55 protein-coding genes and 1 pseudogene (2 of these 56 only partly in view) are annotated in these 56,195 nt (G+C 60.4%); 26 read left to right on the plus strand and 30 right to left on the minus strand.

The features are described 5' to 3' along the window. Positions 1-129: the 5' end (the start) of an Asp-tRNA(Asn)/Glu-tRNA(Gln) amidotransferase subunit GatC gene (gene gatC / locus CS390_RS04865; RefSeq protein WP_099776545.1), read on the minus strand. The gene continues 159 nt to the left of window position 1, outside the view; 129 of the gene's 288 nt are visible here — the first part of the coding sequence; it begins with the start codon at positions 127-129; its stop codon lies off the left edge, out of view. A 203-nt stretch (positions 130-332) separates the two neighbouring features. Between gatC and mreB the strand changes: the two genes are divergently transcribed. The 8 genes from mreB to tldD all read left to right on the plus strand — a co-directional run bounded on the left by mreB (position 333) and on the right by tldD (position 11,442). Continuing rightward, positions 333-1,370: a rod shape-determining protein MreB gene (gene mreB / locus CS390_RS04870; protein ID WP_008371426.1), complete on the plus strand. Its 1,038-nt coding sequence runs from the start codon at positions 333-335 to the stop codon at positions 1,368-1,370. 163 nt (positions 1,371-1,533) lie between these two features. Then, entirely contained in the window at positions 1,534-2,574 is a 1,041-nt protein-coding gene (gene mreC, locus CS390_RS04875; RefSeq protein ID WP_371918256.1) for a rod shape-determining protein MreC, read from the plus strand. Next, entirely contained in the window at positions 2,574-3,062 is a 489-nt protein-coding gene (gene mreD, locus CS390_RS04880) for a rod shape-determining protein MreD (protein ID WP_099773634.1), read from the plus strand. The genes mreC and mreD overlap by 1 nt, the downstream gene beginning before the upstream one ends. Before the next feature lie 34 nt (positions 3,063-3,096). Then, positions 3,097-3,702: a nucleoside triphosphate pyrophosphatase gene (locus CS390_RS04885; RefSeq protein WP_099773635.1), complete on the plus strand. Its 606-nt coding sequence runs from the start codon at positions 3,097-3,099 to the stop codon at positions 3,700-3,702. 85 nt (positions 3,703-3,787) lie between these two features. After that, positions 3,788-5,245, plus strand: coding sequence for a ribonuclease G (gene rng / locus CS390_RS04890; RefSeq protein WP_065759393.1), 1,458 nt, complete (start codon positions 3,788-3,790; stop codon positions 5,243-5,245). Positions 5,246-5,333: 88 nt separating this feature from the next. Next, positions 5,334-9,149 carry a YhdP family protein gene (locus CS390_RS04895; protein ID WP_099773636.1) on the plus strand — a complete coding sequence of 1,272 codons (3,816 nt, stop codon included), beginning with the start codon at positions 5,334-5,336 and terminating at the stop codon, positions 9,147-9,149. Beyond that, positions 9,149-10,000: a carbon-nitrogen hydrolase family protein gene (locus CS390_RS04900; RefSeq protein ID WP_065759395.1), complete on the plus strand. Its 852-nt coding sequence runs from the start codon at positions 9,149-9,151 to the stop codon at positions 9,998-10,000. Before CS390_RS04895 ends, CS390_RS04900 begins: the two co-directional genes overlap by 1 nt. Before the next feature lie 2 nt (positions 10,001-10,002). Next, positions 10,003-11,442, plus strand: coding sequence for a metalloprotease TldD (tldD, locus tag CS390_RS04905; RefSeq protein ID WP_065759396.1), 1,440 nt, complete (start codon positions 10,003-10,005; stop codon positions 11,440-11,442). 42 nt (positions 11,443-11,484) lie between these two features. Here tldD and yjgA read toward each other — a convergent pair whose 3' ends face one another. Then, positions 11,485-12,009: a ribosome biogenesis factor YjgA gene (yjgA, locus tag CS390_RS04910; RefSeq protein WP_065759397.1), complete on the minus strand. Its 525-nt coding sequence runs from the start codon at positions 12,007-12,009 to the stop codon at positions 11,485-11,487. Positions 12,010-12,117: 108 nt separating this feature from the next. Between yjgA and pmbA the strand changes: the two genes are divergently transcribed. After that, the gene (gene pmbA, locus CS390_RS04915; protein ID WP_065759398.1) at positions 12,118-13,464 is read left to right on the plus strand and encodes a metalloprotease PmbA; all 1,347 of its coding nucleotides are present in this window, start codon (positions 12,118-12,120) and stop codon (positions 13,462-13,464) included. A gap of 477 nt (positions 13,465-13,941) precedes the next feature. Continuing rightward, positions 13,942-14,130, plus strand: a pseudogene (locus tag CS390_RS04920) (metallopeptidase TldD-related protein); the annotation flags it as partial. A 104-nt stretch (positions 14,131-14,234) separates the two neighbouring features. Here the strand turns inward: CS390_RS04920 and CS390_RS04925 are convergent. The 10 genes from CS390_RS04925 to CS390_RS04970 all read right to left on the minus strand — a co-directional run bounded on the left by CS390_RS04925 (position 14,235) and on the right by CS390_RS04970 (position 21,240). Continuing rightward, positions 14,235-14,507 carry an HPr family phosphocarrier protein gene (locus CS390_RS04925; RefSeq protein WP_065759401.1) on the minus strand — a complete coding sequence of 91 codons (273 nt, stop codon included), beginning with the start codon at positions 14,505-14,507 and terminating at the stop codon, positions 14,235-14,237. A gap of 18 nt (positions 14,508-14,525) precedes the next feature. Continuing rightward, positions 14,526-15,380 carry an RNase adapter RapZ gene (gene rapZ / locus CS390_RS04930; RefSeq protein WP_099773637.1) on the minus strand — a complete coding sequence of 285 codons (855 nt, stop codon included), beginning with the start codon at positions 15,378-15,380 and terminating at the stop codon, positions 14,526-14,528. A 2-nt stretch (positions 15,381-15,382) separates the two neighbouring features. Next, positions 15,383-15,847 carry a PTS IIA-like nitrogen regulatory protein PtsN gene (ptsN, locus tag CS390_RS04935; RefSeq protein WP_099773638.1) on the minus strand — a complete coding sequence of 155 codons (465 nt, stop codon included), beginning with the start codon at positions 15,845-15,847 and terminating at the stop codon, positions 15,383-15,385. Positions 15,848-15,859: 12 nt separating this feature from the next. Next, positions 15,860-16,168, minus strand: coding sequence for a ribosome hibernation-promoting factor, HPF/YfiA family (gene hpf / locus CS390_RS04940; RefSeq protein WP_065760933.1), 309 nt, complete (start codon positions 16,166-16,168; stop codon positions 15,860-15,862). Positions 16,169-16,251: 83 nt separating this feature from the next. After that, positions 16,252-17,745 carry an RNA polymerase factor sigma-54 gene (locus tag CS390_RS04945; protein ID WP_065760932.1) on the minus strand — a complete coding sequence of 498 codons (1,494 nt, stop codon included), beginning with the start codon at positions 17,743-17,745 and terminating at the stop codon, positions 16,252-16,254. 179 nt (positions 17,746-17,924) lie between these two features. Then, entirely contained in the window at positions 17,925-18,650 is a 726-nt protein-coding gene (gene lptB / locus CS390_RS04950) for an LPS export ABC transporter ATP-binding protein (protein WP_065760931.1), read from the minus strand. Next, positions 18,650-19,174, minus strand: coding sequence for a lipopolysaccharide transport periplasmic protein LptA (gene lptA / locus CS390_RS04955; RefSeq protein ID WP_065760930.1), 525 nt, complete (start codon positions 19,172-19,174; stop codon positions 18,650-18,652). Before lptA ends, lptB begins: the two co-directional genes overlap by 1 nt. Then, positions 19,161-19,733, minus strand: a complete 573-nt coding sequence (gene lptC / locus CS390_RS04960; protein WP_065760929.1) for an LPS export ABC transporter periplasmic protein LptC — start codon at positions 19,731-19,733, stop codon at positions 19,161-19,163. The genes lptA and lptC overlap by 14 nt, the downstream gene beginning before the upstream one ends. 8 nt (positions 19,734-19,741) lie before the next feature. Continuing rightward, positions 19,742-20,266: an HAD family hydrolase gene (locus CS390_RS04965; RefSeq protein WP_065760928.1), complete on the minus strand. Its 525-nt coding sequence runs from the start codon at positions 20,264-20,266 to the stop codon at positions 19,742-19,744. Beyond that, entirely contained in the window at positions 20,266-21,240 is a 975-nt protein-coding gene (locus CS390_RS04970; RefSeq protein WP_065760927.1) for a KpsF/GutQ family sugar-phosphate isomerase, read from the minus strand. Before CS390_RS04970 ends, CS390_RS04965 begins: the two co-directional genes overlap by 1 nt. Positions 21,241-21,497: 257 nt before the next feature. Between CS390_RS04970 and CS390_RS04975 the strand changes: the two genes are divergently transcribed. From CS390_RS04975 to CS390_RS05035, 13 genes are all read left to right on the plus strand, one after another. Beyond that, on the plus strand, positions 21,498-22,307 hold the full coding sequence (locus CS390_RS04975; RefSeq protein ID WP_065760926.1) for an ATP-binding cassette domain-containing protein: 810 nt from the start codon (positions 21,498-21,500) through the stop codon (positions 22,305-22,307). Beyond that, on the plus strand, positions 22,308-23,105 hold the full coding sequence (gene mlaE / locus CS390_RS04980; RefSeq protein WP_065760925.1) for a lipid asymmetry maintenance ABC transporter permease subunit MlaE: 798 nt from the start codon (positions 22,308-22,310) through the stop codon (positions 23,103-23,105). Then, positions 23,105-23,572 carry an outer membrane lipid asymmetry maintenance protein MlaD gene (mlaD, locus tag CS390_RS04985; RefSeq protein WP_065760924.1) on the plus strand — a complete coding sequence of 156 codons (468 nt, stop codon included), beginning with the start codon at positions 23,105-23,107 and terminating at the stop codon, positions 23,570-23,572. Before mlaE ends, mlaD begins: the two co-directional genes overlap by 1 nt. A 9-nt stretch (positions 23,573-23,581) precedes the next feature. Then, on the plus strand, positions 23,582-24,235 hold the full coding sequence (locus CS390_RS04990) for a phospholipid-binding protein MlaC (RefSeq protein WP_099773639.1): 654 nt from the start codon (positions 23,582-23,584) through the stop codon (positions 24,233-24,235). Next, positions 24,232-24,537 (plus strand): lipid asymmetry maintenance protein MlaB, encoded by a 306-nt coding sequence (locus tag CS390_RS04995; protein WP_099773640.1) that lies wholly within the window; start codon positions 24,232-24,234, stop codon positions 24,535-24,537. The genes CS390_RS04990 and CS390_RS04995 overlap by 4 nt, the downstream gene beginning before the upstream one ends. A gap of 114 nt (positions 24,538-24,651) precedes the next feature. Further along, the gene (locus CS390_RS05000; protein ID WP_065760921.1) at positions 24,652-24,891 is read left to right on the plus strand and encodes a BolA family protein; all 240 of its coding nucleotides are present in this window, start codon (positions 24,652-24,654) and stop codon (positions 24,889-24,891) included. 21 nt (positions 24,892-24,912) lie between these two features. Next, positions 24,913-26,178: a UDP-N-acetylglucosamine 1-carboxyvinyltransferase gene (murA, locus tag CS390_RS05005; RefSeq protein WP_065760920.1), complete on the plus strand. Its 1,266-nt coding sequence runs from the start codon at positions 24,913-24,915 to the stop codon at positions 26,176-26,178. A gap of 106 nt (positions 26,179-26,284) precedes the next feature. Beyond that, positions 26,285-26,920 carry an ATP phosphoribosyltransferase gene (gene hisG, locus CS390_RS05010; protein ID WP_065760919.1) on the plus strand — a complete coding sequence of 212 codons (636 nt, stop codon included), beginning with the start codon at positions 26,285-26,287 and terminating at the stop codon, positions 26,918-26,920. A 127-nt stretch (positions 26,921-27,047) separates the two neighbouring features. Then, a complete protein-coding gene (gene hisD / locus CS390_RS05015; protein WP_065760918.1) occupies positions 27,048-28,373 on the plus strand; it encodes a histidinol dehydrogenase in 1,326 nt (441 codons plus the stop codon). Positions 28,374-28,375: 2 nt separating this feature from the next. Further along, positions 28,376-29,422, plus strand: a complete 1,047-nt coding sequence (gene hisC, locus CS390_RS05020) for a histidinol-phosphate transaminase (protein WP_099773641.1) — start codon at positions 28,376-28,378, stop codon at positions 29,420-29,422. A gap of 119 nt (positions 29,423-29,541) precedes the next feature. Continuing rightward, complete coding sequence (locus tag CS390_RS05025) at positions 29,542-30,828, plus strand: MFS transporter (protein WP_099773642.1); 1,287 nt, start codon at positions 29,542-29,544, stop codon at positions 30,826-30,828. A 124-nt stretch (positions 30,829-30,952) separates the two neighbouring features. Then, entirely contained in the window at positions 30,953-31,423 is a 471-nt protein-coding gene (locus CS390_RS05030) for a nuclear transport factor 2 family protein (protein WP_065760915.1), read from the plus strand. Positions 31,424-31,466: 43 nt separating this feature from the next. Continuing rightward, positions 31,467-31,766: a GIY-YIG nuclease family protein gene (locus CS390_RS05035; protein WP_099773643.1), complete on the plus strand. Its 300-nt coding sequence runs from the start codon at positions 31,467-31,469 to the stop codon at positions 31,764-31,766. Here CS390_RS05035 and yejK read toward each other — a convergent pair. Next, entirely contained in the window at positions 31,747-32,754 is a 1,008-nt protein-coding gene (gene yejK / locus CS390_RS05040; protein ID WP_065760913.1) for a nucleoid-associated protein YejK, read from the minus strand. The genes CS390_RS05035 and yejK overlap by 20 nt on opposite strands. Before the next feature lie 410 nt (positions 32,755-33,164). Between yejK and CS390_RS05045 the strand changes: the two genes are divergently transcribed. Next, complete coding sequence (locus tag CS390_RS05045) at positions 33,165-33,446, plus strand: HU family DNA-binding protein (RefSeq protein WP_009398256.1); 282 nt, start codon at positions 33,165-33,167, stop codon at positions 33,444-33,446. Positions 33,447-33,497: 51 nt separating this feature from the next. Here CS390_RS05045 and rlmF read toward each other — a convergent pair whose 3' ends face one another. From rlmF to CS390_RS05070, 5 genes are all read right to left on the minus strand, one after another. Beyond that, the gene (gene rlmF, locus CS390_RS05050) at positions 33,498-34,460 is read right to left on the minus strand and encodes a 23S rRNA (adenine(1618)-N(6))-methyltransferase RlmF (RefSeq protein ID WP_099773644.1); all 963 of its coding nucleotides are present in this window, start codon (positions 34,458-34,460) and stop codon (positions 33,498-33,500) included. Between the two features lie 108 nt (positions 34,461-34,568). Next, positions 34,569-37,415 (minus strand): valine--tRNA ligase, encoded by a 2,847-nt coding sequence (locus tag CS390_RS05055; protein ID WP_099773645.1) that lies wholly within the window; start codon positions 37,413-37,415, stop codon positions 34,569-34,571. Positions 37,416-37,585: 170 nt separating this feature from the next. Next, the gene (locus CS390_RS05060) at positions 37,586-37,981 is read right to left on the minus strand and encodes a DNA polymerase III subunit chi (protein WP_065760910.1); all 396 of its coding nucleotides are present in this window, start codon (positions 37,979-37,981) and stop codon (positions 37,586-37,588) included. A 5-nt stretch (positions 37,982-37,986) separates the two neighbouring features. Then, a complete protein-coding gene (locus tag CS390_RS05065) occupies positions 37,987-38,415 on the minus strand; it encodes a DNA polymerase III subunit chi (RefSeq protein WP_099773646.1) in 429 nt (142 codons plus the stop codon). Positions 38,416-38,468: 53 nt separating this feature from the next. Further along, positions 38,469-39,962 (minus strand): leucyl aminopeptidase, encoded by a 1,494-nt coding sequence (locus CS390_RS05070; protein WP_099773647.1) that lies wholly within the window; start codon positions 39,960-39,962, stop codon positions 38,469-38,471. Between the two features lie 282 nt (positions 39,963-40,244). Between CS390_RS05070 and lptF the strand changes: the two genes are divergently transcribed. Both lptF and lptG read left to right on the plus strand, forming a co-directional pair. Beyond that, on the plus strand, positions 40,245-41,360 hold the full coding sequence (lptF, locus tag CS390_RS05075) for an LPS export ABC transporter permease LptF (RefSeq protein ID WP_099773648.1): 1,116 nt from the start codon (positions 40,245-40,247) through the stop codon (positions 41,358-41,360). Further along, positions 41,353-42,414, plus strand: a complete 1,062-nt coding sequence (lptG, locus tag CS390_RS05080) for an LPS export ABC transporter permease LptG (RefSeq protein WP_065760172.1) — start codon at positions 41,353-41,355, stop codon at positions 42,412-42,414. Before lptF ends, lptG begins: the two co-directional genes overlap by 8 nt. Positions 42,415-42,485: 71 nt before the next feature. Here the strand turns inward: lptG and CS390_RS05085 are convergent, their stop codons facing one another. From CS390_RS05085 to arcD, 12 genes are all read right to left on the minus strand, one after another. Then, the gene (locus CS390_RS05085; RefSeq protein ID WP_065760171.1) at positions 42,486-42,983 is read right to left on the minus strand and encodes an RDD family protein; all 498 of its coding nucleotides are present in this window, start codon (positions 42,981-42,983) and stop codon (positions 42,486-42,488) included. 94 nt (positions 42,984-43,077) lie between these two features. Beyond that, positions 43,078-43,290 (minus strand): cold-shock protein, encoded by a 213-nt coding sequence (locus tag CS390_RS05090; RefSeq protein ID WP_065760170.1) that lies wholly within the window; start codon positions 43,288-43,290, stop codon positions 43,078-43,080. Positions 43,291-43,637: 347 nt separating this feature from the next. Further along, on the minus strand, positions 43,638-44,762 hold the full coding sequence (gene gcvT, locus CS390_RS05095; RefSeq protein WP_099773649.1) for a glycine cleavage system aminomethyltransferase GcvT: 1,125 nt from the start codon (positions 44,760-44,762) through the stop codon (positions 43,638-43,640). Between the two features lie 30 nt (positions 44,763-44,792). Continuing rightward, positions 44,793-46,169, minus strand: coding sequence for an L-serine ammonia-lyase (locus CS390_RS05100; RefSeq protein ID WP_099773650.1), 1,377 nt, complete (start codon positions 46,167-46,169; stop codon positions 44,793-44,795). 64 nt (positions 46,170-46,233) lie between these two features. Then, entirely contained in the window at positions 46,234-49,089 is a 2,856-nt protein-coding gene (gcvP, locus tag CS390_RS05105) for an aminomethyl-transferring glycine dehydrogenase (protein WP_065760167.1), read from the minus strand. Between the two features lie 9 nt (positions 49,090-49,098). Then, positions 49,099-49,482 carry a glycine cleavage system protein GcvH gene (gene gcvH, locus CS390_RS05110; protein ID WP_065760166.1) on the minus strand — a complete coding sequence of 128 codons (384 nt, stop codon included), beginning with the start codon at positions 49,480-49,482 and terminating at the stop codon, positions 49,099-49,101. Between the two features lie 275 nt (positions 49,483-49,757). Next, positions 49,758-51,266 (minus strand): sigma-54-dependent transcriptional regulator, encoded by a 1,509-nt coding sequence (locus CS390_RS05115; RefSeq protein ID WP_099773651.1) that lies wholly within the window; start codon positions 51,264-51,266, stop codon positions 49,758-49,760. A gap of 115 nt (positions 51,267-51,381) precedes the next feature. Beyond that, positions 51,382-51,741, minus strand: coding sequence for a DUF5064 family protein (locus tag CS390_RS05120; RefSeq protein ID WP_065760164.1), 360 nt, complete (start codon positions 51,739-51,741; stop codon positions 51,382-51,384). A gap of 52 nt (positions 51,742-51,793) precedes the next feature. Further along, the gene (gene arcC, locus CS390_RS05125; protein ID WP_065760163.1) at positions 51,794-52,723 is read right to left on the minus strand and encodes a carbamate kinase; all 930 of its coding nucleotides are present in this window, start codon (positions 52,721-52,723) and stop codon (positions 51,794-51,796) included. Between the two features lie 105 nt (positions 52,724-52,828). After that, positions 52,829-53,839 carry an ornithine carbamoyltransferase gene (locus CS390_RS05130; protein ID WP_065760162.1) on the minus strand — a complete coding sequence of 337 codons (1,011 nt, stop codon included), beginning with the start codon at positions 53,837-53,839 and terminating at the stop codon, positions 52,829-52,831. Positions 53,840-53,908: 69 nt separating this feature from the next. Beyond that, positions 53,909-55,165: an arginine deiminase gene (gene arcA, locus CS390_RS05135; RefSeq protein ID WP_065760161.1), complete on the minus strand. Its 1,257-nt coding sequence runs from the start codon at positions 55,163-55,165 to the stop codon at positions 53,909-53,911. 32 nt (positions 55,166-55,197) lie between these two features. Then, positions 55,198-56,195, minus strand: partial view of an arginine-ornithine antiporter gene (arcD, locus tag CS390_RS05140; RefSeq protein ID WP_065760160.1) — the 3' portion only. 430 nt of this gene lie beyond the right edge of the window; only the last 998 of its 1,428 coding nucleotides appear in the window; its start codon lies off the right edge, out of view; the stop codon is at positions 55,198-55,200.

Genomic DNA, 56,195 nt, shown 5'->3' on the forward strand with positions numbered 1-56,195 from the left:
GGCTTGCATCTGGTCGACCAGCCCCAGAATACTGTTCAGGGCATCAGTGGTGCGTGGCAGATCGCCTTCATTCAGGCCCAGACGGGCCAAATGAGCAATCTTTTCCACGTCGCAGCGTTGAAGCGCCATGGGAATCTCCAGGGAAACAAAAAAACGGATTTCATCCGTGATGAGGAACATGCCGGCAATTTTACGGTCATACGGCCGCGATCATGTGCTGGCTTGCTCGGAAAAACTGCCAATTTAACATATTGGCGCCTTGCCCAAAATCCCCGCCGTTGTTAGAGTTTGCCGCACTTTTTTACCCACGCGTTGCCTAGGGTCACTTTCCCATGTTCAAGAAACTGCGTGGCATGTTTTCCAGCGATCTTTCCATCGACCTGGGCACTGCCAACACCCTTATTTACGTGCGTGAGCGCGGTATCGTCCTGAATGAGCCCTCGGTCGTGGCCATTCGTACTCACGGCAACCAGAAAAGTGTCGTCGCTGTCGGTACCGAAGCCAAACGCATGCTGGGCCGTACGCCCGGTAACATTGCTGCCATTCGTCCGATGAAGGACGGCGTTATCGCCGATTTCAGCGTTTGCGAAAAAATGTTGCAGTACTTCATCAACAAGGTTCACGAAAACAGCTTCCTGCAGCCCAGCCCTCGTGTGCTGATCTGCGTGCCGTGCAAATCGACCCAGGTCGAGCGTCGTGCCATTCGTGAATCGGCGCTGGGCGCCGGTGCCCGTGAAGTGTTCCTGATCGAAGAGCCAATGGCTGCTGCGATCGGTGCAGGCCTGCCGGTTGAAGAGGCGCGCGGTTCGATGGTCGTCGATATCGGTGGTGGTACCACTGAAATTGCACTGATCTCCTTGAACGGCGTGGTTTATGCCGAGTCCGTGCGTGTGGGCGGCGATCGCTTCGACGAAGCCATCGTGACCTACGTGCGCCGTAACTACGGCAGCCTGATCGGTGAGTCCACCGCCGAGCGCATCAAGCAGGAAATCGGTACCGCTTATCCGGGCGGCGAAGTCCGCGAAGTCGATGTACGCGGCCGTAACCTGGCAGAAGGCGTTCCACGTGCTTTCACCTTGAACTCCAACGAGGTGCTCGAAGCGCTGCAGGAGTCCCTGGCGACTATCGTCCAGGCGGTCAAGAGCGCGCTGGAGCAATCACCACCCGAGCTGGCTTCGGATATCGCCGAACGTGGCCTGGTGCTGACCGGTGGTGGCGCGTTGCTGCGCGATCTGGACAAGCTGCTGGCCCAGGAAACCGGCCTGCCGGTCATCGTCGCCGAAGATCCGCTGACCTGTGTCGCCCGTGGCGGTGGTCGTGCGCTGGAGATGATGGACAAGCACACCATGGACCTGCTCTCCAGCGAGTGATCTTGCCGGCAGCCATCCGATGAGTGGTTTACAGGTAGTGCCAAGGGTGCTACCTGTATGCGGTTGTCGGCGCCTTCAGGCGCCGCATCGCCTTACGCCACGCGTCGGCACGTGTGTTGCCGTATGATTGACCTCCTGAATAGTCGCCCACGAGGAACGGCCCATTAAACCGCTTTTCGCCAAAGGCCCTTCACTGGGTGTTCGCTTGCTCGTGCTGGTGGTGCTTTCGGTCGCCCTGATGGTGGTCGACGCGCGCTTTTCGGTGTTGCAGCCGGTGCGCCAGCAAATGTCGCGGGTACTGATCAAGGCCTACTGGGTTACCAACCTGCCGGAGCAGTTCTGGCAGGGCATCTCCAACCAGTTCGGCAGCCGTGCCGAATTGATGGCCGAGAACGAGAAACTCAAGACCGAGGCGCTGCTACTGCAAGGTCGCCTGCAGAAGCTGGCTGCCCTGACGGAACAGAACGTGCGTTTGCGCGAGCTGCTCAATTCCTCGGCATTGGTTAACGAAAAGGTCGAGGTCGCCGAGCTGATCGGTATCGATCCGAACCCGTTCACCCACCGTATCCTGATCAACAAGGGCGAGCGTGATGGCGTCGTTCTGGGGCAGCCTGTGCTCGATGCTCGCGGCCTGATGGGGCAGGTGGTCGAACTGATGCCTTACACGTCCCGTGTGCTGCTGCTCACCGATACCACCCATAGCATTCCCGTGCAGGTCAACCGCAATGGCTTGCGCGCCATTGCCAGCGGCACCGGCAACCCGGAGCGCCTTGAGCTGCGTCATGTTGCCGATACCGCCGACATCAAGGAGGGCGACCTGCTGGTCAGCTCTGGCCTCGGGCAGCGGTTCCCGGCGGGTTATCCGGTGGCCACGGTCAAGGAAGTCATTCACGACTCAGGCCAGCCCTTCGCTATTGTCCGTGCAGTACCAACGGCGGCTCTCAATCGCAGCCGCTACATGCTGTTGGTGTTCAGTGACAGTCGTTCTCCTGAACAGCGCGCCACCGAAGCGGCCCAGGCCCAGGAAGCCGCGGACCGGCAGAAGCTCGCCGTGCCAGGTGATGCCCCGGCCACGGTTGCGCCCGCGCCGGCCACGCCTGCTGCCACGGCACCTGTTGCAGCGCCTGCTGCACCTGCTCCCGCGGCAACTGCCCCGGCCCATGGCGCGGGTGCTGCGCCGGTCAACTCCCGGGAGAGACACTAATGGTTAGTACCCGAAGCAGAAACGGCTGGGTCATTTGGCTGAGCTTCGTGATCGGCATACTGTTGAGCGTTGCCCCCATGCCAGAGGGCTCCGATCACCTGCGCCCCTTGTGGCTGGCGTTGTTGCTGGTGTTCTGGACGCTGACGCTGCCGCACAAGGTCGGAATGACTACGGCCTTTGTGCTCGGCCTGGCATCCGATGTGCTGTGTGGGACCCTGTTGGGGCAGAACGCACTGGTGCTGACCTTGATCAGCTTTCTGATCCTGTCGCTGCAGCAGCGGTTGCGCATGTTCCCCATGTGGCAGCAGAGCCTGGTGGTGCTGGTGATCTTTGGCCTGGCGCAGTTGGTCCAACTGTGGCTAAGCGCCCTGACCGGTAACCGCCAGCCGACCCTCGCCTTGCTCTGGCCTGCCGTTGTCAGTGCCTTGCTCTGGCCCTGGATCAGCTACGCCTTGCAAGGCTTGCGCCGCCGACTCGGCATCCACTGATTCCACTGCCCGCCGTTGACAGGGAGACGTCAAGATGACTCCGCTTTACCTGGCCTCTGGTTCGCCACGCCGTCGTGAACTGTTGACCCAGATTGGTGTGCCATTCACGGTCATCAGTGCCTCTATCGATGAAACCCCCCTGGCCGATGAGTCGGCCTGTGCTTATGTCGAGCGTCTGGCGCGTGGCAAGGCATTGGCCGGGCTGGCAATGCTCGCCGCCACGGAGGCGCGCGCGCCCTTGGCGGTCTTGGGGGCTGATACCGCTGTGGTTCTGGATGGGCAGATTTTAGGTAAACCGCAGGACCGTGCCGAAGCCCTGGCGATGCTCGCTGCGCTTTCCGGGCGCGAGCATGAGGTGTTGACCGCTGTTGCCATTACCGACGGTTCCCGTTGCGAGAGCCTGTCTGTGAGCAGCCGCGTTGCGTTTCGCTCGATCAGCCCGGCCGAAGCGCAGGCTTACTGGGAGAGTGGCGAGCCGCATGACAAGGCCGGCTCTTACGCAATCCAGGGCCTGGGGGCCGTGTTCGTGCAGGGCCTGAGTGGTAGTTATTCAGCCGTTGTCGGCTTGCCGCTTTGTGAAACGGCCGAACTGCTGGCGCGGTTCGGCATTCCTTGCTGGCAACGCCTCCAGGCCTGTTGAGCGAGGATGCACTGAAGCTGCCAGCGCTCGCCAGCCTTCCATGAGCGAGCCATCATTACCTGAACACCTTTGACGAGAGCCAGCCATGAGTGAAGAGATTCTGATCAATATCACGCCGATGGAATCACGCGTGGCGGTGGTGGAAAACGGTGTCCTGCAAGAGGTGCATGTCGAGCGTACCCAGCGCCGCGGGATTGTCGGCAACATCTACAAGGGCAAGGTGGTGCGTGTCCTGCCGGGTATGCAGGCGGCTTTTGTCGATATTGGCCTGGAGCGCGCAGCGTTCATCCATGCGTCGGAAATCTCCCTGCGTGAAGGGCCGGCAGTCGAGACCATCAGTGCCTTGGTGCATGAAGGTCAGAGCCTGGTGGTGCAGGTGACCAAGGACCCCATCGGTTCAAAGGGCGCTCGCCTGACCACACAGCTTTCGATTCCTTCGCGTTATCTGGTGTATATGCCACGCACCAGCCATGTCGGTATTTCCCTGAAAATCGAAGACGAAGCCGAGCGTGAGCGTCTCAAACAGGTGGTCAGTGACTGCGTGGCCCAGGAAAATATCAAGGATGCCGGTGGTTTCATCCTGCGCACGGCTGCCGAAGGCGCGGGCGCCGATGAAATCCTCATGGACATTCGCTACCTGCGCAGGCTCTGGGAGCAGATTGGTAATCAGATCAAGACCGTGGGGGCGCCGACCGTCATTTATGAGGATCTGGGCCTGGCCTTGCGTACCCTGCGCGACCTGGTCAACCCGAAAATCGAGAAGATCCGCATCGACTCTCGGGAAACGTTCCAGAAAACAACGCAGTTCGTCGCCGAGCTGATGCCGGAAATCGCCGACCGGCTGGAGCATTACCCGGGTGAGCGTCCGATTTTCGACCTTTATGGCGTCGAGGACGAAATCCAGCGTGCGCTGGACCGCAAGGTGCCGCTCAAGTCCGGTGGTTATCTGGTGGTCGACCCGGCTGAAGCGATGACCACGATCGATGTGAACACCGGGGCTTTCGTCGGGCATCGCAACCTTGAAGAGACCATCTTCAAGACCAACCTGGAGGCGGCAACCGCGATTGCCAGGCAACTGCGCCTGCGCAACATTGGCGGGATCATCATCATCGACTTCATCGACATGGAAGACGAAGAGCATCAGCGCCAGGTATTGCGTACGCTGGAGAAGCAGCTCGAACGTGATCATGCCAAGACCAACATCATTGGTATCACCGAGTTGGGCCTGGTGCAGATGACCCGCAAGCGCACCCGTGAAAGCCTCGAGCAGGTGCTCTGCGAGCCCTGCATCAGTTGCCATGGTCGCGGCAAGCTGAAAACACCCGAGACAATCTGTTACGAGATTTTCCGGGAAATCCTTCGCGAGGCCCGCGCCTATCAGGCTGAAGGCTATAGAGTGCTGGCCAACCAGAAGGTGGTGGACCGGTTGCTGGACGAGGAGTCTGGCAATGTTGCCGAACTTGAGGCGTTCATCGGGCGAACGATTCGCTTCCAGGTCGAGTCGATGTATTCCCAGGAACAATATGATGTGGTGCTGCTCTGATTCGCTTTTGTTGTTCATTTGAGCTGTGGCTGCTGGCAAAGCCGGTAGTCCGGGCCATAGTTAAAGCTCGACTCGGGGAGACATCGACATGGAACGTCTGACGCGCGTTCTGATCGCATTGACTCGCTGGGGCTTGGGCGGTTGCGCCCTGCTGACAGTGCTTGTCGCACTTTACGTAAGCCTTGGGCGGCAGTTGGTGCCGTTGGTGGCTGAATACCGGAATGACGCTCAGGACAAGGCCGAGCAGGCCTTGGGCATGCCTGTCCATATCGGCGCCCTGGAGGGGCGCTGGAGTGGGTTGGCGCCGGTGTTGCTGGTGCGTGATGTGCAGTTGGGTGATGGCCCCAACGCCTTGCGCCTGGATGCGGTCAGGGTCGTGCCAGACCTTTGGGCCAGCTTGATGGAGCGTCAGCTACGCATTGCCCAGATCGAGTTGGGTGGCCTGCAGGTGAGCCTGCATGAAGATGAGAATGGCCGTTGGGCGCTGAAGGGTTTGCCCGTCACGCAAGCGCAATCACTCGACCCTGAGCAGGTGCTGACCCAACTTCAGGTGGTCTCGAAGGTTTCCCTGTTCGACAGCCAGGTGACCCTTGAGCCGTTCCAGCGTGATCCGACAACCCTTACCTATGTCAGCCTCGGGCTACAGACCGGCAGTGTGCGCCAGCGTCTTGATGCGCGTGCGACCCTGCCCGACGGCCAGCCGCTGGCCTTGAGCCTGCGCAGCCGGATTCGCCCGGCTCAATGGCGTGAGGCGCAACTAGAGGCGTACCTGAGCCTGCCGCAGAGTGACTGGGCCAAGTGGATACCGCCGAAATGGCTGGGGCAGTGGAAGGCCGAGCAGTTGCGTAGTGGCGGCGAGGTCTGGCTCAACTGGTCGAACGGTGCGGTGAGCAGTGCGGTGGTGCGCATGAACGCGCCGCGGTTGCGCGGTGCCTATACCGGGCGCAAAGCCATCGCCCTGGATAACCTGGCCCTCAACGCCTGGTTCCAGCGTAGCGAGCAGGGCTTCGAAGTGGCCGTAGACTCCCTGGCGATGAGCCTGGGCGAAACCCGCTGGGAATCTCGTATCCAGTTGCGCCAGTTGGCGGCCACCGAGAAAACCGAAGAAACCTGGGAGGTGCAGGCCGATCGCCTGGACCTTGCCCCGCTCACGCCGTTGATCGATGCCCTGGCTCCGCTGCCGGACACTCTGATGGCCGTGGTTGATGGTCTCAAGGTGACCGGTGGCTTGCGCAACGTGCGGCTGGATATTCGACCCAAGGCCAGTGGCGATCAGCGCCTGAGCTTTGCAGCCAACCTCGACCGGGTGGGGTTTTCGGCCTACCACGGTGCACCGGCGGCAGGAAACGTCAGTGGCAGCATCAGTGGTGACCTTGGTCAGGGTGAGCTACGCCTTGATACCGATGCATTCATGCTGCATCTCGATCCTATCTTCGCCAAACCCTGGCATTACCAGAAAGCCAATGCACGCTTGACCTGGCGTCTGGATCAGGACGGCTTCACCCTCATTGCGCCTTACCTCAAGGTGCTGGGAGAGGAAGGCAAGATCGCTGGCGATTTCCTGATTCGTCTGCTCTTCGACCCTGCGCTTGAGGACTACATGGACCTGCGTGTCGGTCTGGTCGAGGGTGACGGTCGTTACACTGGCAAGTACCTGCCGGCAGTCTTGAGCCCCGCATTGGATGAGTGGCTGCGCACGGCAATTCTCAAGGGTGCGGTCGATGAGGGCTATTTTCAGTACCAGGGCTCGCTGAACCACGGGGCATCCCCTGAGGCCCGGAGCATCAGCCTGTTTTTCAAGGTGCATGATGCGGCCCTCGATTTTCAGCCGGGCTGGCCGACGGTGCGCAACGTCGACGGCGACGTGTTCATCGACGATGCCGGGGTGCGGGTAAAGGCCCGCAGTGGGGAGTTGCTCAATACCCAGGTCAGCAACGTGATAGTCGATATTCCCCATGTGGACAGTGGCGAGCACAGCCACTTGTACCTTGATGGCGAATTTTCCGGCGGGCTTGGCGATGGTCTGAAGATTCTCCAGGAGGCACCTATTGGCACCGGGCCGACCTTTGCCGGTTGGGAGGGCGAGGGCAGCCTGGTGGGCAAGCTCAAGCTCGATGTTCCACTGGTGAAGGGGCAACAGCCCAAGGTGCTGGTGGACTTCAGTACGGCTGATGCACGCCTCAAGATCCGTGAGCCGGCGCTGGAATTGAGCCAGCTCAAGGGCGATTTTCGATTTGATTATGACAAAGGTCTGAGCGGTCAGGGCATTACGGCCCGGGCGTTCGACAAGCCGTTCACTGCGCAGATTTTCGCGGAAGGCAAGCCCGGTCAGTTGCAGACCCGCCTCGCTGCCAAGGGGCAGATCGGGCTCAAGGCGCTGACCGACTGGCTGCAGTTCAACCAAGCCTTGCCGCTGTCTGGCGAACTGCCCTACGAGCTGCAGGTAGCCTTGGGTAGCCGCAGCAATCAACTGACGATCAACTCCACGCTCAAGGGGCTGGCAATCGACTTGCCTGCACCGTTTGGCAAATCCGCTGGCGAGGTGCGTAACAGCCAGTTTCGGATGAACCTGCAAGGCCCTGAGCGCCGTTACGATGTTGATTACGCAGACCTTGCCAACCTGGTGTACGCATCGCCGGTGGGCAAGCCCGGCCAAGGGCGCGGCGAACTGTTGTTTGGCGAAGGCAATGCCCAGTTGCCCTCTGCCCAGGGCGTGCGGTTGAGTGGCAAGCTGGCCGAGCTTGACGTGGCGCTTTGGCAGAAACAGCTGGAACGTTATGCCGGAAACGATCCAGGCGGCAGTGCCCGGCAAGCCCTCCAGAGTGCCAATGTGAGCATTGGGCAGGTCAAGGCATTCGGTCTTGACCTCAACCAGGCGGTGGTTCGTGTCAACCGTAGCAATGACAGTTGGGGCGTGCGCCTGGACAGCAAGGAGGTCATAGGTAATGCGCGCCTGCCGGATAACCAGGCACAACCGATCACCCTTAATTTGCAGACCATTCATCTGCCGTCGGCTGATCCCGCTGAGGTTACGGCCCCGGATGCCCCGGACCCCTTGGCTACTGTCGATCCGCGCAAAATTCCTGCAGTCGACCTGACCATCGGCAAGTTGTTCCTGGGTGACGATCTGTTGGGCAGTTGGTCGCTGAAGCTGCGGCCCACGGCCAAGGGCGTAGCGCTGAAGGATCTGGACCTCAATCTCAAAGGCTTGATGATTGATGGCAACGCTGGCTGGGAGGGTGTGCCGGGGGCGAGCAGTAGTTGGTACAAGGGCCGTCTGGAAGGCAAGGACGTGGCAGATGTGCTCAAGGCCTGGAAGTTCGCACCGACCGTGACCAGTCGGGATTTTCGTCTGGACGCCGACGGCCGCTGGCCAGGCTCGCCCGCCTGGGTTGGCCTCAAGCGGTTTTCCGGCAGCCTTGATGCCTCGCTACGCAAAGGCCAGTTTGTCGAGGTGGAAGGTGGTGCTCAGGCGCTGCGGGTGTTTGGTCTGCTGAACTTCAACTCGATTGGCCGTCGCTTGCGCCTGGACTTCTCCGACCTGCTTGGCAAAGGCCTGAGTTATGACCGGGTCAAAGGCTTGTTGGTCGCCAGTGAGGGCGTCTACGTGACGCGTGAACCGATCACCGTGACGGGGCCCTCAAGTAATCTGGAGCTGGATGGCACACTGGACATGGTTCGAGACCAGATCGATGCCAACCTGCTGGTGACCTTGCCGGTGACCAACAACCTGCCATTGGCGGCGTTGATTGTCGGTGCGCCGGCCATTGGCGGTGCCCTGTTCTTGGTTGACCGCCTGCTGGGGGATCGGGTGGCACGTTATGCCAGCGTGCACTATCGCGTCGAAGGCCCGTGGAAAGAGCCTAAGATTAGCTTTATCAAACCTTTCGAGAAGAACCGTTGATGAAAGCAGCCGTGATTCAGATGGTCAGCCAGAGCGATATTGCTGGCAACCTGGCCCAGGCCCACGCATTGCTTGAGCGTGCAGCCCATGGCGGTGCGCGGCTGGCAGTCTTGCCAGAAAACTTTGCGGCCATGGGGCGTCGTGACAGTGCCGCAATCGGCCGAGCCGAAGCGCTTGGCGAGGGGCCAATCCTGCCGTGGTTGAAACAGACGGCACGTGACCTCAGGTTATGGATTGTGGCCGGAACCGTGCCTTTGCCGCCGGTCGGGCAGCCCGACGCGAAAGCCCATGCCTGTTCGTTGCTGATCGACGATCAGGGGCAGCAGGTGGCGCGCTACGACAAGCTGCACCTGTTCGATGTCGATGTGGCCGACAACCGTGGCCGTTATCGTGAGTCCGATGATTATGCCCATGGAAGTCGGGTGGTCGTGGCTGATACGCCGGTTGGCCGTCTGGGGCTCAGTGTTTGCTATGACCTGCGCTTTCCGGAGCTCTATAGCGCCTTGCGCGAAGCGGGGGCTGAATTGATCAGTGCGCCGGCGGCGTTTACCGCGGTAACCGGTGCCGCACACTGGGAAGTGCTGATACGTGCCCGGGCTATTGAAACGCAGTGTTATGTGTTGGCTGCGGCTCAGGGCGGCACTCATCCCGGTCCACGGGAAACCTTTGGTCATGCGGCGATCGTCGATCCATGGGGGCGCATCGTCGCCGAACAGGACACCGGCGAAGCCGTGCTGCTGGCCGAACGCGACAGCAGCGAACAGGCGTCCATCCGGGCGCGGATGCCGGTGGCCTTGCACCGGCGCTTTTTTTCGCAGGACGCCTTGCGGCCTGCGCACACCTCGGAGTGACTATGAGCGAGTTGTTATCCACCGTCAGTGAGCACCTGCTGGCGCCAGGTGGTCTTACCCTGGACAGCCTGCAGTCGGTGCTCGGTGAGCTGGCCGGGCCCGGTATCGATGCCGCCGACCTGTACTTTCAGGGGCAGATTTCCGAGTCGTGGGCACTGGAGGACGGCATTGTCAAAGAGGGCAGCTTCAACCTCGATCAGGGGGTAGGTGTTCGTGCCCAATCCGGTGAAAAAACCGGTTTCGCCTACAGCAATGCGATCAACCTTGAGGCCTTGAGCTCGGCGGCTCGTGCTGCCCGTTCAATTTCCCGAGCTGGACAGAACGGCAGTGTTCAGGCGTTCAAAAGCCAGGACGTGGTGCAGTTGTACTCGCCGGACAATCCACTTGAGGTCATCAGCCGTGCCGAGAAGGTCGAGCTGCTCAAGCGTGTCGATGCGGCAACCCGCAAGCTGGACCCACGTATCCAGCAGGTCAGTGTCAGCATGGCCGGCGTCTGGGAGCGCATCCTGGTCGCGGCCGCCGACGGTAGCCTGGCTGCCGATGTGCGACCGCTGGTGCGTTTCAACGTCAGCGTGATCGTCGAGCAGAATGGTCGCCGTGAACGCGGCGGCCACGGCGGCGGCGGGCGCACCGACTACCGTTTCTTCACCGATGAGCGTGTCATGGGCTATGCCCGTGAGGCATTGCGTCAGGCCTTGGTCAACCTTGAGGCGGTTCCGGCGCCGGCCGGGACATTGCCGGTGGTTCTCGGCCCGGGCTGGTCAGGGGTGTTGCTCCATGAAGCGGTCGGCCATGGTCTTGAGGGTGATTTCAACCGCAAGGGCAGCTCGGCCTATAGCGGTCGTTTGGGGGAGCAGGTCGCGTCCAGTCTCTGCACCATTGTCGACGACGGTACCCTGGAAGGGCGCCGCGGCTCGCTGAGCGTCGATGACGAAGGTACCCCCACCGAATGCACCACCTTGATCGAGAACGGCATCCTCAAAGGCTACATGCAGGACAAGCTCAATGCCCGCTTGATGGGGATGGCGCGCACCGGTAACGGCCGGCGTGAGTCCTATGCGCACTTGCCGATGCCGCGCATGACCAACACCTACATGCGCGCCGGTGATAGCGACCCGGCTGAAATCATCGCTTCGGTGAAGCGTGGCCTGTACTGCGCAAACCTTGGCGGCGGGCAGGTGGATATCACCAGTGGCAAGTTCGTGTTTTCCACCAGTGAGGCCTACCTCATCGAGGACGGCAAGATTACCACGCCGGTGAAGGGAGCGACCCTGATCGGTAACGGGCCGGAGGCCATGAGCCGTGTGTCGATGGTCGGTAACGACCTGTCGCTGGACAGTGGTGTCGGCACGTGTGGCAAGGATGGGCAATCGGTGCCTGTGGGTGTGGGTCAGCCGACGCTGAAGATCGATGCGATCACCGTGGGTGGCACGGGCGCATGACGAAAAGGTCGAGCCGGCAGGGTGCCGGCTCGGCTACGAAGATCAGCGCAGGCCGCGCTGGGTTTCGTCGAGGTCGCGGATGTACTTGAAGATCTTGCGGCTGGCAGTTGGCGGCTTGTTGCGCGCCAGCTCATGCTGGGCCTGACGGATCAGCGAGCGCAGCTGTTGGCGATCCGCTTCGGCGTATTCGTTGACGAAACGCTCGAGGTCTTCGTCGGTGCCGCCGATCAGACGGTCGCGCCAGCGTTCAAGGTTGTGGAATCGTTCGTTGTACTGGCGAGTGGAGGCATCGAGTTGGTCCAGCAGCGCAAGAATGGCCTCGATGTCCTGATCGCGCATCAATTTGCCGATGAACGACAAGTGGCGTTTACGGGCAATGTGGGCGGTGTGTTTGCTGGCATCGGCCAAGGCCCGGCGCAGGGCGTCGGTCAGCGGCAGGCGTGCCAGGGTGTCCGGCTTGAGCGTTGTAAGGCGCTCGCCGAGGTCGACCAGCGCATGCAGCTCGCGCTTGATCTGGGTTTTGCTTTTTTCGCCTTCGTCGAAGGCATCGTCGTAAGAATCAACCATGGTGGCAGTCCGCGTGGAAACGCCGCCATGATAACCAGTCGGGGGCCGCTTGTCCGGCCCGGTCGTGAGTTGACCCGTGCCGAGAGCAGATTTTGAGTGGAGAAGACCATGAGTTCAGTCCAGAGCGTAGGTCCGCAAGCCCTGCCGGCACTGCAGGAGCAGGTCGAGCAGATCATTGCCGAGGCCCGGCGCCAAGGCGCCAGTGCCTGCGAAGTAGCCGTTTCGCTGGAGCAGGGGCTGTCGACCTCGGTGCGTCAACGTGAAGTAGAGACGGTTGAGTTCAACCGTGACCAAGGCTTTGGTATCACTTTGTACGTTGGTCAGCGCAAAGGTTCGGCCAGCACCTCGGCCAGCGGCAGTGAGGCGATTCGTGAAACCGTTGCTGCCGCACTGGCGATTGCCAAGCACACCTCCGAAGACGATTGCGCCGGGCTGGCTGATGCCGCGTTGATGGCTCGCGATTTGCCGGACTTCGATCTTTACCATGCCTGGGACATCACTCCGGAACAGGCCATCGAGAAGGCCTTGGCCTGCGAGGCGGCGGCATTCGAGGCCGATCCACGGATCAAGAATGCTGATGGCACCACCCTCAATACCCATCAGGGCTGCCGCGTCTACGGCAACAGCCATGGTTTCATCGGCGGTTATGCCTCGACGCGTCACAGCTTGAGTTGCGTGATGATCGCCGAGGGCGATGGGCAGATGCAGCGCGACTACTGGTATGACGTCAATCGTCAGGGCGAGTTGCTGGCCGACCCGCAGAGCATTGGCCGGCGCGCTGCGCAGCGTGCTGCCAGCCGTCTGGGCGCGCGCCCGGTACCCACCTGCGAGGTGCCGGTGCTGTTCTCGGCGGAACTGGCCGGTGGGCTGTTCAGCAGCTTCCTGTCGGCGATCTCCGGTGGAAACCTGTACCGCAAATCGTCGTTCCTCGATGGCGCCATGGGCCAGCAGTTGTTCCCGAATTGGCTGACCCTGGATGAGCGTCCGCACCTGCAGCGTGCCTTGGGCAGTGCGGCCTTCGATGGTGATGGGCTGGCAACCTATGCCAAGCCATTCGTCAAAAACGGTGAGTTGGTGTCTTATGTTCTGGGCACTTATTCCGGGCGCAAACTGGGCATGCCGAGCACCGCCAACGCCGGTGGTGTGCACAACCTGTTTGTCACCCATGGTGATGAAGATCAGGCTGCACTGCTGCGTCGCATGGGGCGCGGCCTGTTGGTCACTGAACTGATGGGGCATGGCCTGAATATGGTGACAGGCGATTACTCCCGTGGCGCGGCAGGTTTCTGGGTGGAGAACGGTGAGATCCAGTTTGCGGTTCAGGAGGTGACGATCGCCGGCAATATGAAAGACATGTTCCAGCAAATCGTTGCAATCGGTAATGATCTGGAAACCCGCAGCAATATCCACACTGGCTCCGTACTGATCGAGAAAATGACGGTCGCTGGTAGCTGATTCCCTTGGGCCTGGCCATAACTATGTAGGATCAGGTCATCTGTTTGCAGGCGTAGAGTCCGTTCTGTCGTTCGATAAGGATACGAACACTGAAACGGACTCTCGTACTGTCGTGGCGTAAGCCCTTCTTCGCTGTTCGTCCTTCTTGAACGTATCGCTTGCCCGGCGAACGTGCGCGTTAGCGCTGCGCAGGCCTCACTTTACCTGGCTCAAGAAAAGGATTTCCCAATGATGAATGATGTGAACAAGGCGCCGGAGGCTGTAGGGCCTGAAAATCTGCCCGACTTGAAGGCGCATGTCGAAGTGCTGCTTGCTGAGGCTCGCGCACAAGGTGCAGCGGGTGGCAGATGATCACGTGGACCCCCTGTACACCGACGCTACAGCTTGGCTTGGGCTGGCAGTCTACGTTGGTCAGTGCAAGGCTGAGGTGAGCATCGACCTGAATGAGGAATTCTCGCCTGATGAAGCGGTGAGTTCTCCATGCGCGGCATTGGTTTCTGGATTGAGCATGGCGAGGTGCAGCATGCGCTGAACCCGTTTATTGTCTCGGGCAATATGAACGCACTGTTCAAGCAAATCGTTGCTGTAGGCCGTGATCGCGAGCCCGTTGGACGCTCATTGGGGCGCTCGCTTCTGATTGAACAACTAGATATCGTGAGTGATTGAGCAACTGTCGTAGTGGATCCTACGTCTGGTAGCTCGGCTTGGTGTTGGACTACCAGAAGGGCACGCGGCTGTGTGAGACAAGGGGGCAGTAGAATGCTTGTGCGTTATTCGCCTTCGTCAAAGCGATTGTTGATCAGCTCAACCAGTGCGTTGAGTGCCTCTGTGTCGTCTTCACCTTCGGTGTGCAGGTGTACCTGAGTACCTTTGCCTGCTGCGAGCATCATCACGGCCATGATGCTCTTGCCATCGACCAGTTTGTCCGGTGCACGGCCAATTCGTACCTGGCAAGGAAAACGGCCTGCAACGCCAACGAACTTGGCGGCTGCGCGGGCATGCAGGCCCAGCTTGTTGATGATGGTTATTTCAAGAGCAGGCATCGCACAAGAGTCCTGTGGCTAGAGGTCGCGGTGGCGGACCTGGACGTTCTTCAGCGATTGCTGCAGCAACTGACCCAGGCGTTCGGTCAGATAGACCGAGCGATGATGACCACCGGTACAACCGATGGCAATGGTGACATACGCACGGTTGCTGGCGGCAAAGCGGGGTAGCCATTTGAGAAGATACCCGGAGATATCCTGGAACATGTCTTCGACATCCGGCTGGGCGGCCAGGTAGTCGATTACCGGTTGCTCAAGCCCGGAGTGATCCCGCAGTTCTGGCTTCCAGTAGGGGTTGGGCAGGCAGCGCACATCGAACACCACGTCAGCGTCTACGGGCATTCCACGCTTGAAGCCGAATGATTCGACCAGGAACGCAGTACCCGGCTCGGGTTGATTGAGCAGGCGAAGCTTGATCGAGTCTTTGAGCTGGTACAGGTTCAGGTTGGTGGTGTCGATCTTCAGGTCGGCCAGATCGGAAATAGGACCGAGCAGTTCGGTCTCGACCCGGATGGCCTCAGCCAGCGAGCGCTGAGCGTTGGTCAGCGGGTGACGGCGACGGGTTTCCGAGAAGCGCTTGAGCAGGGTTTCTTCATCGGCGTCCAGATACAGCACATCGCATTGGATATGCCGGTTGCGTGCATCTTCAAGCAGTTCCGGGAACCGGGATAGATGGCTTGGCAGGTTGCGTGCATCAATGGACACGGCAACCTTGGGTTGCATCAGTTCGGTATTGATCAGCGCACTTTCGGCAAGCTGCGGCAGCAAGCCGGCTGGAAGGTTGTCGATGCAATAGTAGCCATTGTCCTCAAGCACATCGAGGGCAGTGCTTTTACCTGAGCCGGACCGGCCGCTGACGATGATCAAACGCATGTTCAGTGCCCGTTCTGTACATCCAGTACGACCTGATACAGGGACTGGCTATCGCCGGCCGCACGCAGTTTTTCGCGAACGTCCTTGCGGTCAAGCATGCTGGCGATCTGGCGCAGCAGCTCCAGGTGCTCGTCGGTGGCGGCTTCCGGAACCAGCAGTACGAACAGCAGGTCTACGGGAGCACCATCGATGGCGTCGTAATCTATGGGGGCATCCAGGTGGAGCAGCGCACTAATCGGTGCGGTGCAGCCACTGAGGCGGCAGTGTGGAATGGCGATACCGTTGCCGAAACCGGTTGAACCCAGTTTTTCGCGGGCAATCAGGCTCTCGAAGACATCTTGCATTTCCAGATCCGGTACTTCCCGGTCAATCAGGTTGGCAATGTGTTCGAGTACGCGTTTTTTACTGCCGCCCGGCACGTTCACAAGTGAACGGCCGGGGGTCAGGATATCTTCAAGTCGGATCATGAGTGGGGGGGATCAGCGAGCGGCTGCACCTTGCAGCAAGGCCTGCTGTTTTTCCTTGTGTTTTTTCAGTTGGCGGTCGAGCTTGTCGGCAAGCAGGTCGATCGCGGCATACATGTCTTCATGCTCGGCATTGGCGACGACTTCGCCGCCTGGGATGCGCAGGGTGGCCTCGATTTTCTGTTTCAGCTTCTCGACCTCCAGAATGACCTGCACATTGGTGATCTTGTCGAAGTGACGCTCAACACGCTCGAGTTTTTCCCCGATATAAGTGCGCAGCGCTTCGGTGACTTCTACTTGGTGTCCACTGATGTTGACTTGCATACAGCTTCTCCTTTTGTTGCCGGTGCATAAAGAGGCAGGTATTGCGCCTGCCACTTGAATTGCGGTGGCGCACCTCAGGTGCGTTACATCAGTCGCTTGCGTTCACTCGACGGTGCAATGCCGAGCGACTCGCGGTACTTGGCGACGGTGCGTCGTGCTACCTGGATGCCTTGTGCCTCCAGTAAACCAGCGATCTTGCTGTCACTCAATGGCTTTTTCTGATTTTCCGCTGCAACCAGTTTTTTGATGATCGCGCGAATCGCCGTGGACGAGCATTCTCCGCCTTCGGAGGTGCTGACATGGCTGGAGAAAAAGTACTTCAGTTCGTAAATTCCACGCGGGGTATGCATGTACTTTTGCGTGGTCACCCGGGATATGGTCGATTCGTGCATGCCCACCGCTTCGGCGATGTCGTGCAGCACCAGCGGCTTCATGGCCTCGTCACCGTGGTCGAGGAATCCACGCTGGTGTTCGACGATCTGGGTGGCAACCTTCATCAGCGTTTCGTTGCGGCTTTGCAGGCTCTTGATGAACCAGCGGGCTTCCTGAAGCTGATTGCGCATGAAGGTGTTGTCTGCGCTGGTATCGGCGCGGCGTACAAAGCCTGCGTATTGTGGATTGACGCGCAGGCGTGGGACGGCTTCCTGGTTCAGTTCAACCAGCCAGCGATCGCTGTCCTTGCGCACGATCACGTCAGGCACCACGTATTCGGGTTCACTGGACTCGATCTGTGAGCCGGGGCGTGGGTTCAGGCTTTGTACCAGTTCGATCACCTGGCGCAGCTCGTCTTCCTTGAGCTTCATGCGGCGCATCAGCTGGCTGTAGTCGCGGCTGCCGAGCAGGTCGATGTAGTCGCTGACCAGTCGTTGCGCTTCAGTCATCCAGGGTGTTTGTGCCGGCATCTGACGCAACTGCAACAACAGGCATTCGCTCAGGTTGCGGGCGCCTATACCGGCAGGCTCGAATTGCTGGATGCGGTGCAGGACGGCTTCCACTTCGTCCAGTTCGATATCGAGTTCCGGGTCGAAGGACTCACAGACCTCTTCCAGGGTTTCGTCGAGATAGCCCTGGTTGTTGATGCAGTCGATCAGGGTGACGGCAATCAGTCGGTCGGTATCCGACATTGGCGCCAGGTTCAACTGCCACAGCAGGTGGCTCTGCAGGCTTTCACCGGCCGAGGTGCGGGTGGTGAAGTCCCACTCGTCGTCATCGTTGCTGGGAAGGCTGCTGGCGCTGGTTTGATAGATATCTTCCCAGGCGGTGTCTACCGGCAGCTCATTGGGAATACGCTCGTTCCACTCACCTTCCTCAAGGCTTTCCACGGGAGTGGCGGTTTCCTGGAAGCTGGTTTCCTGGGATTCCGAGGTCGGCTTGGATTCGGCGTTATCCGCCATCGGGTCGCTGTTATCGAAGTCGTCGCCATCTTCCTGGCGTTCGAGCATCGGGTTGGATTCCAGGGCTTCCTGGATTTCCTGCTGCAGGTCCAGTGTGGAAAGCTGGAGCAGACGGATGGCCTGTTGCAACTGCGGTGTCATCGTCAGTTGCTGGCCCATTCTTAGGACGAGCGATGGTTTCATGGCAGGGGCTTAACACCTTATTCGCCGGCGCACATGCGCCATCCACTACAAGGGCGCCGAAGCGCCTTCTTTAAGCAAATTATATGCCTGAAACCGAGGTGTTTGCCTAGAGCGCTGTAACAAATAAGCCGGTATTTGGGCGGATCGTCAGCGCTCTGGCGGTGCCTCGCACCTCGGGCTTACAGGCGGAACTCGTGGCCGAGGTAAACCTCTTTAACCAGTTCGTTGGCCAGGATGGTTTCTGCATCACCTTCGGCGATTAGGCGACCATCGTTGACGATGTAAGCGGTTTCGCAGATATCCAGTGTTTCACGGACGTTGTGGTCGGTGATCAGAACGCCAATGCCTTTGGCTTTCAGGTGGTGGATGATCTGCTTGATGTCGCCGACCGAGATCGGGTCGACACCGGCAAACGGTTCGTCGAGCAGGATGAATTTCGGTGCAGTCGCCAGTGCGCGGGCGATCTCCACACGGCGACGTTCACCACCGGAAAGGCTCATGCCGAGGTTGTCGCGGATGTGGCTGATGTGAAACTCCTGCAGCAGGCTCTCCAGTTCCTTGCGACGCCCTGCGGCGTCCAGCTCTTTGCGTGTTTCCAGGATCGCCATGATGTTGTCGGCCACCGACAACTTGCGGAAGATCGAGGCTTCCTGGGGCAGGTAGCCAATCCCAGCGCGTGCACGGCCGTGCATCGGCTGGTGGCTGACATCCAGGTCGTCGATGAGCACGCGGCCCTGGTCGGCCTGTACCAGGCCGACAATCATGTAGAAGCACGTTGTCTTGCCGGCGCCGTTAGGGCCGAGCAGGCCGACGATCTGGCCGCTGTCGATTGACAGGCTGACGTCACGTACGACTTGTCGACTCTTGTAGCTCTTGGCCAGGTGCTGGGCTTTGAGGGTTGCCATTACTCGGCCTTCTTCTTCGGCTGGATTACCATGTCGATGCGTGGGCGCGGTGCGGTAATGTTGCTGCCGCGGCCGGCGGTGGCGACCTGAGACTTGGTGTTGTAGACGATTTTCTCGCCTTCGGTAGTGTTGCCTTCGTTGATCACCTTGGCCCGGTCAGTCAGAACCACCAGGTCTTTCAATGCCTGGTATTGGATCTGCACGGCATAGCCTTGCATCTTGTCCGGCTTTGCAGCGCTTTGTTGCTGCTCGAAATACGCCAGGTTGCCCACCGAAGTGACCACGTCGATATCGCCGGAAGCGGAGCGGGTGATGGTCACGGTGTTGCCTTTGATCATCATCGAGCCTTGGGTGATGATCACGTCGCCGGTGTAGGTGGCAATGCCTTTCTTGTCGTCCAGTTGGGCGTTATCGGCCTGGATGCGGATTGGCTGGTCGCGGTCGTTCGGCAGGGCCAAGGCGCTCGCGCTTCCCAGTGCTGCGCTCAGGCTGAGCAAAAAGGGGAGGGTTTTAACGAGCCTCATACTGTCCTCTTACGTTGGACAGCAGGTCCATCCTGCCGTCTTTCAAATACGCTTTCATTCCCTTGCCCGTAGTGGTTCCACCGGCGCCGTCGATTCTAACGGCTTGATCGGTTTGAGCATATTGCTTCTGTGGGAATACCGTCATGCGGGTCGTGGTAATAATGGTTTCGCGGTTCTGTTCATCGGTGCGGGCAACCCGTACCGAGTCAATCAGCTCGACTTCGGTACCGTCCGGGTTGACCTCGCCGCGTTCGCTCTGAACGTGCCAAGGGTAGGCGGTGCCGCGGTACATGTGCAGGTCGGGCGTGGTCAGCAGGGTGATCTCGCTGGCCTGCAGGTGCTCGACCTTGTCTGCCGTCATGTCGTATTGCAGCTTGCCGTCAGGTAGAAACTGAACGCTGTGGGCATTGGTGGCGTAATAGTCGATGGCGCCTTTGTCGACAGTGGCCACCGGTTTCTCGAGGAAAGTATCGGGGCCGACCTTCCAGTAGCCAACCGCCGCCAGCAGGACGGCGATCGCCCCGAGCAGCGCAATGTTGCGGATTTTATTGCTGAACATGTGTCGCCCTACAGATAGTTGGCGTTTGCCGCATCGAGGTTGCCTTGGGCTCGCAGGATCAACTCGCAGAATTCGCGAGCGGCACCTTCGCCACCGCGTGCGAGGGTAACGCCATCGGCGTGTTCGCGTACGAAGGCCGCGGCGTTGGCCACGGCCATTCCCAAGCCAACCCGGCGGATGACGGGCAGGTCCGGTAGATCGTCGCCCAGGTAGGCAACCTGTTCATAGTCTAGGCCGAGCTGGCCGAGAAGTTCGTCCAGTACGACCAATTTATCTTCACGCCCTTGGTACAGGTGCGGGATGCCGAGGTTTTTCGCTCGGCGTTCGACCACCGGTGTCTTGCGACCGCTGATGATCGCGGTGGTCACACCCGAGGCCATGAGCATTTTGATGCCTTGACCGTCCAGGGTGTTGAAGGTCTTGAACTCGCTGCCATCTTCGAGGAAATACAGGCGACCGTCGGTGAGGACGCCATCAACATCAAAAACGGCCAGTTTGATGGCCTTGCCGCGCTGCAGCAGATCGGTTTGCATTACATTACTCCCGCACGCAGCAGGTCGTGCATGTTCAGTGCGCCTACCGGGTGATCGTCCGTGTCTACGACGACCAGGGCGTTGATCTTGTGGTCTTCCATGATTTTCAAGGCCTCGGCGGCGAGCATTTCGGCGCGGGCGGTTTTGCCGTGCGGTGTCATCACGTCTTCGATTCGCGCCTTGTGCAGGTCGATGTTGCGGTCGAGCGTGCGGCGCAGGTCGCCGTCAGTGAAGATCCCGGCCAGACGGCCGTCGGCTTCCAGTACCACGGTCATGCCCAGGCCCTTGCGGGTCATTTCCATCAGGGCATCCTTGAGCAGGGTGCCGCGGGCAACCTGGGGCAGCTCGGCGCCGGCGTGCATGACGTTTTCGACTTTCAGCAGCAGGCGTCGGCCCAGTGCGCCACCGGGGTGCGAGAACGCGAAGTCCTCTGCGGTGAAGCCTCGCGCTTCCAGCAGGGCAATGGCCAGTGCATCGCCCAGCACCAGGGCTGCGGTGGTCGAGGAGGTTGGCGCCAGGTTAAGCGGGCAGGCTTCCTGTTGCACACGGGCGTCAAGGTTGACTTCGGCGGCTTTGGCCAGTGGCGAATCCGGGTTGCCGGTGAGGCTGATGAGTTGAATGCCCAGGCGTTTGATCAGCGGCAGCAGGGTCACGATTTCAGCGGTTGAACCGGAGTTCGACAACGCCAGGATGATATCGTCACGGGTGATCATGCCCATGTCGCCATGGCTGGCTTCGGCAGGGTGGACAAAGAACGCCGGTGTGCCGGTACTGGCCAGGGTTGCGGCGATCTTGTTGCCGATGTGCCCCGACTTGCCCATGCCGACTACCACGACCCGGCCTTTGCTGGCCTGGATCAGCTCGCAGGCCTTGACGAAATCAGCGTCGATATGGGCAAGCAGGCCTTCTACCGCTTCAAGTTCGAGGCGGATGGTGCGTTGTGCGGATTGGATCAGGTCGCTGGATTGGCTCATGTGGAAAATCGGATTGCCTGATGAAAAGGCGGCGATTATAGCGGGAATGCGCGAAAGCCTCACCTGCGAATCGCTGTCAGTGGCGTGTCAGTCGTTCATTTTTGGCTCAAGGAAGTCTGCGCAAGCGCTGCGATGGCCTTGGGGCGGCCCTGTCTGCGGTGCTATAGTTCGCCGCCAGTTCGGCCCGCTCAGGGCGTGCGTGCCTCCATGAAGGAGGTGGACGTCTGAGTGAGAAGGCTGCATCGCAAGGAGTTTAGATGAGCGTTGATAACGCCTACGCGGTCGAGTTGAAGGGCGTAACCTTCAAGCGCGGTTCGCGCAGTATCTTCAATAATGTCGATATACGCATTCCCCGAGGCAAGGTCACCGGCATTATGGGGCCATCCGGGTGTGGCAAGACCACGCTGCTGCGGCTGATTGGTGCGCAGCTGCGACCGGCCAGCGGCGAAGTCTGGGTGGCGGGGCAGAATTTGCCGACCCTGTCACGAAGCGACCTGTTCGATGCACGCAAGCAGATGGGCGTGCTGTTCCAGAGTGGCGCCCTGTTCACGGATCTCGACGTGTTCGAGAACGTCGCCTTTCCCCTGCGCGTTCATACGCAATTGTCTGATGAGATGATTCGCGACATCGTGCTGATGAAGTTGCAGGCGGTGGGCTTGCGCGGTGCATTCGAGCTGATGCCCGACGAGCTGTCAGGCGGCATGAAGCGTCGTGTGGCGCTGGCCCGTGCAATTGCCCTGGACCCGCAAATCCTCATGTACGACGAACCCTTCGTTGGCCAGGATCCGATCGCAATGGGCGTGTTGGTACGCTTGATCCGCCTGCTCAACGATGCCCTGGGTATCACCAGTATCGTCGTTTCGCATGACCTGGCGGAAACCGCCAGCATTGCCGACTACCTCTATGTGGTGGGTGATGGGCAGGTATTGGGGCAAGGCACGCCGCAGGAGCTGATGAGCTCCGATAACCCCCGTATCCGTCAGTTCATGAAAGGCGATCCGGACGGCCCGGTGCCCTTCCATTTTCCTGCGCCTGACTACCGCGCCGATTTGCTGGGGAAGCGTTAGATGCGCAGAAAATCGTTACTTGAGCGTATTCGTCTTTTCGGTCGCTCGGCCATTGATGTGCTCGCCGTGCTGGGTCGCTCCTGGCTGTTCCTGTTACATGCGTTGATTGGGCGTGGCGGTATTGGCGGCAGCTTTCAGTTGCTGATCAAGCAGCTCTACTCGGTCGGCGTGTTGTCGCTGGCGATCATCGTGGTTTCCGGTATTTTCATCGGCATGGTGCTGTCGTTGCAGGGCTTCAATATCCTGAGCAGCTATGGCTCGGAACAGGCAGTAGGGCAGATGATTGCCTTGACCTTGCTGCGTGAGCTTGGCCCGGTGGTGACCGCGCTGCTGTTCGCCGGGCGGGCCGGTTCTGCATTGACCGCTGAAATCGGCAACATGAAGTCCACCGAGCAACTGTCCAGTCTTGAGATGATCGGTGTCGATCCGCTCAAGTACATCGTTGCCCCACGCCTGTGGGCAGGCTTCATTTCCCTGCCGCTGCTGGCAATGATTTTCAGTGTGGTGGGTATCTGGGGTGGGTCCTGGGTCGCGGTTGACTGGCTGGGGGTCTATGAAGGCTCTTTCTGGTCCAACATGCAAAACAGTGTGTCCTTCACCGATGATGTGCTTAACGGGATCATCAAGAGCCTGGTATTTGCCTTTGTCGTCACCTGGATCGCCGTATTCCAAGGCTATGACTGTGAGCCCACCTCAGAGGGGATCAGTCGTGCCACTACCAAGACCGTGGTCTATGCCTCGTTGGCAGTCCTGGGTCTGGACTTTATTCTGACCGCCTTGATGTTTGGAGATTTCTGATGCAAAACCGCACCCTGGAAATCGGTGTCGGCCTGTTCCTCCTGGCCGGGATCCTGGCGCTGCTTCTGCTGGCACTGCGTGTCAGCGGCCTGTCTGCCAGCCCGAGCAGCGATACCTATAAACTTTATGCCAACTTCGACAATATCGCCGGTTTGACGGTCAGATCCAAAGTGACCATGGCCGGTGTCACCATCGGTCGGGTCACGGCCATCGACCTCGACCGCGACAGCTTCACCGGTCGCGTGACCATGGAACTGGAAAAACGCCTGGACAATCTGCCTTCGGACTCCACGGCATCGATCCTGACCGCGGGGTTGCTGGGTGAAAAGTACGTGGGTATCAGTGTCGGTGGCGATGAGACGGTGTTGAAGGATGGCGGCGTCATCCATGACACCCAGTCGTCATTGGTGCTTGAGGACCTGATCGGCAAGTTCCTGCTCAACAGTGTTGGCAAAGAAGCCAAATAAGGAGTTTCTATGATCTCTATTCTGCGACGCGGCCTGCTGGTGTTGCTGGCTGCACTGCCAATGTTTGCGGGCGCGGCAGTGGCCCCGTCGGCTCATGACCTTATCCAGGGTACGACCAATGAACTGCTGTCCGACCTGAAGTCGAATAAAGAGCAGTACAAGGCCAACCCAAGCGCCTTCTACGACGCCCTCAACCGTATCCTTGGGCCGGTAGTGGATGCCGATGGCATCTCGCGCAGCATCATGACCGTTAAGTATTCGCGCAAGGCCACGCCTGAGCAGATGACGCGCTTTCAGGAGAACTTCAAGCGTAGCTTGATGCAGTTCTACGGCAACGCCCTGCTGGAGTACAACAACCAGGGTATTACGGTCAGCCCGGCCAAGGATGAAAGCGGTACTCGGACCAGCGTTGACATGAAGGTCACGGGTAACAACGGCGCGATCTATCCGGTTTCCTACACGCTGGAGAAAATCGATGGCGTCTGGAAAGTGCGTAATGTGATCGTCAATGGCATCAACATCGGCAAGTTGTTCCGTGACCAGTTTGCCGATGCCATGCAGCGCAACGGTAACAACCTGGACAAAACCATCGATGGTTGGGCTGGCGAAGTCGCCAAGGCCAAGGAAACGGCGGAGCAGTCCACCGAGAAGCAGACGCAATGAGCAGTGCCTCTGTTCAGTGGGGTGAGGCCGGTGTCCTGAACCTTTCGGGTGTTCTGGATTACCGCACGGGCCCGACCTTGCGCAAGGAAGGTAAGGTGCTGATCGCTTCCGAGAAGGCGCCCACGCTGGTGCTCGACTGCTCTGCGGTGGAGAAGTCGAGTAGTGTAGGCCTTTCCCTGTTACTGGCTTTCATGCGTGATGCCAGTGCAAGCGGGAAAACCGTCGAAGTGCGCGCAATGCCCCAGGACATGCGCGAAATCGCAGAGGTCTATGGCCTCTCCGAACTGTTGGCGGGCCGATAATCGGCCCCGTCTAGCGGCCCCTCGGTCAGAGTCCTCGTTTACGGGGTTCGCAGGCGAGGGGCTTTTTTGTATGATGGCCGACCCGCGCGCACAGGGCGCCGATTGAGGTTGAGCATGCAGGCCGTAGAAGTTAAGAGCTTCCTTGAAGAAAAGTTGCCGGGAACCCGGGTCGAAGTTGAAGGCGAAGGCTGCAACTTCCAGTTGAATCTGATCAGCGACGAGTTGGCGGCCCTGAGCCCGGTCAAACGTCAGCAAGCGATCTATGCTCACCTGAACCCGTGGATCGCCGATGGCAGCATCCATGCGGTAACCATGAAATTTTTCAGCAGCGCAGCCTGGGCTGAGCGCACCTGAGCCAATTGGCGCGAGACTCAAATGGATAAACTGATTATTACTGGCGGTTCTCGTCTTGATGGCGAAATCCGCATTTCCGGGGCGAAGAACGCCGCCCTGCCGATTCTGGCTGCCACCTTGTTGGCTGACGGCCCTGTGACGGTTGGCAACCTGCCACACCTGCACGACATCACCACCATGATCGAGCTGTTCGGACGTATGGGCATTGAGCCTGTCATCGATGAAAAGCTTTCGGTGGAAATTGACCCGCGCAGCATCAAGACGCTGATCGCGCCTTACGAGCTGGTGAAAACCATGCGCGCCTCGATCCTGGTACTCGGCCCGATGGTCGCGCGCTTTGGCGAGGCTGAAGTGGCCCTGCCTGGCGGTTGCGCCATCGGCTCGCGTCCTGTCGACCTGCACATTCGTGGCCTTGAAGCCATGGGCGCGAAGATCGAAGTCGAGGGTGGTTACATCAAGGCCAAGGCACCTGAAGGTGGCTTGCGTGGTGCGCACTTCTTCTTCGACACCGTCAGTGTGACCGGTACCGAGAACATCATGATGGCGGCGGCGCTGGCCAAAGGCCGCAGCGTACTGCAAAACGCCGCGCGTGAGCCGGAAGTGGTCGACCTGGCCAACTTCATCAACGCCATGGGCGGCAAGGTTCAGGGCGCTGGCACCGACACCATCACCATCGATGGTGTCGAGCGCCTGGGTTCGGCGACCTACCGCGTCATGCCTGACCGTATCGAGACCGGTACCTACCTGGTGGCTGCCGCCATTACCGGTGGTCGCGTCAAGGTCAAGGACACCGATCCAACCATCCTCGAAGCGGTTCTTGAGAAACTCAAGGAAGCCGGTGCCGAAATCACCACGGGTGAAGACTGGATCGAGCTGGACATGCACGGCAAGCGGCCTAAAGCCGTGAACCTGCGCACCGCCCCATACCCGGCGTTCCCGACGGACATGCAGGCGCAGTTCATCTCCCTCAACGCCATCGCCGAAGGCACTGGTGCGGTGATCGAGACGATCTTTGAGAACCGTTTCATGCACGTGTACGAGATGCACCGCATGGGCGCCTTGATCCAGGTCGAAGGCAACACGGCCATCGTTACCGGGACCAAGACCCTCAAAGGCGCGCCAGTGATGGCGACTGACCTGCGGGCTTCGGCCAGCCTGGTGCTGTCGGCGCTGGTTGCCGAAGGTGATACCCTGATCGACCGCATCTACCACATCGACCGTGGTTATGAGTGCATCGAGGAAAAACTGCAGATGCTGGGCGCGAAGATCCGCCGCGTACCGGGCTAGTCTGCCTGCGGCGCAAGGACGCGCCACACATTGCTGGACCGAATTGAATGCTGTCGAGCCTGCTGTGCGGCTCGACGGGCACATGCCGCATAAGGACCGACGTTTCATGTTGACCATCGCGCTGTCCAAGGGCCGTATTCTTGACGATACCCTGCCGTTGCTGGCAGAGGCGGGCATTGTCCCGACCGAGAATCCGGACAAGAGCCGCAAACTGATCATCCCGACGACCCAGGCCGATGTACGCCTGCTGATCGTGCGGGCCACCGACGTGCCGACGTATGTCGAGCATGGTGCCGCCGATCTGGGTGTGGCCGGCAAGGACGTGTTGATGGAGTACGGTGGTCAGGGCCTTTACGAGCCGCTGGATTTGCAGATTGCCAAGTGCAAGCTGATGACCGCCGGCGCAGTCGGTGCTGCCGAACCCAAAGGCCGTCTGCGGGTGGCGACCAAGTTCGTCAACGTTGCCAAGCGCTACTATGCCGAGCAGGGCCGTCAGGTCGATATCATCAAGCTCTATGGCTCGATGGAGCTGGCGCCTTTGATTGGCCTGGCTGACAAGATCATCGACGTCGTCGATACCGGTAATACCCTGCGGGCAAACGGCCTGGAGCCCCAGGAACTGATCGCGACCATCAGCTCCCGCCTGGTGGTCAACAAAGCGTCCATGAAAATGCAGCATGCGCGTATTCAAAGCCTGATCGATACCCTGCGTCAGGCCGTAGAGTCGCGACACCGCGGTTGATACCTGCGCGCGACCTTCGCTGTCGCGCCCGTCTATCCGCGTCATAGCCAACTTTTTCAGGTGCCCTCGCGGATCGGCTGCTACGTTAAGGGCGCCTGAGCATCCGCCAATTATTGAGGCCCTCGCTATGACCACGTCCACTGCTATTGCCCGACTCAATGCCGCTGACCCGGATTTCGCCCGACATCTGGATCATCTGCTGAGCTGGGAAAGTGTGTCCGACGACACGGTCAATCAGCGCGTGCTGGACATCATCAAGGCCGTGCGCGAGCGCGGTGACGCCGCACTGGTGGAGTTCACCCAGCGTTTTGATGGGGTTGAAGCCACCTCGATGAGCGACCTGATTCTCGGTCGCGAGCGCCTGGAACTGGCCCTGAGCCGAATCACTGTCGCCCAGCGCGAAGCACTGGAAAAGGCTGCTGCGCGGGTTCGCAGCTACCACGAAAAACAGAAGCAGGACTCCTGGACCTACACCGAGGCCGATGGCACCGTGTTGGGTCAGAAAGTCACGCCGTTGGACCGTGCGGGCTTGTACGTACCCGGCGGCAAAGCCTCCTACCCGTCTTCAGTGCTGATGAACGCCATTCCGGCCAAGGTCGCTGGTGTTGCCGAGGTGGTAATGGTCGTGCCGACTCCGCGTGGCGAGGTCAATGAACTGGTACTGGCTGCTGCCTGCATCGCTGGCGTTGATCGCGTCTTCACTATTGGTGGCGCCCAGGCCGTTGCAGCGCTGGCCTATGGTACCGAAAGCGTGCCGCAGGTCGACAAGGTGGTAGGGCCGGGCAACATCTACGTCGCAACCGCCAAGCGCCATGTGTTCGGCCAGGTGGGGATCGACATGATTGCCGGTCCTTCTGAAATCCTGGTGGTGTGTGATGGCCTGACCGATCCGGACTGGATCGCGATGGACCTGTTCTCCCAGGCCGAGCATGACGAAGATGCCCAGGCCATTCTGGTAAGCCCGGACGCGGCCTTCCTTGATCGCGTCGCTGCGAGCATCGACAAGCTGTTGCCGACCATGGACCGTGCCGAGATCATCAAGACCTCGATCAATGGCCGTGGCGCCCTGATCCAGGTGCGCGACATGCAGCAGGCTATCGAGGTGGCCAACCGTATTGCCCCCGAGCACCTGGAGCTGTCGGTTGCCGACCCGCAGGCCTGGCTGCCGCAGATTCGTCACGCCGGGGCCATCTTCATGGGCCGTCACACCAGCGAGGCGCTAGGCGACTACTGCGCCGGGCCGAATCACGTCTTGCCGACTTCCGGCACGGCGCGCTTTTCCTCGCCTCTGGGGGTGTATGACTTCCAGAAGCGTTCCTCGATCATCTTCTGCTCCGAACAAGGCGCTTCCGAACTGGGCAAGACCGCTTCGGTCCTGGCCCGTGGCGAATCGCTCAGTGCTCACGCGCGCAGCGCCGAATACCGCATCATTGCCGACAACGAGGGGAACTGAACATGAGTAAATTCTGGAGCCCCTTCGTCAAGGACCTGGTGCCTTACGTGCCGGGTGAGCAGCCGAAACTGACCAAACTGGTGAAGCTCAATACCAACGAGAATCCGTATGGGCCCTCGCCGAAAGCCCTTGAGGCCATGCGCGCCGAGTTGAATGACAACCTGCGTCTGTACCCTGACCCGAACAGCGATCTGCTCAAGCAGGCCGTGGCCGAGTACTACGGCGTGCAGGGTAACCAGGTGTTCCTGGGTAACGGTTCCGATGAAGTGCTGGCGCACATCTTCCACGGCCTGTTCCAGCATGACGCGCCGCTGTTGTTCCCGGACATCAGCTACAGCTTCTATCCGGTTTACTGCGGCCTTTACGGTATTCCGTACGAGGCGGTAGCGCTGGATGAGCAGTTCCAGATTCGCGTCGAGGATTATCAACGAGCGAATGCCGGGATCATCTTCCCGAACCCCAACGCGCCAACTGGCTGCCTGCTGGCCCTGGACGCCATTGAGCAGTTGCTCAAGGCCAACCCGGATTCCGTGGTGGTGGTCGACGAGGCCTACATCGACTTCGGTGGGCAGACGGCGATCAGCCTGGTAGACCGTTATCCGAACCTTTTGGTTACCCAGACCCTGTCCAAGTCGCGTTCGCTGGCCGGCTTGCGTGTGGGCCTGGCGGTTGGTCATCCAGACCTGATCGAGGCGCTGGAGCGGATCAAGAACAGCTTCAACTCCTACCCGCTCGACCGTATGGCCATTGTCGGGGCTGCGGCGGCGTTCCAGGACAAGGCTTACTTTGACGAGACCTGCCGCAAGGTCATCGACAGCCGCGAACATTTGGTGGCAGAGCTCACCGCGCGCGGTTTTGAAGTGTTGCCGTCGGCGGCGAACTTTATCTTTGCCCGTCATCCTGAGCAGGATGCTGCCGGCCTGGCTGCCCGTCTGCGTGAACAGGGCGTGATTGTGCGGCACTTCAAACAAGCGCGTATCGCGCAGTTCCTGCGGATCACCATCGGTACCCCGGAGCAGAATCAGGCGTTGCTCGACGCGTTGAACTGATATCGGTTGGGCCCTCTCGCCGGCCAGGCTGGCTCTTGCGCATGTGTATTGCACTGGAGCTGGTCTGGCCGGCGATTGCATTTGTACCGCAGTCTAACCCCTTTGCTGGAGCCCGACGGATGAACCCTGAACACGCTGCTGCCCGTGACCGCGAAGCGCGTGGAGCGGAACTCGACGAACTGCTGATCGACGCTGAAGCTGACGATGAGCAGGTTCAACAACAGCCCGTGGTATTGCAACGCCCTTGGTTGCTGCTTCTGGGGCTGGTGTTGGTGGCCCTGAACCTGCGCCCGGCGTTGTCGAGCATGGCGCCGGTGCTCGGGCAGGTCTCTGAGAGCCTTGGGCTGAGTGCTTCCCAAGCGGGCCTGCTGACCACCTTGCCCGTGCTGTGCCTGGGCCTGTTTGCACCGTTGGCGCCTGTGCTGGCGCGGCGTTTCGGCAGTGAGCGGGTCGTGCTGGGTGTTCTCTTGTGCCTGGCGGCCGGTATTTTCCTGCGCAGCGTCCTGGGCAGTTTTGGGGTGTTTGTCGGCAGCATACTGGCCGGCGCCAGCATCGGCGTGATCGGCGTTTTGTTGCCGGGTATCGTCAAGCGTGATTTTGCCAAGCATGCCGGTACGCTCACCGGCGTCTACACCATGGCCCTGTGCCTCGGCGCTGCAGTTGCCGCTGGCGCCACCGTGCCGCTTGGTCGTTACTTTGATGACAGCTGGTCGATGGGGCTGGGTTTCTGGTTGCTGCCAGCGGTCGTTGCGGCGCTGTTCTGGCTGCCTCAGGCACGTCAGGGCCATGCGGCGCATAGCGTCGCCTACCGGGTGCGCGGTGTGTGGCGTGATCCGCTGGCCTGGCAGGTGACCTTGTACATGGGGCTGCAGTCGTCGTTGGCCTACATCGTCTTCGGTTGGCTGCCTTCGGTGCTGATCGGGCGCGGCCTCAGCCCGACCGAGGCAGGCCTGGTGTTGTCCGGTTCGGTCATTGTTCAACTGCTCAGCTCGTTGACTGCACCTTGGCTGGCCACCCGGGGCAAGGATCAGCGCTTGGCCATTGTGTTGGCCATGCTGATGACGTTGGCCGGGTTGTTCGGTTGTCTTTATGCGCCGCTGAACGGCCTCTGGGGCTGGGCGGTGGTCTTGGGCTTGGGGCAGGGCGGAGCGTTTGCGCTGGCATTGACCCTGATCGTGCTGCGCTCCCGGGATGCCCATGTCGCGGCCAACCTGTCGAGCATGGCGCAAGGGGTGGGTTACACCCTGGCGTCCCTTGGGCCTTTCGCCGTGGGTGTGGTGCATGACCTGACGGGCGGGTGGAAGGCTGTGGGGTGGATTTTCGCGGTGCTCGGTGTCAGCGCCATAGTCTTCGGCCTCAAGGCCGGGCGCGCCCTGTATGTGAACGCGACCAGCGAGCGGGTCTGATCCGCGCTGGCGGTCAGCGATTGATTTCAGGTGGTGCGCGCTATTCGCCGTGCAAATGTCCGTAGCTTTTCGGCCTCGGCCCGGACTATCGTTCCAGACTCTCTTCTCGGTAATGGATCTGCCCATGAGCGATGCTCACAGTGCCCTGATCACCCGCTTCTATCAGGCCTTTCAGCGGCTGGATGCCGAGGCCATGGTGGCCTGCTACAGCGACGATGTGCTTTTCAGTGACCCGGCCTTCGGCATTTTGCAGGGCAAGGATGCGGGTGATATGTGGCGCATGCTGACGACTCGCGCCAAGGATTTCTCCCTGACGTTCGACAATGTGCGCGCCGATGAGCGCAGCGGTGGCGCTCACTGGGTGGCCACCTACCTGTTCAACCAGACCGGCCGGGTCGTGATCAACGACATACAGGCGCGCTTCGTGTTTCGCGACGGCAAGATCTGTGAGCATCATGACAGTTTCGAAATGTGGCAATGGGCGCGCCAGGCGTTAGGCATGAAAGGTTTGCTGCTGGGGTGGACGCCATGGCTGCAGGGTAAGGTGAGGGCGCAGGCGTTGAAAGGCTTGCGGACGTTTCAGGCTGCCCGCTGAGGCGGTAAGCTGTGAGCCTTGTCGTCTTCTTTACGAATATGCCGTGACCGATAGCCTCTGTGAACTCACCAGCAAACCTTGGTACGTCTACCTGGTGCGCGCCGCCAACGGCTCACTGTACTGCGGTATCAGTGATAACCCGCAACGACGTTTCGAGGCTCATCAGAAGGGGCGGGGCGCTCGTTATTTCAGCACCAGCCCGGCGGTCGCGCTGGTGTATGTAGAGGTGTGGCCGGACAAGGCTGAAGCCCTGCGCCAGGAGCGGCTGGTGAAGAAGCTGCGCAAAAGTGCCAAGGAGGCGTTGGTCGCCTCCTATCTCGCGGTCAGTCCTTGCGACGCTTGAGCTGATCGGTCAGCTGTGTCGGCAAGCCTTTGATGATCAGTGTTCCGGCTTCCTCGTCATATTCGATCTTCGAGCCAAGCAAGTGCGCTTCGAAGCTGATCGACAAGCCTTCGGCTCGACCGGTGAAGCGGCGGAACTGATTCAAGGTGCGCTTGTCGGCAGGAATTTCCGGCGACAGGCCATAGTCCTTGTTGCGGATGTGGTCGTAGAAGGCCTTTGGGCGGTCCTCATCGATCAGGCTGGAGAGTTCTTCCAGGGTTACCGGCTCACCGGCTTTGGTCTGGCTGGTGGCGTAATCGACCAGGGTCTGGGTTTTCTCTCGGGCGGCTTCCTCGGGCAGGTCTTCGCTTTCGACGAAGTCACTGAAGGCCTTGAGCAGGGTGCGGGTTTCGCCGGGGCCGTCCACGCCTTCCTGACAGCCAATGAAGTCGCGGAAGTATTCCGAGACTTTCTTGCCGTTCTTGCCCTTGATGAAGGAAATGTACTGTTTCGAGTTCTGGTTGTTTTGCCACTCGGAAATGTTGATGCGTGCAGCCAGGTGAAGCTGACCCAGGTCCAGATGGCGCGACGGGGTGACGTCGAGCTCGGCGTTAACCGCCACGCCTTCACTGTGGTGCAGCAGGGCGATGGCCAGGTAATCGGTCATGCCTTGCTGGTAGTGGGCAAACAGCACATGGCCACCCACCGAGAGGTTGGACTCTTCCATCAGCTTCTGCAGGTGTTCGACGGCGACACGGCTGAAGGCGGTGAAGGTCGTACCGTTGTCCAGGTACTCCTTGAGCCAGCCACTGAACGGGTGCGCCCCGGATTCGGCATGGAAGAAACCCCAGGCCTTGCCCTGTTTGGCGTTGTAGCTGTCGTTGAGGTCGGCCAGCAGGTTTTCGATGGCGGTCGACTCGCTCAGTTCAGAGTCGCGGGCATGCAGCACGGCTGGGCTGCCATCGGGCTTTTTGTCGATCAGGTGGACGATGCAATGACGGATCGGCATGGGATTCTCGGCTGAAAAAGGGCAGGGCGCTGCCATATTGCAAAGTCGCCCAGTGTAACCCAGACCTGGGGCTGCGCCGTGTCTGGATGTATTGTGAAATGGCCTTTGTTCATTTTTTGTTCGATTTTTTGCGTTTTTTGGCGCAACCCCCCGAAAAACCTGAACATTTGCCTTGCTTGAGGCGGATATTTATTCGCCTCTGTGGTAGCTTTGCCCCCGTCTTGCGCCCCCCTATGTGGCGCATCGCTGGCAGACCGCTCGTGTCACATCGAACCAAACGTCATTTTGCGTATCTACATACGCGATTGGTGTGGCTGTAACACCGAGCCGCCGGGCATTTGCAGGCCTGGCCCGATAGCTGACGCGGCACTCTGCAAACCAACTGAATTTGATAGGGAAGGAACACCACCATGGCATTGACCAAAGACCAACTGATCGCCGATATCGCTGAAGCTATCGACGCGCCAAAAACCACCGCGCGTAACGCTCTGGAGCAACTGGGCCAGATCGTTGCTGATCAACTGGAAAATGGCAGCGAAATCACTCTGCCAGGTATTGGCAAACTGAAAATCACCGAGCGTCCTGCCCGTACCGGCCGTAACCCATCGACTGGCGCTGCCATCGAAATCGCGGCCAAGAAAGTTGTCAAGTTCGTTCCAGCCAAAGTGCTGACCGACGCTGTCAACAAGTAAGTCGTAAGCTGTTCCTGAAGCCGCGCCTGATGTTTGTCTGGCGCGGCTTTTTCATGCCTGCCGTTCGGCCCAGCGTTGCTGGCGCCATTGTTGCCGGGCGGCTGCGTCCTTGAAGGTCCAGGCCACCAGACGGCTTTGCTTCTGTCCTTGCCCCATCTCGACGACGCGATGCTCGAGAGCGCCCGCCTTGTTCAGGGCCGCCTGAATGCCAGGCAGGTTGGAGGCTTTGGAGACCAGGCTGGTGAACCACAGCACCTGTTGACCCATCGCCGCGCTTTCGGTCACCAGTTGGCTGACGAAACGTATCTCGCCACCCTCGCACCACAGTTCATTGTTTTGCCCGCCAAAGTTGAGCACAGGCAGTTTGCGCTTGGGGTCGGCCTTGCCCAGCGCCCGCCATTTGCGCTGGCTGCCACGGGTGGCTTCGTCGCGCGAGGCATGGAAGGGCGGGTTGCACAGGGTCAGGTCAAAGCGGTCTTCAGCGCTGAGCAGGCCGAGCAGGATGTGTTTGCGGTTGCTCTGCAGGCGAAGGCCAATGGCCTTGCCCAGCCCATTGGCCTGGACGATGGCTTTGGCCGAGGCCAGTGCGACGGTATCGATGTCCGAGCCTACGAAGCGCCAGCGGTAATCGCTATAGCCGAGCAGCGGGTAGATGCAGTTGGCGCCCACACCGATGTCCAGCGCCTGGATTTTCGCCCCGCGAGGAATTTCGCCGGCGTTGTCGTCGGCCAACAGGTCGGCAAGTGCGTGCAGGTAGTCGGCGCGTCCGGGGATGGGCGGGCACAGGTAGTCTGCCGGTATGTCCCAGTGCTGGATGCCGTACTGGGCCTTGAGCAGGGCCCGGTTGAAGACCCTTACGGCCTCGGGGTCGGCAAAATCAATGCTGGGTTTGCCGTACGGGTTCGTGATCAGGAAACGGCCCAGTTCCGGGCTGCTTTTGATCAGTTGGGGAAAGTCATAGCGGCCCTGATGGCGATTGCGCGGGTGCAGGGTCGGTTTGTTGGGTGTGCTCATGAGGGTGTCCTGTGGAACGCATCGCGGGCAAGTCCGCTCCTACACGGTTGGTTGTCAACCTGTAGAAGCGGGCTTGCCCGCGATGGCATTACGGCGGCGTACTAGCGGTTACAGGCTGGCAATCCGCGCATGCTGCTCGGTGAAGTTGGCCAAGGCCTGCTCGGCTTCAGCCAGCTTGGCGCGTTCCTTGTCGATGACGGCAGGTGGTGCCTTGTCAACGAACGCTGCGTTGGACAGCTTGCCGCCCACGCGCTGGACTTCGCCTTGCAGGCGCTGGATTTCCTTGTTCAGGCGCGCCAGCTCGGCATCCTTGTCGATCAGGCCTGCCATAGGAACCAGTACCTGCAGATCGCCTACCAGTGCGGTAGCGCTCAGTGGTGCCTCGTCCTGCTCGCCCAGCACGGTGAAGGATTCGATCTTCGCCAGCTTCTTGAGCAGCGCTTCGTTTTCCTGCAGGCGGCGCTGGTCTTCGCTGCTGGCGTTCTTCAGGAACAGTTGCAGTGGTTTGCCCGGGCCGATGTTCATTTCGCCACGGATGTTACGCACGCCGAGCATCAGTTCCTTCAGCCACTCGATATCGCCTTCGGCAGCCGTATCGATGCGGCTGTCGTTGGCCACTGGCCAAGGCTGCAGCATGATCGTCTTGCCTTCAGCACCAACCAGCGGCGCCAGGCGCTGCCAGATTTCCTCGGTGATGAATGGCATGAATGGGTGAGCCAGGCGCAGCGCGACTTCCAGTACCCGTACCAGGGTGCGACGGGTGCCGCGCGCGCGTTCGACAGGCGCGTTTTCGTCCCACAACACAGGCTTGGACAACTCCAGGTACCAGTCGCAGTACTGGTTCCAGATGAACTCGTACAGCGCTTGAGCTGCCAGGTCGAAACGGAACTGCTCCAACTGACGGGTCACTTCGGCTTCGGTGCGCTGCAGCTGCGAGATGATCCAGCGATCAGCCAGTGACAGTTCGTAGGCTTCGCCGTTCTGGCCGCAGTCTTCGCCCTTGTCCAGCACGTAGCGGGCGGCGTTCCAGATCTTGTTGCAGAAGTTGCGGTAGCCTTCGACGCGGCCCATGTCGAACTTGATGTCGCGGCCAGTGGACGCCAGCGAGCAGAAGGTAAAGCGCAGGGCATCGGTGCCGTAGCTGGCAATACCTTCCGGGAACTCGGCACGGGTCTGCTTGGCGATCTTCTCGGCCAGTTTTGGCTGCATCATGCCGCTGGTGCGTTTTTCCAGCAGGGCATCGAGGGTGATGCCGTCGACGATGTCCAGCGGGTCAAGGACGTTGCCCCTGGACTTGGACATCTTCTGGCCCTGGCCATCGCGCACCAGGCCGTGGACGTAAACGGTCTTGAACGGTACCTGCGGGGTGCCATCCTCGTTCTTCACCAGGTGCATGGTCAGCATGATCATCCGGGCAACCCAGAAGAAAATGATGTCGAAACCGGTGACCAGCACGTCGGTGGAGTGGAACTTCTTCAGGAATTCGGTCTGCTCTGGCCAGCCGAGGGTCGAGAAGGTCCACAGGCCCGAGCTGAACCAGGTGTCGAGTACGTCGTTGTCCTGGTTCAGGACAACCTCGGCGCCCAGGTTGTGCTTGCTGCGCACTTCCTCTTCGCTGCGCCCGACATAGACCTTGCCGGCTTCGTCGTACCAGGCTGGAATGCGGTGGCCCCACCACAGCTGGCGGCTGATGCACCAGTCCTGAATGTCACGCATCCAGGAGAAGTACATGTTTTCGTACTGCTTCGGTACGAACTGGATACGGCCATCTTCGACGGCGGCAATGGCCGGCTCGGCCAGGGGCTTGGTCGACACGTACCACTGGTCGGTCAGCCACGGCTCGATGACGGTGCCGGAGCGGTCGCCCTTCGGTACTTTCAGGGCGTGGTCGTCAACGCTGACCAGCAGGCCTGCGGCTTCAAAATCGGCGACGATCTGCTTGCGCGCGACGAAACGGTCGAGGTTGGCGTAGCGGGCAGGCAGGGTGGCATCGATGGATTCGTTGACGCTGCCGTCGAGGTTGAATACCTGGGCTGCCGGCAGCACCATGGCGTTCTTGTCGAAGATGTTCAGCAGTGGCAGGTTGTGACGCTTGCCGACTTCATAGTCGTTGAAGTCGTGGGCCGGGGTGATCTTCACACAGCCGGTGCCGAATTCCGGGTCGCAGTAGTCATCGGCGATGATCGGAATGCGGCGGCCAACCAGTGGCAGCTCGACGAACTTGCCGATCAGGGCCTGGTAGCGCTCATCGTTCGGGTTAACGGCTACGGCGGCGTCGCCCAGCATGGTTTCCGGACGGGTAGTGGCAACGACCAGGTAATCCTTGCCTTCAGCGGTTTTCGCGCCGTCGGCCAGCGGGTAGCGCAGGTTCCACAGGTGACCTTTCTCGTCGTTGTTTTCCACTTCAAGGTCGGAGATCGCGGTGTGCAGCTTGGTGTCCCAGTTGACCAGGCGCTTGCCGCGGTAGATCAGGCCGTCTTCGTGCAGGCGCACGAAGGCTTCCTTGACCGCTTCGGACAGGCCGTCGTCCATGGTGAAGCGCTCGCGGCTCCAGTCTACCGAGGAGCCCAGGCGGCGGATCTGGCGGCTGATGTTGCCACCGGACTGGTCTTTCCATTCCCAGACCTTTTCCAGGAACTTTTCCCGGCCCAGGTCGTGGCGGCTCTGGCCCTTGGCTTCCAGTTGACGCTCCACCAGCATCTGCGTAGCGATACCGGCATGGTCGGTGCCTGGCTGCCACAGGGTGTCGCGGCCCTGCATGCGGCGGAAACGGATCAGGGCGTCCATGATCGCGTTGTTGAAGCCGTGACCCATGTGCAGGCTGCCGGTGACATTCGGCGGCGGAATCATGATGGTGTACGGCTCGCCCGCACCTTGCGGGGCGAAATAATTCTCGGACTCCCAGGTCTGGTACCAGGAAGTTTCAATAGCGTGCGGCTGGTAGGTCTTATCCATGCGCGGCGGGACCCTATGGCGTTTATTCGGGAAAGCCGAGAAGTATAACGGGGAATAGGCGCTGGGGCGTAGCCTGAGGTGATGGCAGGAGGCAGAAAACGTCGTTTCACCCATTGCGGGCATGACCGGTATAGCGATCGCAGAGCAACGCGGGCCAATGGCCCGCGGATTTACTCTGGCAACTGGTTCAGCAAACGCTCGAGACGCGCATCCAGCCGACGCTTGATCTCGGTTTCGATGTGCGGGGCGAAGTCATCGATCACGTCCTGCATGATCAGCTGTGCGGCAGCACGCAACTCAACGTCCAGGTGCAGGAGGGTATCCTGTCTCCTGGCCTGAGGGTCAGGTGCTTCCTGTGCCGGTGGCTGAGCGCTTGGTACTTCAGCTTCAAGCGTTGGCACAACCGGTTCGATGGCCTCTTCAAGCAGCAGTGGAATCTGCTCGTTGTGGTCCACGGTTTCGGTCAGCAAGGGTGGTTGCAGGGTATCGTCGCCGAGCAGTTGGCGGATCGACTCAAGGTCATCCAGCAAGTGCGCGGACTTGGAGTGGGGCGTGGGTTTGTCCATCGTCGTCAGAGTCGCTGTAAGCGGTGATCTTGCAGAGCATAGCCCTGTTGTCGGTAGAAACGGAAACTCTCCCGTGTCGCCTGGCGAATCTCGGGGTCTTCGACCACGATTTCAGCGATGCGGGCAAAACGGTCAGCGAAGCCTGGCACCTTCAGGTCGAGGTTGATCAGCAGGTCCTGATGGCTGCCGGGCGTGTCGCCCAGGCCCAATACCACAGTGGCCTCGGGGTCGTCTTCGGCATTGCTGTGCGGTACGAATGCCTCGCCCTTGAAGCGCCAGAGCAGTTCATCCAGTTCGTCGCGCTGGGTGATGTCACTGCAGTTGAGGTAGACCTGGTGGCCGAGGCGCCAGGCTTTCTCGCACAATTTGCAGGCGAACACCAGCCGCGCCGAAAGGGCCGGGCTTGGGAGGATGTAGAAATCGACTTGGCTCATGGTGTGCAGTGCCCGCCGGCTGCGCGTAAGCGGCGCAGCCGGGCAGGGCGGCCTCAGCCGTTGGCGCGATCGAGCAGGTACTGGGTCAGCAATGGAACCGGGCGACCTGTAGCGCCCTTGTCCTTGCCGCCACTGATCCAGGCGGTACCGGCGATATCCAGGTGCGCCCACTCATAGGCCTTGGCAAAGCGCGACAGGAAGCAGCCCGCCGTGATGGTGCCGGCCTTTGGTCCGCCAATGTTGGCGATGTCGGCGAACGGGCTGTCGAGCTGTTCCTGGTACTCGTCGAACAGTGGCAACTGCCAGGCACGGTCGTCGGCGCGTTTGCCTGCTTCGAGCAGTTGCGCGACCAAGGCGTCATTGTTGCCCATCAGGCCCGAGGTATGGCTACCCAGGGCAACGATGCAGGCGCCGGTCAGGGTGGCGATATCGATCACTGCCTGCGGCTTGAAACGCTCGGCGTAGGTCAGGGTGTCGCACAGCACCAGGCGGCCTTCGGCGTCGGTGTTGAGGATCTCGACGGTTTGCCCGCTCATGGTCGTGACAATGTCGCCTGGACGGGTGGCGCCGCCGCTTGGCATGTTCTCGGCGCAGGCCAGCAGGCAGACCAGGTTGATGGGCAGTTGCAGTTCGAGTACGGCATGCAGGGTGCCGAAGACGCTGGCAGCACCGCACATGTCGTACTTCATTTCATCCATGCCGGCGCCAGGCTTGAGGCTGATACCACCGGTATCGAAGGTAATGCCCTTGCCCACCAGCACGAACGGCTTCTCGCTTTTCTTGCCGCCCTGGTAGTTGAGCACGATCAGTCGCGGTGGCTGGTCGCTACCCTGGCCCACGGCGACAAAGGCCCCCATGCCCAGTTCCTTGAGCTTCTTCTCGTCGTGGATTTCGACCTTGAGGTTCTTGTGAGCCTTGCCCAGTGCCTTGGCTTCGTCCGCCAGAAAGCTTGGGTGGCACAGGTTGGGTGGCAGGTTGCCAAGGTCACGGGTGTAGCTCATGCCGCTGGCAATCGCACTGGCGTGCTTGACCGCGCGCTCGGTCTCGGCCTGGGTGGCCTTGTCGGTGAGCAGGGTGATTTTCTTCAGCGCCCGAGGCTCGGCTTTCTTGCTCTTGAAGCGGTCGAAGACATATTCGCCGTCGAGCAGGGTTTCGGCCAGCAGGCGGGTTTTTTCGTAAGGGGCATCACGGCCAGTGACCGCTACATCGTCCAGCGCCAGCACGGCATCGCTGCCGCCCAGGCCCTTGAGCACGTTCAGTACGCTGGAAACGACTTTGCGCCAGCTGCGATCACCCAGTTCGGCGTCTTTGCCGGTGCCGACCAGCAACAGGCGCTCGGCCTTCAGGCCAGGCAGGCTTTGCAGCAGCAGCGTCTGGCCCACCTTGCCGGCCAGGTCGCCGCGCTTGAGCAGTGCGCTCAGGGCGCCGTCGGTCGCGTCGTCGATGCCTTTGGCGGTGGTGCCGAGTTTGCGGCCTTCACCGACAGCCAGTACCAGGGTTGCGGTCTTCAACGATGCTGCGGCTACACTTTTTACAACCAATTCCATGTCAGGGTCCCCAATGATCGGTCTGTGCGCTGTCTGTGCAGGCGCTTGGAGCGGCCTGGCGGCGCATCTGCGTGCCAGTGATAAAGCCGCCAGTTTGAGCCTGCTGCGCCCAGCCTGACAACCCCGAGATGACGCTTTGCGTACGCCAAGTGACAGGCACGGCCAATCACAGGATAATGCGCCAACTTTTTTGCCGGTTTCACGTCTGCAGCGTGCATCCGGTGCGACTGCTACGTTTCCCTTGTTCGGCTGTTTGAGCCTGACAACCCAGGAGTGTCTGGTTTGATCGTCTTTCGTTATCTGTCTCGCGAGGTCATGCTGACCTTGAGTGCCGTCAGCGCCGTGCTGCTGGTTATCATCATGAGCGGGCGCTTCATCAAGTACCTGGCTCAGGCCGCACAGGGCCTGCTCGACCCGAGCGTATTGTTCATGATCATGGGGTTCCGCTTGCCGGGTTTCCTGCAACTGATCCTGCCGCTGGGCCTGTTTCTGGGCATTTTGCTGGCATACGGCCGGCTCTACCTGGAAAGCGAGATGACCGTGCTCGCCGCCACCGGGATGAGCCAGCAGCGCCTGCTGGCGATGACCATGGCTCCGGCCTTGCTGGTGGCCTTGCTGGTGGCCTGGTTGAGCCTGGGCCTTGCGCCTCAGGGCGTTGCGCGGGTGGCACAGATCATCAATGAACAGGACGCCTTGACCGAGTTCGACACCTTGGTTCCGGGACGCTTCCAGACCCTGCGTGACGGTTCACGTGTTACCTATAGCGAGCAGCTATCCGATAACCGTGAGAATCTGGGCGGGGTGTTCATTTCCGAGAAACGCGTCTCCCAGGACAAGAGCAAGGACCGCGGTCCTTCTGTGCTGGTGGCCGAGAAGGGGCGTCAGGAAGTGCAGGCGGATGGCAATCGTTACCTGATCCTGGAAAACGGCTACCGCTATGACGGTAATCCGGGGCAGGCCGATTACCGCATCATCAAGTACGACACCTACGGGGTGCTGTTGCCCAAGCCGGAAGTCAGCGAGGAAGTGACTGATCGGGAAGCAATCCCGACGTCGACGTTGCTGGGTGCCAAGACCCTGCGCGAGCGCTCCGAGTTGCAATGGCGGATTTCGTTGCCATTGCTGGTGTTTGTCGTGACCGTGCTGGCCGTGCCGCTGTCGCGCGTCAATCCGCGGCAAGGACGTTTCCTCAAGCTGCTGCCGGCGATTCTTTTGTATATGGCGTATCTGACAATGTTGATCGCTGCGCGTGGTGCCCTGGAAAAAGGCAAGCTGCCGATCGCCTTGGGGCTTTGGTGGGTGCATGGCTTGTTCCTGCTCATCGGCCTTGGGTTGATGTACTGGGAGCCGTTGAAGCTCAAGCGTGCTGCCCGCCGTGCGGAGGTGGCCCGTGGTTAAACTCGACCGTTACATCGGCAAGAGTGTGTTCCTGGCAATTATTGCCGTACTGGGGATCATTCTCGGCCTGGCCTCGCTGTTTGCCTACATTGATGAAATGAGCGACATCAGCAACACCTATACCCTGATGGATGCGGCTAGTTTTGTGCTGTTGACCGCGCCGCGTCGGCTCTACGACATGCTGCCGATGGCAGCACTGATCGGTTGCCTGATCGGTCTCGGCAGCTTGGCCAGCAGCAGTGAGCTGACCATCATGCGCGCGGCTGGCGTGTCTATTGGCCGTATCGTCTGGGCAGTCATGAAGCCGATGCTGGTGCTGATGCTGGTCGGCGTGCTGATTGGTGAGTACCTGGCCCCGGTCACCGAAAACAAGGCCCAGGCCGAGCGCTCCCTGGCGCAGGGCGGTGGTGAGGCGCAGTCTTCCAAGCGCGGTATGTGGCATCGTCAGGGTGATGAGTTTGTCCACATCAACAGCGTTCAGCCCAACGGCCTTTTGTATGGCGTAACGCGCTACCGCTTCGACAGCGAGCGCCGCATGCTGACGTCCAGCTTTGCGCGCAAGGCCCAGTATCAGAACGATCACTGGTTGCTCAGTGGCGTCACCACCACGCACTTCCGCGGCGACAGCACTGAAGTGCTCAAGAGCCCCGAGGAGCGTTGGGATGTGGCGGTTACCCCTGAGTTGTTGAATACGGTGGTCGTTGCCCCGGACTCGCTCTCTATTTCCGGGTTGTGGGACTACATTCACTACCTGTCCGACCAGGGCTTGAACAACGCTCGCTACTGGTTGGCGTTCTGGACCAAGGTGATGCAGCCGATTGTGACGGCGGCGCTGGTGCTCATGGCGGTGTCGTTCATCTTTGGCCCGTTGCGTTCGGTGACCTTGGGGCAGCGGGTGTTTACCGGCGTGCTGGTGGGGTTCACCTTCCGGATTGCCCAGGACCTGCTGGGGCCGTCCAGCCAGGTGTTCGGTTTCCCGCCATTGTTGGCGGTGCTGATTCCGGCAGGTATCTGCACGTTGACAGGGGTATGGCTGTTGCGCAGGGCCGGTTAAGCCGTAACGCGTATGAAAAAGCCGACCCTGGGGTCGGCTTTTTCATGGGCGACTGATCACGGTTTCAGCGCTCAGGCCTTTTCCTTGCCCTTCTTGGGGATGCGCACCAGCTGACTGTCGGAATACATGTCATGCCAGCTGCGCTTTTGTTTGTCGATCAATACCCAGAAGAAACCCAGGCCCAGGCACAGCCAGGAGGCGATGGAGACAACAAAGCGTAACAGTGCCTGCCACAGGCCGATGGCGCTGCCATCTGCGTTTTGTACGCGAATCCCCCAGACCTGCATCCCCAAGGTCTGTCCACCGTGGGTCCAGAATTTGGCGAAGAAGCCAAACAGCATGAACACCAGAATGGTCGACAGCAGCGGGTCGGTGTCCAGGGCGCCAGCATCGGTCAGTTCGCGCATCCGCGCCTCGCCAATGAAGGCCATCATGATCATCTTGTAGACCAGGGTGGTGACCATTAGCAGCGCTGTACACAGCAGGAAATCGTAGAACATTGCCGCAAGGCGACGTCCCAGGCCGACGGCTGGGAAATCGCCCTGAGGCTTCAACAGGTGCTTGGGCATACAAGAAGCCCTCCTTGCGCAAAACGCCCATTCTACGGAATAACAGGCACAAAAAAGCCCCTGCTGTTGCCAGCAGGGGCTTTTTATCGGGAAATCAATTTTCCGCGATAACTTCGTCAGCCTGCATGCCTTTTTGGCCCTGCACGGCGATGAAGGTAACTTTCTGGCCTTCTTTCAGGCTCTTGAAGCCGTTGCCCTGAATAGCGCGGAAGTGTACGAACAGATCCGGACCGCTTTCTGGAGTGATGAAACCAAAACCTTTTTCGTCGTTAAACCACTTGACGGTACCGCTCTGACGAGTCGACATAGCTTATTTCCTTTGGAACTTAGAATTAGTAACAGCTTCTTTCAAATGAAAGAGTACTGGGCTGGGTTGCAGGAAAGTAAGAGACGTCGAACGGGTTGTAGCAAATCTCAGAGCTACTGCCCAGGTCACGAACCATAGCGACCCATGCAAACACAGTGAACAGACAATACGCTAACTTTGAAGACAAAAACAAGCCCTGAAAAGCGCCGGATTTTGACCTTTTTAGCCGCTGCTTGGGCGATTTTTTCTGGTGCATTCCAAGCGGTTTTTCGGCTGTGTTCAGATGTTGTGAAACGCGTTCGGTTACGAAAATCTCGAACGCGTTTCGTCACGCTTCTGGGCGGGTATCAGCCGCGGTAGTAGCGTTGGGCAACAAAAGGCATCTTGCTGACTTTCATCGCTACGCGTTTGCCACGCACGATGGCCCACACAGGGGTATCCAGAGCGGCATGGGCAGTGTCCAGGTAGCCCATGGCTACAGGGGCGCTCAGGCTCGGGCCGAACCCACCGCTGCAGACACGGCCAATGACGCTGCCGGCTTCATCGACAATCTCGGCGTCCTCGCGGACAGGTGTGCGCTCTTGGGGCAGCAGGCCGACCCGCTTGCGTGCAACACCGTCTTGCTGCTGAGCGAAGATCCGCTCGGCACCCGGGAAGCCGCCCGCACGCGCGCCATCGGCACGGCGTACTTTGGAGATGGCCCAGAGCAGGCTGGCCTCGATGGGGGTGGTTTGCGCGTTCATGTCGTGGCCATACAGGCACAGGCCGGCTTCCAGGCGCAGTGAGTCGCGCGCACCCAGGCCGATCGGCGCCACTTCCGGCTCAGCCAGCAGGCGACGTGCCAGGGCGTCGGCATTGGCCGCCGGTACGGAAATTTCAAAGCCGTCTTCACCGGTATAGCCGGATCGGCTGACGTAGCAGTCCACACCCAGCAACTGCACGCTGGTGAACTGCATGAAGGTCATGCCCGCGACTTCGGGAGCCAGACGCTCGAGTACCTTGACTGCCGCCGGGCCCTGCAGGGCCAGCAGGGCGCGTTCCTCAAACAGGGGCTGGATTTCGCACTGGTTGCCGATGTGCTGGCGCAGGTGCGCCAAGTCCTGCTCCTTGCAGGCCGCATTGACCACCAGGAACAAGGTGTCGTTGCCCAGGTTGGCGACCATCAGGTCGTCGAGGATACCGCCCTGTTCGTTGGTGAACAAGGCGTAGCGCTGCATGCCTACCGGCAAGTCGATGATGTCCACCGGCACAAGGCTTTCCAGTGCCTTGGCGGCTTCACTGCCCGTCAGGCGGATCTGGCCCATGTGCGAGACATCGAACAACCCGGCCTGTTCACGGCTGTGCAGGTGCTCTTTCATCACCCCCATTGGGTACTGCACGGGCATGTCGTAGCCAGCGAAGGGCACCATGCGTGCGCCCAGTTCCAGGTGCAGGGCATGCAGTGGGGTGGTGTGCAGTGTTTCGGTGGACATTGATGACTCCTTGGGACTTGAGAAGGGGTGTCAGCATTCGATGATGTTGACGGCCAGACCGCCGCGGGCGGTCTCCTTGTATTTGCTTTTCATGTCGGCGCCGGTCTGGCGCATGGTACGGATAACTTTGTCGAGCGAGACGAAATGCTGCCCGTCGCCACGCAAGGCCATGCGTACCGCATTGATCGCCTTGACCGAGCCCATGGCATTGCGTTCGATGCACGGCACCTGAACCAGCCCGCCGATGGGGTCACAGGTCAGGCCGAGGTTGTGTTCCATGCCGATCTCGGCGGCGTTCTCGACTTGCTGCACACTGCCGCCCATCACTTCGCAGAGGGCACCGGCGGCCATCGAGCAGGCCACACCGACCTCGCCCTGGCAGCCGACTTCGGCGCCGGAGATCGACGCGTTTTCCTTGTAGAGAATGCCAATGGCTGCGGCGGTGAGCAGAAACCGCACAACGCCGTCTTCGTTGGCACCCGGGATAAAGCGCATGTAGTAGTGCAGCACTGCCGGAACGATGCCGGCGGCACCGTTGGTCGGTGCGGTAACCACGCGTCCGCCAAAGGCGTTTTCCTCGTTGACCGCCAATGCATAGAGGTTGACCCAGTCGAGCACCGAGAGCGCATCACGCAGGTTCGCTTCCGGGTGCTGACACAGTTGCCGGTACAGCGCGGCGGCCCGGCGCTTGACCTTGAGCCCCCCCGGCAGGATGCCTTCATTGCGACAGCCAGCGGCCACGCAGTCCTGCATCACCTGCCAGATTCGCAGCAGGCCGCTGCGGGTTTCGCTTTCCGGGCGCCAGGCGGCCTCGTTGGCCAGCATGACCTGGCTGATCGAGAGGTTCTGTGTGGTGCAATGGCTGAGCAGTTCCTTGGCAGTCTTGAACGGCAATGGCAGCACCGTGCGGTCCTCGACTATGCGGTCGGCCCCGGCTGCATCGTCGTCCACGACAAAGCCGCCACCGACCGAGTAGTACTCGCGGCTGCGAATTTGCAACCCGGCAGCGTCGAAGGCGCGAAAGATCATGCCGTTGGGATGGTAAGGCAGCGGTTTGCGAATCATCGCCAGGTGCTGCTTTTCAATGAACGCGATGCTGTGTTCACCCAGCAGTTTCAGCTGTCCGCTGCTGCGGATGGCCTGCAGGCGAGCAGGAATGGTTTCGGTATCGACGTTGTCGGGATGCTCGCCTTCCAGGCCGAGCAAAACCGCCTTGTCGCTGCCGTGGCCCTTGCCGGTGGCGCCGAGCGAGCCGTGCAGTTCGACTTTGACGCTGGCGGTGGCGCCCAGCAGGTGATCGCGGCGTAACCCTTCGGCGAAGCGCGCAGCGGCACGCATCGGGCCGACGGTGTGGGAACTGGAGGGGCCGATGCCAATCTTGAACAGGTCGAAGACGCTTAGTGACATGGTCGTGCCCTCAGGGGTGGGACGGTTGCAGGAGCCGGTTGTGCCGGCTCCTGCCGTTCAGGCATCAGGCGTCCTGATAGCTCTCGATCGACGGGCAAGCGCAGACCAGGTTACGGTCGCCGAACACGTTGTCGACCCGGCCAACCGGCGGCCAGTACTTGGCTTCGATCAGCGTTGGCAGTGGGTACACCGCCTGTTCGCGGCTGTAGCCATGTGCCCATTCACCCACCAGTTCGGCCGCCGTGTGTGGCGCGTTCTTCAGCGGGTTGTCGTCCTTGTCCAGGCTGCCATTTTCTACCGCGCGGATCTCTTCTCGGATGCAGATCATCGCGTTGCAGAAGCGGTCCAGTTCTTCCTTGGACTCACTCTCGGTAGGCTCGATCATCAACGTGCCGGCTACCGGGAAGGACATGGTCGGTGCGTGGAAGCCGAAGTCGATCAGGCGCTTGGCCACATCGTCAACGCTGATACCGCTGCTGTCCTTGAGTGGGCGCAGGTCGAGGATGCATTCATGGGCAACCAGGCCATTGCTGCCGGTGTACAACACAGGATAGTGCTCTTCCAGGCGACGGGCGATGTAGTTGGCGTTGAGGATCGCCATTTGCGAGGCGCGTTTGAGGCCGGCACCACCCATCATGCGAATGTACATCCAGGTGATTGGCAAAATGCTCGCGCTGCCGAACGGTGCGGCGCAGACCGCGCCTTCCTTGCGCGCCATGTGCCCGTGGCCTGGCAGGAACGGTGCCAGGTGGGCCTTGACGCCAATCGGACCAACGCCCGGGCCGCCACCGCCGTGCGGGATGCAGAAGGTCTTGTGCAGGTTCAGGTGCGACACGTCGCCACCGAACTTGCCAGGGGCGCACAGGCCGACCATCGCGTTCATGTTGGCGCCGTCGATGTACACCTGGCCGCCGTTGTCATGAATGATTGCGCAGATCTCGCCAATGGCTTCCTCGAACACGCCGTGGGTCGACGGGTAAGTGATCATCAGCGCGGCGAGGTGTTCGCGGTGCTCGATGGCCTTGGCGCGCAGGTCGTCGATATCGACGTTGCCGCGGGCGTCACAGGCAGTGACGACCACGCGCATACCGGCCATGTGCGCAGTGGCTGGGTTGGTACCGTGGGCCGACGACGGGATCAGGCAGATGTCACGACGATCGTCGCCACGGCTCTGGTGGTAGGCGCGAATGGCCAACAGGCCAGCGTACTCGCCCTGAGAGCCGGCGTTAGGCTGCAGCGATACTGCGTCGTAACCGGTGGCGGCGCAGAGCATGGCCTCCAGCTCGTCGGTCAGTTGCTGGTAACCCTGGCTTTGTTCGGCCGGGGCAAAGGGGTGCAGGTTGCCGAACTCTGCCCAGGTGATCGGAATCATTTCGCTGGCAGCGTTGAGCTTCATGGTGCAGGAGCCCAGCGGAATCATGGTGCGGTCCAGCGCCAGGTCCTTGTCGGCCAGCTTGCGCAGGTAACGCATCAGCTCGGTTTCGCTGTGGTAGCGGTTGAACACCGGGTGCTCGAGGATCGCTGACTGGCGCAGCAGTGCTGTTGGCAGGCGCGATTCGACGCGGGCTGCCAGTGCGGCGAAGTCTGGCAGTGCCTGGCCGTTGGCAAATAGCGCCCAGAGTGTTTCAACATCGGCCTGACGGCTGGTTTCATCCAGCGACAGGCCCAGGCGCTGGGCGTCGATCTGGCGCAGGTTCAGCTGTTGGGCGCGGGCGCGCTCATGCAGCGCAGCGGTGTTGCTGCCGGTGGCCAGGGTGAGGGTGTCGAAGAAGCTCTGTGGCTCGACGGTGACGCCCAGTGCCTGCAAGCCGGCAGCGAGGATGGCGGTCAGCTGGTGGGTGCGCTCGGCGATCTGCTTCAGGCCTTGCGGGCCATGATAGACCGCGTACATGCTGGCGATGTTGGCCAGCAGTACCTGAGCAGTGCAGATGTTGCTGGTGGCCTTCTCGCGGCGAATGTGCTGCTCGCGGGTTTGCATGGCCAGGCGCAGTGCTGTCTTGCCGAAGCGATCGATGGACACACCGACCAAGCGGCCTGGCATGTCGCGCTTGAAGGCGTCGCGGGTGGAGAAGTAGGCGGCGTGCGGGCCGCCGAAGCCCAGCGGAACACCAAAGCGCTGGGCGCTGCCGATGGCCACGTCGGCACCGAATTCGCCTGGTGGCGTCAGCAAGGTCAGGGCCAGCAGGTCAGCGGCAACCGCGACCAGGGCATTGGCGGCGTGGAAGCGTTCGGTCAGCTCGCGATAGTCGAAGACCTCACCGTTGCTGGCCGGGTACTGCAGCAGGGCGCCGAAGAACGCGCTGACGTCGCTCAGCTCGCGCTCGTCGCCAACCACCACGTCGATACCCAGCGGTTCGGCGCGGGTGCGCAGTACGTCGAGGGTTTGTGGGTGGCAATGCACGGAGGCAAAGAAGGCATGGCTGCCTTTGTTCTTGCTCAGGCGCTTGCAGAAGGTCATGGCTTCGGCAGCAGCGGTGGCTTCGTCGAGCAACGAGGCGTTGGCAATCGGCAGGCCGGTCAGGTCGCTGATCAGGGTCTGGAAGTTCAGCAGGGCTTCCAGGCGGCCTTGGGAAATTTCGGGTTGGTACGGGGTGTAGGCGGTGTACCAGGCCGGGTTTTCCAGCAGGTTGCGCAGGATCGGCGCAGGGGTATGGCAGTTGTAGTAGCCCTGGCCAATAAAGGTCTTGAACAGTTGGTTCTTGCTGGCGATGGCCTTGAGTGCTGCCAGTGCGTCTGCTTCGCTCTGGCCGGCGCCAGCATCGAGCACGCTGGTGCCCTTGATGCTGTCGGGAATCACGCTGGCGCTCATGGCGTCCAGCGAATCAAAGCCCAGGGTGGCAAGCATGCTCTGCTCGTCGCTCTGGCGTGGGCCGATGTGCCGGGCGATGAATTCGTTGGCAGTGCCGAGGTTGATAGTCATGGCTGCTCCTCAGGCCTCGGCGCTGGCTTTGATCAGGCGGTCGTAGGCGTCCTGGTCGAGCAGTTGCTCGACGGCGCTGGCATCGGCCGGGATGAAGCGGAAGAACCAGCCTGCGCCCAGTGGGTCTTCGTTGACCAGCTCAGGGCTGTCTTCCAGGCCGTCGTTGACGGCAACGACTTCGCCGTCGAGTGGCATGTAGACACCACTGGCGGCCTTGACCGACTCGACGGTAGACGCTTCGGCGCCTTTTTCGTAGTGCTGCAGTTCCGGCAGTTGCACATAGACCACATCGCCCAGCGCGTTCTGGGCGAACGCGGTGATGCCAACCGTGACGCTGCCGTCAGCTTCGACACGCAGCCATTCGTGATCTTCGGTAAAACGCAACTCGCTCATGGGAATTCCTCGGGGGACACGGTGACGGGCCGGTTACGCAACCAGGCCTAGGACTGGTAACTCCTTAGCAATTTTGTGGCCAATTCAATAAATCTCTTTTAAATCAATGACTTATGATTTTTCATGAATGCGAGATGACACGGCTGTAGCGAAATCGCTACAGCCGGGGTGCGAGAAAAAAGCTCAAAGGGATCAAAACCTTGCGTTGTAGCGCAAAAACCGTGCTGTATCGAAATCGTTACGCCGTAGCGTTTTCAGTACGCTGAATGTCGCTTTCAGTGCTTTCCGGGGATGCCGTACTTGCGCAGGCGATGGGCGATGGCCGTGTGAGAGGTCTGCAGGCGGTTGGCCAACTGCCGGGTCGAAGGGTAGGTGGCATAGAGTTTTTCCAGCAGGCTGCGTTCGAAGTCTTCCACGGCCTGTTCCAGGCTGGTCACTTCGCCATCCTGTTCGCGGGCCACAGACGTGCCGGCGATGTCTAGGTCGCCGATGTCCACCAAGCTGCTTTCGCAGATCGCGGCGGCGCGGAAGATCACGTTTTGCAATTGCCGCACGTTGCCAGGCCAGTGGTTGCTGAGCAGGGCAGGATACGTTCCGGGGGCCAGACGGCAGAGCGGACGCTGGATCTGGGTGCAGGCCTGTTGCATGAAATAGCGGGCCAGCAACAGGATGTCCTGGCCGCGCTCGCGCAGTGGCGGTACTTGCAGGTTCAGCACGTTCAGGCGGTAGAACAGGTCCTCGCGAAAGGTACCCTCGGCGACCATTTTCTCCAGGTTGCGGTGGGTGGCGCTGAGGATCCGCACGTTGACCTTGACCTCACGGTCGCCGCCCACCCGGCGAAAGCTGCCATCGTTGAGAAACCGCAGCAGCTTGGCTTGCAGGTAGGGTGACATTTCGCCGATCTCGTCGAGAAACACCGTGCCCTGGTTGGCCAGTTCCATCAGCCCCGGTTTGCCGCCACGCTGCGCACCTGTGAAGGCTCCGGGGGCATAGCCGAACAGTTCGCTCTCGGCAAGGTTCTCCGGCAGGGCAGCACAGTTCAGGGCCAGGAACGGTGCAGTGTGTCGGCTGCTGATGGCATGGCAGGCGCGGGCCACCAGCTCTTTGCCGGTACCGGTTTCTCCATGGATCAGCAGCGGTGCGTCGAGGGTAGCGACCCGCAGTGCGCGGGCTTTGAGCGTACGGATCGGCGGTGAGTCACCGAGCAGCGCATCGAAGCCCTCGGCGTGGTCGTGATGCAGGGCCGACAGGCGCTCACCGATGCGGTTGGGTTGGTACAGGGTCAGCAGGGCACCGGCATTGGTGATCGGGGTGGCGTCGAGTAGCAGGCTCTGGCCGTTGAGGACCATTTCACGCATGGGCAAGCGAAAACCGTTTTCGAGCAAGGTATCAAGCAGGCCGGGGTCGCCGAAAAACTCCCCCACCGAGCGCCCCGCCGGCTCCTGGCCGCAGAGCGCAATCAGCGCCGGATTTGCCAGCAGGACAGTACCTGCACTGTCCAGGGCCAGCACCGGGTCGCTCATTGCCGCCAGCAGTGCATCCAGTTGCAAGTGCCGACGCTGGCCAGGGAGGATGTCGACGACCTTCACCGTTTGCACGCCGCGCACATTGAGCAGGGCGTCGTGCAACTCCTCGAGTACATCGGGGCTCAAGGTCGGCGCATCGATGTAGACGTTTGGGGGCACCATCTCCACGGCATCCAGGTTCAGATGACGGGCACCGAGCAGGGCCAGGACTTCCTGGGTGATACCGACGCGGTCGATGAAGCTGACGTGGATGCGCATGGGGCGTTAACGGGTCTGTACTGCCGGGGGAGGCTAGTATGCCTTGCGCCTGCGATACGGTCGAATCGCTGGCAGGTGTGTGCCCGTTACCACGCTGGCGATGAGGCCCTGACGGCTAGGCGAGATGTTCCGGTTTGATCGGGTCTCCGGGTTTTACGTCGAGCTGTCGGCGCACGTCTTCGAATACCTGGTCGTAGTAACTGTGCATTGAGCCGATGCCTGCGGTTTTGGGCATGCCGTATTGCTGAGCGATGCGTGTTGCATGGCGGGCAAAATCGAAAGCCTGATCCTTGGGCAGGAAGAAGTCTTCCTTGAGGCTATTGCCCTCGATCGTACCGTGAAGGGTAAAGAGCATGCCTTTACCTTCCTTGGGGTCGTGCGTGACTTCATAGTCAAGACACAGGTTGTAGCTGTAGTCATCCTTGTTCAGCGCATGGCGCTCGAAATGCAAATGACCGGGTTCAAACTTGGCCATGGTGTGCTCCTTTGGGGTTAGAACTGACGGGCGCGCACGCCCGTCACACGGGTCAAAGGTAGCGGATACCTGCTGTGGCCGTGCTGACGCGAGTGCCTGCAGTACCTTTGACGATGTCTTCAATGTCGGCCAACGATCCGATGACCGCCACTTTGCCGGTGTTGCGTGCAAAATCGCAAGCTGCCTGCACCTTTGGTCCCATAGAGCCGGCGGCAAAACCGAGCTTTTCCAGTTCGTCCGGGTGCGCCTGGGCGATGGCTTTCTGGGTAGGCTTGCCGTAGTCGATGAACGCCGCACTCACATCCGTAGCGATCACCAACAGGTCCGCTTCCAGTTGTTCGGCCAACAGTGCCGAGCACAGGTCCTTGTCGATCACCGCCTCGATACCCTGGAGCTTGCCGTTGGCATCGTACATCGTTGGAATGCCGCCCCCACCGGCACAGATCACGATGCTGCTCTTTTCCAACAGCCATTTGATCGGGCGAATTTCAAAGATGCGCTTGGGTTTTGGGCTGGCGACCACGCGCCGGTACTTGTCGCCGTCCGGGGCGATGGCCCAGCCTTTCTCCTTGGCCAGGCGCTCGGCGTCTTCCTTGCTGTAGACCGGGCCGATCGGTTTGCTCGGATGCTTGAACGCCGGGTCATTGGCATCAACTTCGACCTGGGTAAGCAAGGTGGCGAAGGGCACTTCGAAATCCAGCAGATTGCCCAGTTCCTGTTCGATCATGTAACCGATCATGCCCTCGGTTTCGGCACCGAGCACATCCAGCGGATAGGGGGAAACCGACGTGTAAGCCGCCGCCTGCAGCGACAGCAGGCCCACTTGCGGGCCATTACCGTGAGCGATGACCAACTGGTTGCCGGGGTGAACCTTGGCGATCTGTTCGGTGGCAATCCGGATATTGGTGCGCTGGTTGTCCGCAGTCATTGGTTCGCCACGGCGCAGCAGAGCGTTACCGCCCAATGCAATAACGATACGCATGGTGATGTCCTTTTAGCGAAAGGGGAGGAAGCATGTTGGCTGTTTGGCAACCGTCACGTTCGGGGGCAGGCAGCGCTGCCCCCGCACGTGCTTAAGGCCGAGGGCCTACAGGTCTGCCAGGGTCGACACCAGGATTGCCTTGATGGTGTGCATGCGGTTTTCCGCTTGCTCAAAGGCAATACAGGCTGGCGACTCGAAGACGTCGTCGGTCACTTCGATGCCGTTTGCCAGGTGCGGGTACTGCTCGGCGATCTGCTTGCCGACCTTGGTGTCGGCGTTGTGGAAGGCCGGCAGGCAATGCATGAACTTGGTCCGCGGGTTGCCAGTGGCTTTCATCAGTTCGGCGTTGACCTGATACGGCAGCAGTTGCTGGATGCGTTCGCCCCAGGCTTCGACGGGCTCACCCATCGACACCCAGACGTCGGTGTGGACAAAGTCGACGCCCTTGACCGCCGCTTTCGGGTCTTCGGTGAGGGTGATACGTGCACCACTTTCCTCGGCGAATTTCTTGCAGCGAGCCACCAGGTCATCATGTGGCCACAGGGCTTTGGGCGCGGCAATGCGCACATCCATGCCCAGTTTGGCGCCGATCAACAGCAGCGAGTTGCCCATGTTGTTGCGGGCATCGCCCAGGTAGGCGTAGCTGATGTCGTGCAGCGGTTTATCGCTGTTCTCACGCATGGTCAGTACGTCGGCGATCATCTGGGTCGGGTGATACTCGTCGGTCAGGCCGTTGAACACCGGTACGCCGGCGTACTTGGCCAGTTCTTCGACGATCTCCTGCTTGAAGCCACGGTACTCGATGGCATCGTACATGCGCCCGAGCACGCGGGCGGTGTCCTTCATGCTTTCCTTGTGGCCGATCTGCGAGGAGTTGGGGTCGATGTAGGTCACGTTGGCGCCCTGGTCGTAGGCGGCCACTTCAAAGGCGCAGCGCGTGCGGGTCGAGGTTTTCTCGAAGATCAGCGCAATGTTGTTGCCTTTGAGGTGCTGCTGTTCGGTACCGGTGTACTTGGCGCGCTTCAGGTCGCGTGACAGGTCGAGCAGGTAGCGCAACTCGCGTGTGGTGTGGTGTTCCAGGCTCAGCAGGTTACGGTTGTGGATGTTGAACGCCATGATGATTCTCCTTGGATTCGGTGATCGGCCCGGCCAACGCCGGGTAGGCGTGGCCGGGGTGATGGTCGTTTAGTAATCGATCGGGTCACGTACGATTGGGCAGGTCATGCAGTGGCCGCCGCCACGGCCACGGCCCAGCTCGCCAGCGCTGATGGTGATGACTTCGACACCGGCCTTGCGCAGCAGGGTGTTGGTGTAGGTGTTACGGTCATAGCCAATGACCACACCAGGCTCCAGGGCCACCACGTTGTTGCCGTCGTCCCACTGTTCGCGCTCGGCAGCGAAGCTGTTGCCACCGGTTTCCACAACGCGCAGTGCTTTCAGGTTCAAGGATTCGGCTACGACATCAAGGAAGGATTTGTTCTCCCGTCGTACGTCCAGGCCGTAGCTGTTCTTGCTGTCTGGACGGATGATGAACGGGATGATTTCCTTGACCACTTCCGGGAAGACCGTGACCAGGTCGCGGTCGCAGAAGCTGAACACAGTGTCCAGGTGCATCGCCGCACGGGATTTCGGCAGGCCGGCGACCACGATTTTCTCTGCGGCGCCCTTGGCGAACAGCGATTGCGCGAGTTGGCCGATGGCTTGGCGCGACGTACGCTCACCCATGCCGATCAGAACCACGCCGTTGCCGATCGGCATCACATCGCCGCCTTCCAGCGTTGCCTGGCCATGGTCCTTGTCCGGGTCGCCGTACCAGATTTCAAAGTCGGCGTTGATAAACTCCGGGTGGAACTTGTAGATGGCGGTGGTCAGCAAGGTTTCCTGGCGTCGGGCCGGCCAGTACATCGGGTTCAGTGTCACGCCGCCGTAGATCCAGCAGGTGGTGTCCCGGGTGAACTGGGTATTGGGCAGCGGTGGCAGCAGGAAGCTGGAGTGGCCGAGGTAGTCGCGGTACATCTTGATGACGCTGGCGCCTTCACTTTCTGGCAGGTCTTCACCGGCCACGCCGCCGATCAGGAATTCGGCCAGCTTGCGGGGCTCCAGGCTTTCCAGCCAGCCGCGCACTTCATTGGTCAGGCCGACGCCGACGGTGTCCGGGGTGATCTTGCGGTCGAGAATCCACTTCAGGGCTTCGGGGTTCTGAATGGTTTCGGTCAACAGGTTGTGCATTTCCAGCACTTCAACACCGCGCTCACGCATCTTGGTGACGAAGTCGAAGTGATCACGCTTGGCCTGGTTGACCCAGATGACGTCATCGAACAGCAACTCGTCGCAGTTGCTCGGCGTCAGGCGCTGATGCGCCAGGCCGGGGGAGCAAACCATCACTTTGCGCAGTTTGCCGGCTTCGGAATGTACGCCGTACTTAACTTTTTCCGTGGACATGGCTTATTTCCTCCAAGTTGCGAATACGGGGGTTACAGAGTCAGGAAGCCGTCATACAGGCCGTAGGCTGCCACCAGGGCGCCGACGATCACGGCGGCGAAAATCAACTTCTCCACGTTGGTAAAAATGGGTTGGCCGACTTCACGCTTGGCCTTGGCGAACAGAATCACGCCGGGGGCATAGAGCAACGCCGAGAGCAGCAGGTACTTGACGCCGCCGGCGTACAGCAGCCAGATCGCGTAGATCAAGGCAATCCCACCGATGAACAGATCCTTCTTGCGCTCGGCCAAGGCTTGCTCATAGGTTTCATTGCGTACCGCCAGCAGCACGGCATAGGCTGCCGACCACAGGTAAGGCACCAGGATCATCGAGGTGGCGAGGTAGATCAGCTTCAGGTAGGTGCTGGCAGAGAACAGGGTGATGACCAGGAAAATCTGCACCATGGCATTGGTTAGCCACAGGGCATTGGCCGGTACCTGCTTGGCGTTCTCACGGCGCAGGAATTCCGGCATGGTGTGGTCCTTGGCCGCTGCGAACATGATTTCGGCGCACAGCAACACCCAGGACAGCAGCGCGCCCAGCAGCGAGATGACCAGGCCTACACTGATCAACACCGCGCCCCAGTGACCGACCACGTGCTCAAGCACCGCCGCCATCGACGGGTTTTGCAACTTGGCCAGTTCGGGCTGCGTCATGATGCCCAGCGACAGCACGTTGACCAGCACCAGGAAGAGCAGCACGGTAATGAAACCGAGGACCGTGGCCTTGCCCACGTCCGAGCGTTTTTCTGCCCGCGCCGAGAAGATGCTCGCGCCTTCGATACCGATGAACACCCAGACGGTGACCAGCATCATGTTGCGCACCTGGTTCATCACGCTGCCCAGGTCCGGGTTCATGCGGCCCCAGATGTCAGCGGTGAAAATGTCCAGTTTGAAGGCAAAGAGGGTGATCAGGACGAACAGCACCAGCGGCACCACCTTGGCGACGGTGGTGATCAGGTTGATGAAGGCCGCTTCCTTGATCCCGCGCA

Origin of the sequence: Pseudomonas sp. HLS-6 (genome assembly GCF_002753995.1) — a bacterium.
GTDB lineage: Bacteria > Pseudomonadota > Gammaproteobacteria > Pseudomonadales > Pseudomonadaceae > Aquipseudomonas > Aquipseudomonas defluvii.

What these genes read in the sequence shown, in the direction of transcription:
- mreB (WP_008371426.1), top strand. Translation starts at nt 333, where the DNA reads ATGTTCAAGAAACTGCGTGGCATGTTTTCCAGCGATCTTTCCATCGAC.
- mreD (WP_099773634.1), top strand. Translation starts at nt 2,574, where the DNA reads ATGGTTAGTACCCGAAGCAGAAACGGCTGGGTCATTTGGCTGAGCTTC.
- CS390_RS04885 (WP_099773635.1), top strand. Translation starts at nt 3,097, where the DNA reads ATGACTCCGCTTTACCTGGCCTCTGGTTCGCCACGCCGTCGTGAACTG.
- rng (WP_065759393.1), top strand. Translation starts at nt 3,788, where the DNA reads ATGAGTGAAGAGATTCTGATCAATATCACGCCGATGGAATCACGCGTG.
- CS390_RS04895 (WP_099773636.1), top strand. Translation starts at nt 5,334, where the DNA reads ATGGAACGTCTGACGCGCGTTCTGATCGCATTGACTCGCTGGGGCTTG.
- CS390_RS04900 (WP_065759395.1), top strand. Translation starts at nt 9,149, where the DNA reads ATGAAAGCAGCCGTGATTCAGATGGTCAGCCAGAGCGATATTGCTGGC.
- tldD (WP_065759396.1), top strand. Translation starts at nt 10,003, where the DNA reads ATGAGCGAGTTGTTATCCACCGTCAGTGAGCACCTGCTGGCGCCAGGT.
- yjgA (WP_065759397.1), bottom strand. Translation starts at nt 12,009, where the DNA reads ATGGTTGATTCTTACGACGATGCCTTCGACGAAGGCGAAAAAAGCAAA.
- pmbA (WP_065759398.1), top strand. Translation starts at nt 12,118, where the DNA reads ATGAGTTCAGTCCAGAGCGTAGGTCCGCAAGCCCTGCCGGCACTGCAG.
- CS390_RS04925 (WP_065759401.1), bottom strand. Translation starts at nt 14,507, where the DNA reads ATGCCTGCTCTTGAAATAACCATCATCAACAAGCTGGGCCTGCATGCC.
- rapZ (WP_099773637.1), bottom strand. Translation starts at nt 15,380, where the DNA reads ATGCGTTTGATCATCGTCAGCGGCCGGTCCGGCTCAGGTAAAAGCACT.
- ptsN (WP_099773638.1), bottom strand. Translation starts at nt 15,847, where the DNA reads ATGATCCGACTTGAAGATATCCTGACCCCCGGCCGTTCACTTGTGAAC.
- hpf (WP_065760933.1), bottom strand. Translation starts at nt 16,168, where the DNA reads ATGCAAGTCAACATCAGTGGACACCAAGTAGAAGTCACCGAAGCGCTG.
- CS390_RS04945 (WP_065760932.1), bottom strand. Translation starts at nt 17,745, where the DNA reads ATGAAACCATCGCTCGTCCTAAGAATGGGCCAGCAACTGACGATGACA.
- lptB (WP_065760931.1), bottom strand. Translation starts at nt 18,650, where the DNA reads ATGGCAACCCTCAAAGCCCAGCACCTGGCCAAGAGCTACAAGAGTCGA.
- lptA (WP_065760930.1), bottom strand. Translation starts at nt 19,174, where the DNA reads ATGAGGCTCGTTAAAACCCTCCCCTTTTTGCTCAGCCTGAGCGCAGCA.
- lptC (WP_065760929.1), bottom strand. Translation starts at nt 19,733, where the DNA reads ATGTTCAGCAATAAAATCCGCAACATTGCGCTGCTCGGGGCGATCGCC.
- CS390_RS04965 (WP_065760928.1), bottom strand. Translation starts at nt 20,266, where the DNA reads ATGCAAACCGATCTGCTGCAGCGCGGCAAGGCCATCAAACTGGCCGTT.
- CS390_RS04970 (WP_065760927.1), bottom strand. Translation starts at nt 21,240, where the DNA reads ATGAGCCAATCCAGCGACCTGATCCAATCCGCACAACGCACCATCCGC.
- CS390_RS04975 (WP_065760926.1), top strand. Translation starts at nt 21,498, where the DNA reads ATGAGCGTTGATAACGCCTACGCGGTCGAGTTGAAGGGCGTAACCTTC.
- mlaE (WP_065760925.1), top strand. Translation starts at nt 22,308, where the DNA reads ATGCGCAGAAAATCGTTACTTGAGCGTATTCGTCTTTTCGGTCGCTCG.
- mlaD (WP_065760924.1), top strand. Translation starts at nt 23,105, where the DNA reads ATGCAAAACCGCACCCTGGAAATCGGTGTCGGCCTGTTCCTCCTGGCC.
- CS390_RS04990 (WP_099773639.1), top strand. Translation starts at nt 23,582, where the DNA reads ATGATCTCTATTCTGCGACGCGGCCTGCTGGTGTTGCTGGCTGCACTG.
- CS390_RS04995 (WP_099773640.1), top strand. Translation starts at nt 24,232, where the DNA reads ATGAGCAGTGCCTCTGTTCAGTGGGGTGAGGCCGGTGTCCTGAACCTT.
- CS390_RS05000 (WP_065760921.1), top strand. Translation starts at nt 24,652, where the DNA reads ATGCAGGCCGTAGAAGTTAAGAGCTTCCTTGAAGAAAAGTTGCCGGGA.
- murA (WP_065760920.1), top strand. Translation starts at nt 24,913, where the DNA reads ATGGATAAACTGATTATTACTGGCGGTTCTCGTCTTGATGGCGAAATC.
- hisG (WP_065760919.1), top strand. Translation starts at nt 26,285, where the DNA reads ATGTTGACCATCGCGCTGTCCAAGGGCCGTATTCTTGACGATACCCTG.
- hisD (WP_065760918.1), top strand. Translation starts at nt 27,048, where the DNA reads ATGACCACGTCCACTGCTATTGCCCGACTCAATGCCGCTGACCCGGAT.
- hisC (WP_099773641.1), top strand. Translation starts at nt 28,376, where the DNA reads ATGAGTAAATTCTGGAGCCCCTTCGTCAAGGACCTGGTGCCTTACGTG.
- CS390_RS05025 (WP_099773642.1), top strand. Translation starts at nt 29,542, where the DNA reads ATGAACCCTGAACACGCTGCTGCCCGTGACCGCGAAGCGCGTGGAGCG.
- CS390_RS05030 (WP_065760915.1), top strand. Translation starts at nt 30,953, where the DNA reads ATGAGCGATGCTCACAGTGCCCTGATCACCCGCTTCTATCAGGCCTTT.
- yejK (WP_065760913.1), bottom strand. Translation starts at nt 32,754, where the DNA reads ATGCCGATCCGTCATTGCATCGTCCACCTGATCGACAAAAAGCCCGAT.
- CS390_RS05045 (WP_009398256.1), top strand. Translation starts at nt 33,165, where the DNA reads ATGGCATTGACCAAAGACCAACTGATCGCCGATATCGCTGAAGCTATC.
- rlmF (WP_099773644.1), bottom strand. Translation starts at nt 34,460, where the DNA reads ATGAGCACACCCAACAAACCGACCCTGCACCCGCGCAATCGCCATCAG.
- CS390_RS05055 (WP_099773645.1), bottom strand. Translation starts at nt 37,415, where the DNA reads ATGGATAAGACCTACCAGCCGCACGCTATTGAAACTTCCTGGTACCAG.
- CS390_RS05060 (WP_065760910.1), bottom strand. Translation starts at nt 37,981, where the DNA reads ATGGACAAACCCACGCCCCACTCCAAGTCCGCGCACTTGCTGGATGAC.
- CS390_RS05065 (WP_099773646.1), bottom strand. Translation starts at nt 38,415, where the DNA reads ATGAGCCAAGTCGATTTCTACATCCTCCCAAGCCCGGCCCTTTCGGCG.
- CS390_RS05070 (WP_099773647.1), bottom strand. Translation starts at nt 39,962, where the DNA reads ATGGAATTGGTTGTAAAAAGTGTAGCCGCAGCATCGTTGAAGACCGCA.
- CS390_RS05085 (WP_065760171.1), bottom strand. Translation starts at nt 42,983, where the DNA reads ATGCCCAAGCACCTGTTGAAGCCTCAGGGCGATTTCCCAGCCGTCGGC.
- CS390_RS05090 (WP_065760170.1), bottom strand. Translation starts at nt 43,290, where the DNA reads ATGTCGACTCGTCAGAGCGGTACCGTCAAGTGGTTTAACGACGAAAAA.
- gcvT (WP_099773649.1), bottom strand. Translation starts at nt 44,762, where the DNA reads ATGTCCACCGAAACACTGCACACCACCCCACTGCATGCCCTGCACCTG.
- CS390_RS05100 (WP_099773650.1), bottom strand. Translation starts at nt 46,169, where the DNA reads ATGTCACTAAGCGTCTTCGACCTGTTCAAGATTGGCATCGGCCCCTCC.
- gcvP (WP_065760167.1), bottom strand. Translation starts at nt 49,089, where the DNA reads ATGACTATCAACCTCGGCACTGCCAACGAATTCATCGCCCGGCACATC.
- gcvH (WP_065760166.1), bottom strand. Translation starts at nt 49,482, where the DNA reads ATGAGCGAGTTGCGTTTTACCGAAGATCACGAATGGCTGCGTGTCGAA.
- CS390_RS05115 (WP_099773651.1), bottom strand. Translation starts at nt 51,266, where the DNA reads ATGCGCATCCACGTCAGCTTCATCGACCGCGTCGGTATCACCCAGGAA.
- CS390_RS05120 (WP_065760164.1), bottom strand. Translation starts at nt 51,741, where the DNA reads ATGGCCAAGTTTGAACCCGGTCATTTGCATTTCGAGCGCCATGCGCTG.
- arcC (WP_065760163.1), bottom strand. Translation starts at nt 52,723, where the DNA reads ATGCGTATCGTTATTGCATTGGGCGGTAACGCTCTGCTGCGCCGTGGC.
- CS390_RS05130 (WP_065760162.1), bottom strand. Translation starts at nt 53,839, where the DNA reads ATGGCGTTCAACATCCACAACCGTAACCTGCTGAGCCTGGAACACCAC.
- arcA (WP_065760161.1), bottom strand. Translation starts at nt 55,165, where the DNA reads ATGTCCACGGAAAAAGTTAAGTACGGCGTACATTCCGAAGCCGGCAAA.